This window comes from Polyangium sp. y55x31 (assembly GCF_029946505.1).
Taxonomy (GTDB): Bacteria; Myxococcota_A; Polyangia; order Polyangiales; family Polyangiaceae; genus Polyangium.
The window spans coordinates 230409-288079 of the sequence record NZ_JARZHG010000011.1; the positions used below are offsets into that span (position 1 = coordinate 230409).

48 protein-coding genes (2 of these 48 cut by a window edge) are annotated in these 57671 nt (G+C 68.5%); 33 read left to right on the forward strand and 15 right to left on the reverse strand.

Annotated features, from left to right (window positions below; all coding sequences use genetic code 11):
- From QHF84_RS21300 to QHF84_RS21320, 5 genes are all read left to right on the forward strand, one after another.
- A protein-coding gene (locus tag QHF84_RS21300) for a hypothetical protein (protein ID WP_281315185.1) crosses the window boundary here: on the forward strand, positions 1–1783 show its 3' portion. The gene continues 293 nt to the left of window position 1, outside the view; the window shows 1783 of its 2076 coding nt (coding positions 294–2076); its start codon lies off the left edge, out of view; the stop codon is at positions 1781–1783.
- A complete protein-coding gene (locus QHF84_RS21305) occupies positions 1780–3825 on the forward strand; it encodes a hypothetical protein (RefSeq protein WP_281315186.1) in 2046 nt (681 codons plus the stop codon). The genes QHF84_RS21300 and QHF84_RS21305 overlap by 4 nt, the downstream gene beginning before the upstream one ends.
- Positions 3801–6767, forward strand: coding sequence for a CHAT domain-containing protein (locus QHF84_RS21310; RefSeq protein ID WP_281315187.1), 2967 nt, complete (start codon positions 3801–3803; stop codon positions 6765–6767). The genes QHF84_RS21305 and QHF84_RS21310 overlap by 25 nt, the downstream gene beginning before the upstream one ends.
- Before the next feature lie 41 nt (positions 6768–6808).
- On the forward strand, positions 6809–9388 hold the full coding sequence (locus QHF84_RS21315) for a caspase family protein (protein ID WP_281315188.1): 2580 nt from the start codon (positions 6809–6811) through the stop codon (positions 9386–9388).
- A 157-nt stretch (positions 9389–9545) separates the two neighbouring features.
- Entirely contained in the window at positions 9546–10934 is a 1389-nt protein-coding gene (locus QHF84_RS21320; protein WP_281315189.1) for a hypothetical protein, read from the forward strand.
- Between the two features lie 45 nt (positions 10935–10979).
- Here the strand turns inward: QHF84_RS21320 and QHF84_RS21325 are convergent, their stop codons facing one another.
- Complete coding sequence (locus QHF84_RS21325; protein ID WP_281315190.1) at positions 10980–11873, reverse strand: NAD-dependent epimerase/dehydratase family protein; 894 nt, start codon at positions 11871–11873, stop codon at positions 10980–10982.
- A 148-nt stretch (positions 11874–12021) separates the two neighbouring features.
- Here QHF84_RS21325 and QHF84_RS21330 point away from each other — a divergent pair, with 148 nt between their 5' ends.
- Both QHF84_RS21330 and QHF84_RS21335 read left to right on the forward strand, forming a co-directional pair.
- Positions 12022–12984, forward strand: coding sequence for a LysR family transcriptional regulator (locus QHF84_RS21330; protein ID WP_281315191.1), 963 nt, complete (start codon positions 12022–12024; stop codon positions 12982–12984).
- 53 nt (positions 12985–13037) lie between these two features.
- On the forward strand, positions 13038–14597 hold the full coding sequence (locus QHF84_RS21335; RefSeq protein WP_281315192.1) for a hypothetical protein: 1560 nt from the start codon (positions 13038–13040) through the stop codon (positions 14595–14597).
- Between the two features lie 63 nt (positions 14598–14660).
- On the opposite strand, the gene QHF84_RS21340 is transcribed toward QHF84_RS21335, so the two are convergent.
- Positions 14661–15440 (reverse strand): hypothetical protein, encoded by a 780-nt coding sequence (locus QHF84_RS21340; protein WP_281315193.1) that lies wholly within the window; start codon positions 15438–15440, stop codon positions 14661–14663.
- 579 nt (positions 15441–16019) lie between these two features.
- Positions 16020–16562: a glutathione peroxidase gene (locus QHF84_RS21345; protein WP_281315194.1), complete on the reverse strand. Its 543-nt coding sequence runs from the start codon at positions 16560–16562 to the stop codon at positions 16020–16022.
- 421 nt (positions 16563–16983) lie between these two features.
- Between QHF84_RS21345 and QHF84_RS21350 the strand changes: the two genes are divergently transcribed.
- The 4 genes from QHF84_RS21350 to QHF84_RS21365 all read left to right on the forward strand — a co-directional run bounded on the left by QHF84_RS21350 (position 16984) and on the right by QHF84_RS21365 (position 23155).
- A complete protein-coding gene (locus QHF84_RS21350) occupies positions 16984–19668 on the forward strand; it encodes a hypothetical protein (RefSeq protein ID WP_281315195.1) in 2685 nt (894 codons plus the stop codon).
- 102 nt (positions 19669–19770) lie between these two features.
- The gene (locus tag QHF84_RS21355) at positions 19771–20415 is read left to right on the forward strand and encodes an Isoquinoline 1-oxidoreductase subunit (protein WP_281315196.1); all 645 of its coding nucleotides are present in this window, start codon (positions 19771–19773) and stop codon (positions 20413–20415) included.
- Positions 20412–20879, forward strand: a complete 468-nt coding sequence (locus QHF84_RS21360; protein WP_281315197.1) for a (2Fe-2S)-binding protein — start codon at positions 20412–20414, stop codon at positions 20877–20879. The genes QHF84_RS21355 and QHF84_RS21360 overlap by 4 nt, the downstream gene beginning before the upstream one ends.
- Positions 20876–23155 carry a molybdopterin cofactor-binding domain-containing protein gene (locus QHF84_RS21365; protein WP_281315198.1) on the forward strand — a complete coding sequence of 760 codons (2280 nt, stop codon included), beginning with the start codon at positions 20876–20878 and terminating at the stop codon, positions 23153–23155. The genes QHF84_RS21360 and QHF84_RS21365 overlap by 4 nt, the downstream gene beginning before the upstream one ends.
- Positions 23156–23160: 5 nt before the next feature.
- Here QHF84_RS21365 and QHF84_RS21370 read toward each other — a convergent pair whose 3' ends face one another.
- Positions 23161–23742 (reverse strand): hypothetical protein, encoded by a 582-nt coding sequence (locus QHF84_RS21370; RefSeq protein ID WP_281315199.1) that lies wholly within the window; start codon positions 23740–23742, stop codon positions 23161–23163.
- Positions 23743–23821: 79 nt separating this feature from the next.
- On the opposite strand from QHF84_RS21370, the gene QHF84_RS21375 reads away from it, so the two are divergent.
- Positions 23822–25234, forward strand: coding sequence for an FGGY family carbohydrate kinase (locus tag QHF84_RS21375; RefSeq protein WP_281315200.1), 1413 nt, complete (start codon positions 23822–23824; stop codon positions 25232–25234).
- A 53-nt stretch (positions 25235–25287) separates the two neighbouring features.
- On the opposite strand, the gene QHF84_RS21380 is transcribed toward QHF84_RS21375, so the two are convergent.
- Positions 25288–26121 carry an inositol oxygenase family protein gene (locus QHF84_RS21380; RefSeq protein WP_281315201.1) on the reverse strand — a complete coding sequence of 278 codons (834 nt, stop codon included), beginning with the start codon at positions 26119–26121 and terminating at the stop codon, positions 25288–25290.
- Positions 26122–26253: 132 nt separating this feature from the next.
- On the opposite strand from QHF84_RS21380, the gene QHF84_RS21385 reads away from it, so the two are divergent.
- From QHF84_RS21385 to QHF84_RS21395, 3 genes are read left to right on the forward strand one after another with little or no spacing between them, the layout of a single operon-like run.
- Complete coding sequence (locus QHF84_RS21385; protein ID WP_348652866.1) at positions 26254–27210, forward strand: sugar ABC transporter substrate-binding protein; 957 nt, start codon at positions 26254–26256, stop codon at positions 27208–27210.
- Positions 27211–27212: 2 nt separating this feature from the next.
- Positions 27213–28202 (forward strand): ABC transporter permease, encoded by a 990-nt coding sequence (locus QHF84_RS21390; RefSeq protein ID WP_281315203.1) that lies wholly within the window; start codon positions 27213–27215, stop codon positions 28200–28202.
- Positions 28199–28993, forward strand: coding sequence for an ATP-binding cassette domain-containing protein (locus QHF84_RS21395; protein ID WP_281315204.1), 795 nt, complete (start codon positions 28199–28201; stop codon positions 28991–28993). Before QHF84_RS21390 ends, QHF84_RS21395 begins: the two co-directional genes overlap by 4 nt.
- Here QHF84_RS21395 and QHF84_RS21400 read toward each other — a convergent pair.
- From QHF84_RS21400 to QHF84_RS21415, 4 genes are all read right to left on the reverse strand, one after another.
- Positions 28988–30229, reverse strand: a complete 1242-nt coding sequence (locus tag QHF84_RS21400) for a lactate racemase domain-containing protein (RefSeq protein WP_281315205.1) — start codon at positions 30227–30229, stop codon at positions 28988–28990. The genes QHF84_RS21395 and QHF84_RS21400 overlap by 6 nt on opposite strands.
- A gap of 1 nt (position 30230) precedes the next feature.
- Positions 30231–31055, reverse strand: a complete 825-nt coding sequence (locus QHF84_RS21405; protein WP_281315206.1) for an SDR family oxidoreductase — start codon at positions 31053–31055, stop codon at positions 30231–30233.
- Complete coding sequence (gene uxaC, locus QHF84_RS21410; RefSeq protein ID WP_281315207.1) at positions 31052–32488, reverse strand: glucuronate isomerase; 1437 nt, start codon at positions 32486–32488, stop codon at positions 31052–31054. Before uxaC ends, QHF84_RS21405 begins: the two co-directional genes overlap by 4 nt.
- A 131-nt stretch (positions 32489–32619) precedes the next feature.
- Positions 32620–34383 (reverse strand): circularly permuted type 2 ATP-grasp protein, encoded by a 1764-nt coding sequence (locus QHF84_RS21415; RefSeq protein WP_281315208.1) that lies wholly within the window; start codon positions 34381–34383, stop codon positions 32620–32622.
- 366 nt (positions 34384–34749) lie between these two features.
- Between QHF84_RS21415 and QHF84_RS21420 the strand changes: the two genes are divergently transcribed.
- Positions 34750–36183 (forward strand): cytochrome B6, encoded by a 1434-nt coding sequence (locus tag QHF84_RS21420; RefSeq protein WP_348652867.1) that lies wholly within the window; start codon positions 34750–34752, stop codon positions 36181–36183.
- Here the strand turns inward: QHF84_RS21420 and ribA are convergent.
- Positions 36167–36958, reverse strand: a complete 792-nt coding sequence (ribA, locus tag QHF84_RS21425; RefSeq protein ID WP_281315210.1) for a GTP cyclohydrolase II — start codon at positions 36956–36958, stop codon at positions 36167–36169. The two genes, QHF84_RS21420 and ribA, sit on opposite strands and share 17 nt — an antisense overlap.
- A 103-nt stretch (positions 36959–37061) precedes the next feature.
- Here ribA and QHF84_RS21430 point away from each other — a divergent pair, with 103 nt between their 5' ends.
- Positions 37062–38180, forward strand: coding sequence for a penicillin-binding transpeptidase domain-containing protein (locus tag QHF84_RS21430; protein ID WP_281315211.1), 1119 nt, complete (start codon positions 37062–37064; stop codon positions 38178–38180).
- A gap of 3 nt (positions 38181–38183) precedes the next feature.
- Here QHF84_RS21430 and QHF84_RS21435 read toward each other — a convergent pair whose 3' ends face one another.
- Entirely contained in the window at positions 38184–38933 is a 750-nt protein-coding gene (locus tag QHF84_RS21435; RefSeq protein WP_281315212.1) for a hypothetical protein, read from the reverse strand.
- 246 nt (positions 38934–39179) lie between these two features.
- On the opposite strand from QHF84_RS21435, the gene QHF84_RS21440 reads away from it, so the two are divergent.
- The 6 genes from QHF84_RS21440 to QHF84_RS21465 all read left to right on the forward strand — a co-directional run bounded on the left by QHF84_RS21440 (position 39180) and on the right by QHF84_RS21465 (position 46573).
- A complete protein-coding gene (locus QHF84_RS21440; protein ID WP_281315213.1) occupies positions 39180–40751 on the forward strand; it encodes a hypothetical protein in 1572 nt (523 codons plus the stop codon).
- Between the two features lie 15 nt (positions 40752–40766).
- Positions 40767–41948 carry a rhomboid family intramembrane serine protease gene (locus tag QHF84_RS21445; protein WP_281315214.1) on the forward strand — a complete coding sequence of 394 codons (1182 nt, stop codon included), beginning with the start codon at positions 40767–40769 and terminating at the stop codon, positions 41946–41948.
- Between the two features lie 59 nt (positions 41949–42007).
- Entirely contained in the window at positions 42008–42592 is a 585-nt protein-coding gene (locus QHF84_RS21450; RefSeq protein WP_281315215.1) for a 2-hydroxychromene-2-carboxylate isomerase, read from the forward strand.
- Positions 42592–43551, forward strand: a complete 960-nt coding sequence (locus QHF84_RS21455; RefSeq protein WP_281315216.1) for an alpha/beta hydrolase — start codon at positions 42592–42594, stop codon at positions 43549–43551. Before QHF84_RS21450 ends, QHF84_RS21455 begins: the two co-directional genes overlap by 1 nt.
- Before the next feature lie 120 nt (positions 43552–43671).
- On the forward strand, positions 43672–44295 hold the full coding sequence (locus QHF84_RS21460; RefSeq protein ID WP_281315217.1) for a hypothetical protein: 624 nt from the start codon (positions 43672–43674) through the stop codon (positions 44293–44295).
- 130 nt (positions 44296–44425) lie between these two features.
- The gene (locus QHF84_RS21465; RefSeq protein WP_281315218.1) at positions 44426–46573 is read left to right on the forward strand and encodes a hypothetical protein; all 2148 of its coding nucleotides are present in this window, start codon (positions 44426–44428) and stop codon (positions 46571–46573) included.
- Between the two features lie 9 nt (positions 46574–46582).
- Here QHF84_RS21465 and QHF84_RS21470 read toward each other — a convergent pair whose 3' ends face one another.
- Positions 46583–47383 carry a hypothetical protein gene (locus tag QHF84_RS21470; RefSeq protein WP_281315219.1) on the reverse strand — a complete coding sequence of 267 codons (801 nt, stop codon included), beginning with the start codon at positions 47381–47383 and terminating at the stop codon, positions 46583–46585.
- 143 nt (positions 47384–47526) lie between these two features.
- Here QHF84_RS21470 and QHF84_RS21475 point away from each other — a divergent pair, with 143 nt between their 5' ends.
- The 3 genes from QHF84_RS21475 to QHF84_RS21485 all read left to right on the forward strand — a co-directional run bounded on the left by QHF84_RS21475 (position 47527) and on the right by QHF84_RS21485 (position 48855).
- Positions 47527–47832, forward strand: coding sequence for an EthD family reductase (locus QHF84_RS21475; protein WP_281315220.1), 306 nt, complete (start codon positions 47527–47529; stop codon positions 47830–47832).
- A 32-nt stretch (positions 47833–47864) separates the two neighbouring features.
- Positions 47865–48428 (forward strand): DJ-1 family glyoxalase III, encoded by a 564-nt coding sequence (locus QHF84_RS21480; protein WP_281315221.1) that lies wholly within the window; start codon positions 47865–47867, stop codon positions 48426–48428.
- A gap of 166 nt (positions 48429–48594) precedes the next feature.
- The gene (locus QHF84_RS21485; protein ID WP_281315222.1) at positions 48595–48855 is read left to right on the forward strand and encodes a hypothetical protein; all 261 of its coding nucleotides are present in this window, start codon (positions 48595–48597) and stop codon (positions 48853–48855) included.
- Between the two features lie 253 nt (positions 48856–49108).
- Here QHF84_RS21485 and QHF84_RS21490 read toward each other — a convergent pair whose 3' ends face one another.
- On the reverse strand, positions 49109–50191 hold the full coding sequence (locus QHF84_RS21490) for a M20/M25/M40 family metallo-hydrolase (RefSeq protein ID WP_281315223.1): 1083 nt from the start codon (positions 50189–50191) through the stop codon (positions 49109–49111).
- A gap of 58 nt (positions 50192–50249) precedes the next feature.
- Here QHF84_RS21490 and QHF84_RS21495 point away from each other — a divergent pair, with 58 nt between their 5' ends.
- The 4 genes from QHF84_RS21495 to QHF84_RS21510 all read left to right on the forward strand — a co-directional run bounded on the left by QHF84_RS21495 (position 50250) and on the right by QHF84_RS21510 (position 54896).
- A complete protein-coding gene (locus tag QHF84_RS21495) occupies positions 50250–51191 on the forward strand; it encodes a class I SAM-dependent methyltransferase (RefSeq protein ID WP_281315224.1) in 942 nt (313 codons plus the stop codon).
- A 29-nt stretch (positions 51192–51220) separates the two neighbouring features.
- A complete protein-coding gene (locus QHF84_RS21500; RefSeq protein WP_281315225.1) occupies positions 51221–52378 on the forward strand; it encodes a glycosyltransferase family 1 protein in 1158 nt (385 codons plus the stop codon).
- 99 nt (positions 52379–52477) lie between these two features.
- Positions 52478–54217, forward strand: a complete 1740-nt coding sequence (locus QHF84_RS21505) for a DUF3943 domain-containing protein (protein WP_281315226.1) — start codon at positions 52478–52480, stop codon at positions 54215–54217.
- Between the two features lie 223 nt (positions 54218–54440).
- A complete protein-coding gene (locus QHF84_RS21510; RefSeq protein ID WP_281315227.1) occupies positions 54441–54896 on the forward strand; it encodes a nuclear transport factor 2 family protein in 456 nt (151 codons plus the stop codon).
- 37 nt (positions 54897–54933) lie between these two features.
- Here QHF84_RS21510 and QHF84_RS21515 read toward each other — a convergent pair whose 3' ends face one another.
- Positions 54934–55302 carry a hypothetical protein gene (locus QHF84_RS21515; protein ID WP_281315228.1) on the reverse strand — a complete coding sequence of 123 codons (369 nt, stop codon included), beginning with the start codon at positions 55300–55302 and terminating at the stop codon, positions 54934–54936.
- Between the two features lie 296 nt (positions 55303–55598).
- Positions 55599–55898 carry a hypothetical protein gene (locus QHF84_RS21520; RefSeq protein WP_281315229.1) on the reverse strand — a complete coding sequence of 100 codons (300 nt, stop codon included), beginning with the start codon at positions 55896–55898 and terminating at the stop codon, positions 55599–55601.
- Positions 55899–56002: 104 nt separating this feature from the next.
- On the opposite strand from QHF84_RS21520, the gene QHF84_RS21525 reads away from it, so the two are divergent.
- The 3 genes in view from QHF84_RS21525 to QHF84_RS21535 are tightly spaced (at most 58 nt apart) and all read left to right on the forward strand, a layout consistent with a single transcriptional unit that may run on beyond the window.
- On the forward strand, positions 56003–56284 hold the full coding sequence (locus QHF84_RS21525) for a hypothetical protein (RefSeq protein ID WP_281315230.1): 282 nt from the start codon (positions 56003–56005) through the stop codon (positions 56282–56284).
- On the forward strand, positions 56205–56552 hold the full coding sequence (locus tag QHF84_RS21530) for a hypothetical protein (protein WP_281315231.1): 348 nt from the start codon (positions 56205–56207) through the stop codon (positions 56550–56552). The genes QHF84_RS21525 and QHF84_RS21530 overlap by 80 nt, the downstream gene beginning before the upstream one ends.
- A 58-nt stretch (positions 56553–56610) precedes the next feature.
- Positions 56611–57671, forward strand: the 5' portion of a protein-coding gene (locus QHF84_RS21535; RefSeq protein WP_281315232.1) for a hypothetical protein. 238 nt of this gene lie beyond the right edge of the window; the window shows 1061 of its 1299 coding nt (coding positions 1–1061); the start codon lies at positions 56611–56613; its stop codon lies off the right edge, out of view.

Here is a 57671-nt window from a genome sequence, read left to right on the forward strand (position 1 = left end):
CCCCGGTGCATGGACGTTCGCGCGGGCCCGGCTGAGCGGCCGCGCGCGGCGAGCCACGGCCATGTACCTGCTCGACGAGGCGGTGTGGCGCGAGCTCAATGGCTTCCACGACGAGCTCGACGCGCTCTGGTCCAAGGTGCACCGCGCGTTCGACGTCCTCGAGGTGAGGGCCGACGTGCGGGTCGAGCTCCGCGCCCTCGCGGCACGGCTCGGAATGGCCAAACCGGCGGCGCTTTCGCGGCGCGTCATTGATGCGCTGACCGATTTTCTCCCCAGCCTGCATGCGCTGCTCGTCACCGCATCGAAGAACGAGTTCCGACAAGCCTTTCATTGGTGGATGATTCCGGCAGACAAGAAGGGTTTGCCGGTCGTCTCGGAATTCCTCTGGCACCACGAGCATCCCCAGCGTGCTCCGCTCAGGGCCGCGCTCGACCACGCGCGCCACGCTGCCGCGCAGCAGCAGATCGTGACGGCACTCCATTGGTATTTGCAGGTCGCGCGTGGCCTCCATTCCGCCGAGCACGCAGCGCGGCGACGCCTCGCGTTCGAGGCCGGCGAGCGCTTGATGAAGCTCAGGCCCGTGATCACGTCGCTTCCGCCGCTTCGAGCGTTCGAGGCGCTCGAGCTCCTGCGCGCCTTCGGGAATACCACGGCCTTCGGCTCCAGCCTCTTGTCCTTCATGGGCACGCTCCAGGCTCACCTTGCGCAAAACGCGTCGCACGTCGGAGACTTCAACCGCGCGATCGAACACTTGCTACGCGCAGGCCTGTGCGCCCCGGACAACCCATTTTCTGCGGAGCTCGACGCCGATCAGGTCCTGCACTTGGCCGCGGCAGGGCTCACCTGGTCGATATCCGGCCCCCACGCGCCCCGCTTCATGGATATGCTCGACCACGCGAGCGCGGCCCTCGCGCGTGACGGAACGAACCACCCCGTCGCGATCGACCGCGACCGCCGCGACTGGGCCGATTGCATCGATCTCATCATCCGCCTCGATCTGGATCTACCCACCCGCGCGGCCCTCGCTTCGGCCCTGACGCTCGGGAGGGAGCTCCGGGAGGGGCGCAAGCGCGGTCAGGCATTCTCGATCACCCGCTGCTCCATCCAGGGCAATCATCCCGAGCTCATGGGCGTGCCCTGGTCACACATCGAGGCGGTCGTGGTCGGGGACGAGCCCCTCACGGTCGAATCGCTGGTCGCCGCGCTGCCGGCCCCGCCGCCGCCGTTCGAGACCCGAAAGCCCGACATGGCGATGGTCGACCTCGCCGGAGCGCGGCTCCGCGAGCGTGCGGCGAACCATCCCCATCGTTTTCGCATGGCCACTTCCCTTCGGCTCCTCGGGGGCGCGACGAGCCGTCGCCGCAGGGTTTACAAGGGCGTCTCCGCAGGTTTCAACCACCTGTCGCTCGAGTTCCGGGGGTACCTCGTGATCTGCGCGGTTTTGTGCCTGGTGGGCCTCGGGCGCGCCTCGTACGTGGCCGTTCGAGGGGTTCTGCGGGATGCGGCTTACGAGGACCTCTGCATGGCCGCCACGGCCGAGGACACGGCGGCCATGGGAGAAGCAGCGCGGGCGTTCCTCGATTACACGCCGCAGGAGGTATTCGACTACAGGACCCTCGACGTCATCGATCTGCACGCGGGCGTCCTGCTCCGCGAGATTTCGCGCGCCGCCCGCGAGCATCGGCAGGCCGACGTCCAGCGGCTCGAGGCCGAAGCCAAGGCGCTCGAGCGGCGGGCAGTCGTGGAGGCGAGCGCGTGGAGCTCCTTCGGAGGTGCACAATGAGTGACGACAGCGGCATCGTCGATAAATGCGAGGGGCTACTCATTCGCGTCGTCCTCTTCGTGGCCGTCGTCGGCGGCCTCTTCTCCTCGTGCTGGCGCGAGTCCTTCGCTCGCCACGAGCCGCCCGAGGTCAGAGCGATCCCGGCGGCAGACATCGACCAGCTCGTCGTGGACATCGGCGACGCCGTCCATCACCTCCGCGGGCAGCCGACCGAGATCGCCAAGGACACGCTCCGGGATTGGGCCGTTTACGGCACGTTGATCCAGATGCGGCTCGACCCGATTGCGGTCGCGCGGGCCAGCCGCCGCATCTTGCCGGCTCGGCCCCGTGCCGCCGCCCCATCCATGGACCTCGCGCACGGCTCGGGGCGCGTCGCCGTCGTGCGCGACGTGGAGGCGCTCCTCTTCGTCGACGAGGACGATCCCGATTCGGTCCGCACGATGCAGCGCCTGATGGGCGAAATCCCGCGCGAGCCGGGTGAAAAGCCGGTGACCGTACACGCATTCCGGATCTCCGCGGACGTGGCTGCCGCCGAGATTCGCGTCGAAAGGGTCTCCTCGGAGCCCCTGAGAGCCGACGCAGGCCCGGACGCGCATCACGCGTCCGTCCTCGAATACGGCGCGCGCGATTGGCTTCGCGTGATCGCCGAGGAGCCGACCGTGGCCCTCGCCAAGTTTGGCCGCGGTCGCTCCGCGAGGCCTTCCTCGGGGCATTCCACGCAAGACTCGAATCACTCGACCTACACGGGATCGACAGACACCTCGACGTCGAACGTGAGCTCGACGCCGAGCGGTCCCTGGACGAACTGGACGGCCCCCACGCGCCCGCGCCATCCGCCGCCGGTGTCCGTGCAGGTCGATACGAAGCGCGACGACGAAACCTCGCCATCGAGCGGAACAAGCGTATCCATCGACGTCCTCCCCGGAGAGCGACTCCGGGTGACCCAGACCCGCCGGCTCGAGGGCGCCGCCGTGGCCGAGGAGAACGTCGCGATCCTCTCGGGCGGCCGCGCGGAGGGAGATCGCGTCAGGCTCCGGCTCACGCGCGCCGCGAACGACACGAACCGCGCGAAGCCGGCCGGCGCGACGACCGCGGCCGCATACGTGTCGAGCCCTGAAGAGGCCGTCGAGTCCACCGAGCCGCAGCCCGTCGAGCCCGAGCTGCAGAAGGCGCTCGACAGCATCGAGAAGGATGACGGACGAGGGGCGTTGAAATCGACGCTCGAGGCCGCTGGAAAAGATCCCGCCGGTAAGGCCGCCGCCTTGGAGGCATTGCATGCCGAGGTGGTCGAGCGAGCCCATCAGCACCTCGCGCTCGGCGCAGGTCCCGAGGCGGGATCCCTTTACGATCTCGCGGCCGAGATTGAAGGCAATGCCTCGACCGAGCTCGAGCTCGGGCGCGCATTGGCCGACATCCAGTCCGGTCGAGCCCAGCGCGGCCTCTCGCGCCTCGGGGATCTCGAGCGCCTGTCACCGGAGGCGATCGCGCGGATCGAGGGCACGCCGATGCTCGGCGACGTCCACGGCTACCTCGCGGCGCGACGGGATCCCGCGCGCGAGATTCTCGGCGCCCCGGCGCGGGAGCTCACGCTCGTCGTCGACGGCACGGAGCTGCGGAGCGCCCTCAAGATCTCCCGCTTCCCCACGGGCCAGCAAATCCAGATGCAGGACCGCGTGGCGCTCGCGGCCTCCCCGGGAGACACGGTGTTTTACATCGACGATCGCATCTCCCTGAACCGGCACGACCTCGAAACGAGCGGGCACGGCAGCCTCGCCGAAATCGCGGCCTCGCCCGACGTTCAATGGGAGGAAGTCGTGATGGCCGGGGAGCTCCACCTGCCCGGAATCCTGATCGATACGAGCGACGGAAAGCGCTACCGCCAGGTGACGCTGGGAGCGGCGTCTCTGGGAGATGGCGCGACGTCGAGGCGGCACGTCAGGATCCATTACAATCACCCTCCTCGCAGGAACTGTGACGCGGATGGTAATGGTGTCATCACCGAGGCGGAGCGCGCGTCGTGTGGCCCGTCGAGGGCCCCGTGACGGAGCACGCGGGGCGAGCCCTGCCCGAGCAGGCGCTCGGAGAGCTGTTCCGACACGCGGGCGAACGCGAGCGCGCGCAGGATTTCGAGGCCGCGCTCGATGCCTATGCCACGATGTTGCAGAGCTTGCTCGATGCGGGGCGGCTCGTCCCGGAGCACCTCTGCGATCGTATCGCGCGATGCTGCTCCCGGCTCGGGCAGCCGAAGACCGCGATCCGCCTGCTCGTGACCACGCGCAAGCGAATGCAGGCCCTCGGGCACGCGTACGGCGTCTTCCACGCGAACCTGAGGCTCGCGGAGACGTGCATCGAGGCCGTCGATCTCGCGAGCGCCGAGAAGTTTCTGGCCGACGCCGTCCTCGGACGAGCCGAGCCGCTCGATACGCAAGGCCGGACCCGAGCCGGCTTGATCGAGCAGATCGGCGCGCTGAAGTGGCAAGGCAGGAGCGCGGAGGAGGACACGAAAGCGCGCGTCGAGGCCTGGCTCGTGATTGCAAGGTATTGGACGGCCATCGGTCACTTCGGACCGGCCATCGAAGCGACGAAGCGCGCCCGGATGGAGGTCCGACGAACCCGTTTGCCCGGCATGTTTTTCTCGGCGCCGGACATCGACGTCTCGCTCGTCGAGCTCTGTCTGGACTGTGGTGACGTCGCGGCGGCCGAGGAAATCGAAGCGGAGGCGCGGGCACACCATTTCAAGGGCGATGGTCCCCACCCCGACGAGACGCCGTGGCTCGCGCTCGCAGCCCGGCGAGCGGGCCTCGAGGGGCGGCTCAGTGACGCGCGCCGGAGCCTCGACCGGCTCGTGGACCGACGCCGAGGTCCGCCGACCCGGCGGGACGCATGGATCACGCTCTTCCACGCAGGCCTCCTCGCCCAGCTCAACCGCCTCGCCGAAGCCGAGCGTGTCCTCGACGATTTCGAGGCGCGCCTCGACGGCGGTCCGGCGCACGCCGCCCTCCGGCGCGAGGTCGCGTCGCGCCGCCAGGCAATCCAGGACAAACGCTCGGACGCCTCCCAGGAAGAGGGGTTACCGTTCGTGCCGGAGCAGGTGCTCGACGCCGAGGAGGATACGCCGCCCTCCGATCCGGGCCGAACGCGCGTCGCGGCAGCGCCGCTCGGGGGCACGACCGCTCGGCAGAAAGAGCGCTTCGCGGACGAATGGGCGCTCAGGGCGAATCGTGTCCTCGTCGCGCTCTCGGCCGGACGCCTCGAAGAGGCCGGAAAGCGCCTTTCCGTGCTGGAAGACCTCGCCGCGTCCACGGACGCGCTGCGAATCCGCACGCGCACGCGTTATCATCGGGCGCTCTTCGACCACGTGCGCGGTGAATACCCCGCCGCGCGCGACGCGCTCCTCCAATGCATCGCCGAAGCCGCGGAGCAGGGCTTGCCGCTCGACAGGCTCCAGTACCTCGAGCGCCTCGTGTGGACGTTCGCCCGCCTCGGCGCGGCCGAGGAATACGCGCACCGCGCCGCAGAGGCGAAGGCGCTCCTCGATACCCTCACGTCGGCGCTCGATCAGGACGACCGCGTGTTCTGGATGCTCAACCGGATGTCGCGGCAGGACGAGTTCGTCGCCGCGCGAATCGCCTCTCTGTCGACCCTCGCTCCGCCTTCGAGCCCGCTCCGCCCGATCGGCGCGCTGCTGCACCGCTTTCGGCTCCGACGCGAGGTGCTCGCGCGTTATCGTGAAGTGGCATGTCTCAGCGGCTGGCCCCTCGACCGCACGCTCTCGGCGTCGACGGAGGAAACTGCGCACGTGCTGCCGGCCGTACCTCCGGAGCTCGCCACGGAGAGTCATCAGATCGAGGCCTGGGTCCGTGCGCAGCTCGAGCTCTCCCGCCGAACCGCGGGCGCGAGGACGACCCGCACGGTGTTCCTCGATCGCTTCCTGCCTCTTCACCGGATTCCCCGGAAGGTCGCCATCGTGCATTATCATGCCGTGGCCGACCGGCTCTTCGTGTTCGTGCTCTCGCGGGGGCGCATCTCCGTCACGACGCTCCCCACGACGCGCGTGGAGCTCTACGAGGCCGTACGGGAAGCGCTCTCCGAGATCGTCCAGCAATGGCAGGCGCGGATCGGCGATCGTCGTGTCCTCCATGCTCTTCGCCGCCTCTCGAAGGGCATGGGCGTCGACGAGATCCTGGGCCCTCTCGCGGGCTCCGTCGAACACGTGATCCTGGTCCCACACGACGTCCTCATCCATGCCCCGTTCGCCGCGCTTCCGTGCGGGGAATCGCGTCTTTGCGAGCTGTTCACGTTGAGCACCGCGCCCGGCGTCGGGTTCGTCGATCTCGCGAACGTCCCGGGACGCCGTCCGGCGCTCTCCGGGCATTTCCTCGGCGTCGGCGTGAGCGATTACCCTGGCACTTCATGGAAGCCACTTCCCGGCGCGATCGCCGAGGTCGAACGCGTGGCCGCGCGGGTCCCTGGCAGCGGCTCCGCGACCCTCCTCACGGGGGCCGCCGCGCAGCCGAGGGCGATCCTGGCCGCCCTCGACGAGGCCGAGATCGTCCACTGGGCCTGTCATGGAATGTTCGATAGAGACCAACCCCACCGTTCACGCCTCCTCGTGTCCGGCCCGGAGGGGACGACGGGAGAGGTCACGCTCGCCGACATCCAGGTCCGCGCGCTCCAGAGGCTCAGGCTCGCCATTCTCGCCTGCTGCTGGACCGCGAGCGCCGCCGTTTTGCCGGGCCACGAGGTGGTTTGTCTGCCGGCCGCGTTCCTGCGCGCCGGCGCGGGCGCGGCGATCGCGCCGCTCTGGGAGGTCGACGACGCCGTGAGCGGCGCGTTCATGGAGGACCTCTATCGGGCTGCTGCGCGCTGGCCTTCGGCGCGCGCGCTCGCCGAGGTGCAGCGGAGCTGGCTGAAGGAGGATGCGCGTGGCCGCGGGATGGCGTTCCATTGGGCTGCGCATGTGCACTACGGTCAGGGAAGCTGACACGACTGCAGAGGAGCATGATGACCGCGAGCCGACGAGAGATGCTGGACGACGAGGACGACGCGCCGGAGGCGTTCGTTCGTTCGCTCGGATCGGGGCAAGATTATGCGCTCGTCATCGGGGTGAACCATTACCCCAAGCTTCGCTCTCTCCACGGAGCCGTCGCCGACGCGAAGGCATTTGCAGAATGGTTGGTCGAGCCCGACGGCGGCCGCCTTTCGCCGGAGAACGTGCGCACCGTCCTTTCGACGCTGGATCCGCTGTCGCCCATCGGGCACGAGATCAACGACGCGCTCGAAGATCTCCTCGAACGCGCGGCGGCGAGCGGCGGACGTCGCTTCTACTTCTACTTCGCCGGGCACGGGTGCGTGGGCGACAGGGCCGCCGATATCACCCTGTGCATGGCCAACTGGTCGGAGCTCCGGCGCCGCGCGGCGCTCAGCTCGGAAGCGTGGCTCGACGTCGTGGTCCGCTCGGGGGCGTTCGACGAAGTAGCGTTTTTCCTGGATTGTTGTCGAATCTGGGCGGTGCGGGCCGTGGGCCTGCCGCCGCACATCGATTTCGCACGACCGGTCGAGCGCGCGCGGGCGACGCGTGTCTTCGTGGCGTACGCGACGGAGCTCCAGCGACCAGCGCTGGAGGTCTCGACGGAAACGTCCGCCGAAGCGCGTGGCATTTTCACGCAGGTGCTCCTCGCCGGTCTACGTGGGGAGGCTGCGCGCGCGGGTGGGGTCGTGACGGCCGGATCGCTGAAGGACCATCTCGAAACCAGCGTCGCCGAGACCGCGAAGAGCAAACGGCTCGACCAGCGCGCGGAGGTCGTGAACGGCCTCGAAGCGGTGACGCGCTTCGGGTTCGCCATGCATCCGCCGAGGCTGAAGATCACCTTCATCGATGCATGGAAGTCGGACGTGTACGAGGTCGTGCTGCTCGGGCCCGGTGATGACGTCGTCATGCGCGGCGATCCGCGGCACGGTCCCTGGGAGCTCGATGTCCCGGCGGGCGATTACGAGCTACACGCCGGGAAGATCCGGACGTCCTTCCATTATGCGCGGGAAGGCGGGATCACGCCCGAGGTCCTTCATTTTGGAAAATGGAGCCGTAGATCCGCGCCGGGATCCTTCTCCCCTCGTGATCCATCGAGGTCCGTCCCGAGGTTGCGCTGGCCTCTCGAGGCTTGGTTGCCCGCGCACGCGACGCATCGGATCCGTTACGAGATCGCCGTCCGCGCAGCGTGGATCGAGCCCATTCCCATGATCACGGCGAGCGCAGTGGATACCAGCGACGCTCCGAGCATGCTGTTCGTCGTGTTGCTCGATGCGGACATGCCACCCTGGTCCGTGCGGCTCGGCATCGGATGGTCGATCCATGGGGAAAACGCGGCCGTCGAGTTTGATCGGGAAAACACGTGGGACGACGAGCGTGGCTGGTCCGTCTTCTCCGCGCGGCTCGTGCCGGGTACGTACATTCTGCGCTGGGCTGGAAAGCGCGACATCGTGATCCGCCTGTTCCCGGGGTTCACGACGCAGATCGTCGTCGACCACGCCACGTGGAAGCCGCGGTTCGAGTCCCCGCGCATGTTCCTGCTCCCCTTCGATCGGAGCGCGCATCATCCGCCTCCCTTCGATATCGCCAACGCGGTGGAGCAAGGGCTTGCTCTGCTCGCTTCTGCGCCCGGCGAGCCGCCGCCGCCTCTGGCCAAGGTGATGGCGGGAGAGTCGTTCGACGATCCCATGCTCGGCCTCCTGGGCGCCCACCTCTTGACCCGCGAAAAGACGCCCGATCCGGCGCGCATCGAGGCCATCGCGGACCACGTGGAGTTTTTGCTCGGGCCCTGCCCCGACGTCCATGCATTGCGATTACGCGCCGCGCTGCTCCGTGGGACGGACCTGCCTCGGGTGCCATGTTCCGAGCCGCCCCTCCTGCGCGAGGGTCTCCTCACCTTCGTCGAGGCGAGTCACCATCTCCCGGAGCTGATCCCGCCGGGCAGCCTTCTCGAACATGCGTGCGTGGAGCGTCTCGTCGATTCCTCCTTGTCGAGCTGGCCGACGCGACGTGATTCCGGAGCAAACGAAGACGATTGGCTCACCGCAGCCATTGCGGATGTGGTGGGCGAGCGCGAAGCGCTGCTCGACGAGCGGACCCTCGCAAAAGAGCTGGGCGTGCCCACGCTGGCCGTACGAGCGAGGCTTGCCGCGTCCAGGAGGGATGTCCCCGCCTCGAGACCGGAGGAGGATAGAGGACCGGTGGGAGGCGTCGCGGCGGCACGTCTTCGGGAGGCGGGCAAGCGCTGCTGGGCCGGCGATTACAAGGAGGCGCTCGTGCTCGCCGAAGCCATCCTCGCCACGGAGCCCGAAAACCTCACCGCGCGCCACTACGCCGAGATCTGCTGCGAGAAGCTGCAACGAACCACGTTCCTGGTTCCCCGACTCGTGGGATCGTCGGAGATCGCCGCCCGTCTGGGCATTGACGATCGTGCGGCTCGCGTCCTCGACGCCATCGATGGCGAGCTGCCCATCGAGGACGTCCTCGAAATCTCCGGACTCCTGCCACTCGACACACTCCGAATCATCCAGGAGCTCGTCATCGCGGGCGTGATCGAAATAATCCGCGTGGGATGAAATCGCTAAACACAAGCGATCCCCCCTTGCAATACGCTCCATAAATCGATACTTCCCACCTCCACTTCAGCCATCCACACCCTGGAGCGTGATGAGCTATCCCCGACATTCGCATCTCCACGCGGCACTTCGCCTCGGCGGCGCCGCCCTCGAATCGATGAGACGCTCGATTGGATTCGGGCTCTTGTTTGCCCCCGCGCTGCTCGCCGCGTGTGGCGAAGGAGGCTCGAACGACAACACGGGCGGGGGCGGCGCGGCCTCGTCCTCGACGATGGGGAGCGGCGGCGCCGGAGGCTCGTCCTCGTCCTCGTCCTCCACGTCGAGTGGCGGCGGCGGCCCCGCGCCCGATTGGGCCACGGAGCTGCCCGCGGGCGGCGGCTGGACCGAGCTCCCGGGCTCCGAGCCCTTCGCGGAGTGGGCCGCCGAAAACCTCATGCCCAAGTCCGGATACGTCGGCTCGGCGCCGATCGGCGCCGTGCGCGACGCGTACTGCAATCCGGTGTTCGATCACGCAGGCAAGGCCTTTTACCTCTTCGGCGGCGGCCACAGCGACGGCAGCATCAACGCCGTCTTCAAGCTCGACGCGGCGACCTTGAAGTACAGCATCGTCGTGCCGCCGACGCCGCCCTCCGCATATCCACCCGCCTACACCGCGCCGAACTCCCCCATCGTGTATCCCTCCGGCGCGACGAATGGATTTTTCCAGACCACGGCGACGCTCACGGATCCCGCCGACCTGCCCTACGCGGCGCCGTTCGCAGCGCCCCAAGCGAGCCATACCTACTCCGCCTTGAGTTTCGTCGACGGCAAGTTGATCCTGCACTACGGCCCCGTGCGCGAAGCCGACGTCGTGAGTGGCACGTGGACCTACCTCGACAAGGACACGTACGGGCCGCAGCTCGTCAAATTCAACCCCAATTACCACGAGCTCGTGCTCCAATCGGGCACGCGGACGGCCAACGATCCGGCGACCGGCAAGGCGTGGACGACGCTCGTCCCCGGCGATGCCGGCTTGAACTGGCGCAACTGCGTGCTCGAAATCGAGCCTACCACGCACAAGATCGAGAACGTGGTGAGCGCCAAGTGGGAGGTGCTCGGCGACTCCTCGATCGTGGTCGGTGGGCCGTACGTCTACATCTTCACGCCGACGAAATCGGGCGGCACCGCGACCACCACGCGCGGCTGGCGCATGGACAAGACGACACGCGCGGTCGAGCACGTGACGCTCACCGGTGATCTGCCGAGCTGGCCCGAATTCTCCCCGAAGCAGGAGGGCATTCCGGTCTTTTACGACGGGGCGAAGCTGAACTTCTGGAACTACAGCGTCGACGCGGATCGGGATGCGTTCTTCCGCGTTGATCTCGAGCCCAAGAGCGGCGCCGGCACCGAGGAGGACCCTTATGTGCTGTCGTCCACGCGAGAGGCGCGCGCGCCCTCGGGGATGCCTGCGCCCGCGCTGACGTACGACCTGACCTACATCTCGGAATGGGGCGTCGTGTTGTTCCTGCCGCAGGCCAGCTCCAAGCTCTGGGCCATCAAGCTCTGACGAGAGCTACGGCCACAAGGCACGCTCCCGGATCCGGCAACCCCTTCACCGGACCATTTCGTTCGTCACCCAATCGATGACGGAGCCATGCCGCGGGCTCCAGCCGAGCTCGCGGCGGGCCTTTTCGGAGCGGACGCGGCTGTTCGAGCCGAGCGCGAACACGGCGAGCTCGCGGCCCCACCGGGCGATCGCCTGCTCGGCGGGCCACGCCTCTGCCTCGCCCAGCCCGAGGGCCTTGCCGATCGCGCGGACGATGTCGCCGAAGGACGCCTCGCCGTTTTCGACGTAGTAAAAGCTCCCTGCCGGCGCCTTCTCCAGCGCGAGCAGATAAAGCTCGGTCATGTCGGCGATGTGGACGTTCGACCAGATGTTGAGCCCGCGGCCGATGTAGCGCGGGATTCCGCTCTCCTTCGCCTGGGCGACGAGCCGCGGGATCTGCACGCTCTCGGCGGGCGGGCCCAGCGTGTGGCCGTAGATCAGGCTGTTGCAGAGCACGACGGTCCGCACGCCGGGAGCGCCCTCGACGATGCGCTTGTTCAATGCGACGCGGTGCTCCTTGTCCGGCTCCGGCTCGAAGGGCGTATCCTCGGTGAAGATCGCGCTCGACGGTTCGCCCATGGCCTCGTCTCCGACGAGGCTCGTGCCGCTCGTGTGGAGGAACGGCTTGCCCGATCCGGCGAGCCCGGCGAGCAGGGCGACGGCGGCGCCCTCATGGTCGCTGTCGGCGGCATTGATGACGGCGTCGGCAGCCTTCGCCTCGGCGGTGAGCAACGTGGCGTCGTCGAGCGCGCCGAGGACGGGGTCGATGCCCTTCGCGCGGACGCCCTCGACCTTCGCATTCGAGCGGACGAGGCCGCGCACCACATGCCCCATGGAGGCGAGCCGCGCGGCGACCGAACCACCGATGTAGCCGCTCGCGCCGGTCACGAAGATCTTCATGCAACACTCCTTTCCTCGCAGGATGCTTTGTCGTCGGTCGGCGACCGTGCGTCGCGAGACGCCTGGACGATGCAAGCACGCCGGCCGTTTGACAATCCGCCCCGCGCGCGCATCACATGTGAATCCGTTTCACGAGGCAGAGGTCGAGATGGACAATCGCGTGGGCGAGATGCGGGTCTTCGTGCGGGTGGTGGAAGCCGGCAGTTTTTCGCAGGCGGCTCGTCACCTCGGGATGACGCCGTCGACGGTGAGCAAGCTGGTCGGCCGGATCGAGGAGCGGATGGGCGTGCGCCTCGTCGAGCGCTCGACACGGCGCTTGTCTTTGACCAACGAGGGCCAGCTCTACTTCGAGCGCAGCGGCGCGCTCCTCGGCGAGCTCGACGATCTGGAACGGGAGATCGCGCAGGGCGGCGCGCACGCGCGGGGGACGGTGCGCGTCAACGCGTCGGTCGCCTTCGGCGTACGTGGGCTTTTGCCGCTCTTGCCGGGGTTCTGGGAGGTGTATCCGGAGATCGTCGTCGATGTCTCGTTGTCGGACGAAATCGTCGACCTCTACCTCGATCGCACCGACGTTGCATTTCGTGTCGGCGCGCTCGGCGACTCGAACCTCGTCGCTCGAAAGGTCGGCACGGCGCGCCGCCGGATCGTCGCTTCGCCGGCTTATTTGAAGCGCCACGGCACGCCGCGGACCGTCGAGGATCTCGACCATCACAACTGCCTCGGCTTCAATTTTCGGCGATCTGTGCCCGTGTGGCCGCTCCGGCAGGGGGCTCGTGTCGTCGACCGGACGGTGCGCGGCAGCTTGCTCGCCAACAATGGCGAGACGGTGCGCACGATGGCCCTCGCGGGCGTCGGGCTGGCGCGCTTGGCGGACTTTCACGTCGATCCCGACATCGAGAGCGGCCGGCTCGTCGAAGTGCTGGCGGACGAAGAGCACAGCGCCGTCGAGGATGTACACGCGCTTCATCTCGGGGGCCCGCGCGTGCCCCAGCGCGTCCGCGTGTTTCTCGACCACATGGTCCCGCGCTTGCAATCGTTCATGGCTCGTGGCGCGGGTGATCACCTCCCGGCACCACACCGCGCCGTCCGCGGGCCGACGAAAGTTCCCTGAGGCTTTTCGGCTGATGATAGAGTGGCACACCTTCTTACGATGGAGGTTGTGCCATGAAATCGATGAGCCGTATTATCTTCACGTCGCTTCTCGTTCTCGCCGCCGCGTGCTCGGGGGGCGGCGGTGACGGCGGCTCCGCCGCGGGGGAGGCCGGCGGCGGAGGCGGAAGTGCCGGGAATGGCGGCGGCGGCCCGGGGAGCGGCGGATCCGGCGGCGGCGGCAGCGGGCTCGGCGGGCCATTTCGGCATGGGGTCAACGCCGGCCACCGCCACCCCACCTGGAGCGATCCGGAACTCGCGAAGCTCGCGCGTGAGGCCGGCGCCGACAGCCAGCGGATCTCCTTGCCCGAGCAGCATTTGACGACGTGGGGGTACGACATCGAGGTCGGCGACATCAAGCAATACGCCGAGCTCGGCATGTCGAACCACGTCGCCTTCTTGACGACCCCCACGGCCGAACATTCGACGGCGCCCGCGGGCACGCCGGACTGGCAGGTCGCCGAGTACATGCCGAAGAACCTGTATCAGCCCGTGTTCCTGCCGGACGGCAAGATCAACCCCGAGAACTACTGGGGCGAATATGTATACAAGACGGTGAGCACGTACAAGGATTGGGTGAAGGTGTGGGAGGTGTGGAACGAGCCCGATTGGGTCGCCGACTGGCAGGTGACGGTGGACTGGGACAAGAACCCGCCCACGAAGGAAGAGCTCCCGCGCTTTCATGGCTCGATCTTCGATTACGTGCGCATGCTGCGCGTGACGCGTGAGGCGGCGCTGAAAGCCGATCCTGACGCGAAGATCGCGCTCGGCGGGATCGGATACCCGAATTTCCTCTCGGCCGTGCTCCGCTACACGGACAACCCCGAGGGCGGCGCCGTGACCGCCGATTACCCCGAGAAGGGCGCGAAGTACTTCGACGTCCTCAGCTTCCATTATTATCCGGTCTTCTCGCCGGGCAGCTCGGACGTCGGCGTGAAGGGCTTCGTCGATTCGAAGAACGCTTTGGCGAAGGTCCTCGACGCCGCGGGCGTCGGCGGCAAGACGTGGATGGTGACCGAGACCGGGGCGCCGCACGAGCTCGTCGGCGCAGGCCCGGGCGGGGCGCAATACGCGGTCAACTACATCCTCAAGGTGATGACCACCGCGCAGGCCGAGGGGATCGACGGCGTCGATTGGTTCCTCCTGACCGACAGCGCGGATCCGGGCGCGAGCCAGAGCGCCTTCGATTACATGGGCCTGTATTATGATGTCCTGAAGCTCGGCACGCCGGCCGAGGCGAAGCGCACGGATACGGGCGTCGCGTACCAAACGCACGGGCAGCTCCTCGCGGGCGCCTCGTTCGATCCGGGCGCCACGGAGGCGCTCGCGCTGCCGGAATCGGTCGGCGGCGCGGCGTTCGAGCTCTCGAATGGGAAAGCGGCCTATGTCCTCTGGGCGAAGACGGGGGGCACCAGCGAGGACGCGAGCGCGATGTATTCGCTCGCCGTGGGCGGGCCGATCAAGGCGTACGCGTGGGACCATGGCAAGACCAGCACGGCCACGGATCTCGCGCCGGCGGGCGGGAGCGTTTCCCTCTCGCTCACGGGCACGCCGCAGATCTTCATCGAGCAGTAAATCTCCCGACGGCGCCGGGGCAGCAGCAAGCGGATTGGCTTGCTCGCCCCCTCCGCTCCTGCTTCAGCCCGTCGCCCCCTCGGTCGGCGTCTCTTGCTTCCCATTCCCCTTCCGCGCCGCCCGCGCCGCCGCCTCGGCGCGTAGCCTCGCCATGGCATCCAGCAGCGGGGCGAGCAGCGCCTTCCCTTCCAGGATCCGCGCCAGATCGGACCGCTTTGCTCGACTCGCGACATAACGCCGCAGCCGCACCATCACCTCCACCCATTCCGTCTCGGCGTCGCGCCCGGCGCCGACGTGCGCGCGCTTCTCCGTCCGCGCCTTCGCGACCTCGGCGAGCAAGGCATCACTCTTGAAAATCGCCGCCTCCCACCGATCGAGCCATGTAGCAGGCAGCTCGATCGCCACGAGCGTCGCCGCGTGCTCGGGCGACCGGAGCGTGATCAAGGCTTCCCGACAGATACGATTCTCGTCGGCGATCGGGTCGTCCACGTGGGCGAGCCCCTCCGGAAAGGCCGCCTGGTGCAGCGCTGCCGCGCTCTGGGCATGGATGCTCGCGCGGCGCCGCGACTCCACGTGGATGTACCCCTCGATATGGCGGTACCACGTATCGACCGCGTCGTCCGCGGCTTCGAGCTGCGCGAGCCGCGCCGCGCGCTCGGCTTGGGCGAGCACGTTCCCCGTGACGTGCGCTTCGAGCGCTTCGGTGATGTCCGCGCATTCGGAGATGTAGGCGTCGAGCGCGGGCTCCGGGGGCCCCTTGGCGGCGCGGGCCTCGAGGTTCGTGGTGATCTTCTTGGCGATGTCGCGCTTCTCGGCGCGCGGAATCTGCTCCAGCTTGGCCATGGCCCCTCGTGTCCCCCCCGGAGTGTCGTGAAGCGACGCTACCAGCAGGCTCCGCAAGGAGCAATACATACCGTTGGGATGTGAACGGTCGGAAACGTGCCGGCGGGGTGCTCCCTTGGGGAGGAGGACGGGGGAAACGTTCCTGACGGCTTCCTAGCCTGGGGAGGAGGATGCGGGGAACGTTCCTGGCTCGTTGCTCCCTTGGGGAGGAGGATGGAGGGAACGTTCCTGATGGCTTCCTAGCCTGGGGAGGAGGTCGGGGGGAACGTTCCTGACGGCTTCCCAGCTTTGGGAGGAGGACGGGGGGAACGTTCCTGACGGCTTCCCAGCGTGGGGAGGAGGTCGGGGGGAACGTTTCTGACGGCTTCCCAGCCTGGGGAGGAGGTCGGGGGGAACGTTCCTGACGGCTTCCCAGCCTGGGGAGGAGAACGAGGGGAACGTCCCGCGGTCCCTCCTCCCCGCGCGAGGAGCTCCGAGGGACCGTTCCCCATTGCTTTCGGACGTGCCGACGAGCGCCCAGGGAACGATCCGAGCTCCGTCCCCCATGCGCGACGGCATTCCCGTCGGAAAGAGTCGCGGTCAGAGCGCGGCTTCGATCGCCTGCACGACCTCGGGCGACTCGGGCGTCACCCGCGGAGAGAAGCGCGCGAGCACCGCGCCATCCCGACCGACGAGGAACTTCTCGAAGTTCCACGTGACATCCGAGCCGCCGCCCGCCTTGCTGCCGATGAGCCACTGGTAAAGCGGGCTACGCTCGGCGCCGTTCACATCCTGCTTGGCGAGCAGCGGAAAGTCGACGCCGTACGTCGTGGAGCAGAACTGCGCGATCTCCGTGGCCGTCCCCGGCTCCTGCCCGAGGAACTGGTTGCAAGGCGCGCCCACCACGAGGAAGCCACGATCGCGGTAACGCTCCTGCAGCTTCACCAGCCCCTCGTACTGCGGCGTGAGGCCGCAACGGCTGGCGACATTGACGAAAAGCACGACCTTGCCCGACAGCTCTTCGAGCGGCAGCGCCGCCCCGTCGAGCCGCTGGAGCGAGAGCTCCTGCAGGGAGGTGGGCCCACCCTCGGGGGCCTTGCCGTACACCGCGCGATTCACGACGCCGACCAGTTTGTTGAGCATGGCGATCGCAATACCCGAGGACGGGTCGCGACGCCAGGGGCTGAGCATTGGTGTCGTCTGAAGCCGATGCGCTGGGGCGTTGCCCCAGGCCCCAGCAGGGGCTGTCCGCCCCTGCACCCGGACCAGCGCAAGCGCTGGACCCGGGGTCGATGAACTGCGCGATGCGCAGTTCATCGAACAGGCCGAGTCAAGACCAGCGACGGCCCTGCCAACCGAGACCGGCCCGTTGGAAGAACTGCGCATCGCGCAGTTCTTCCACAAAAGGTCCAGCGCTTGCGCTGGTTCGGGTCGAGGGGCGAACAGCCCCCGCGGGGTCCGGGGCGGCGCCCCGGCGCGGCGGCTTGCTGCTTGGCAGGAAATCGCCTCGTGAGCCCGTGGATCCCTGAGCGAATCCCGGGATACGTTGATCCCGAGAGCCACCATGCGCCTTCCTCTGCCCTACCTCCTCGCGCCGTCCCTCGCCTCCCTCCTGCTCCTCGGCTGCGGCGAGCCCACGCCGGCGTCCCCTGCGCTGGGCTCGGCCCGCGCGGCCCTCGAGACTGTCATCGGCCCCGAGATCGGGTTTGGCGAGCCCCTGCCCGGCTTCGCGGCCGAGATGCAAATGCGCGCGGCGGTGGCCTTCGGCGACGGCGCGTACTTCGCGGTCTGGCAGGACCATCGCAATGGCCGGGAACGCATCTTCGGCTCGCGCGTGATGCCCGATGGCACCCTCGTCGATCCGTATGGCCTCCACCTCGCCGATGGCCGCTCGCCCTCGATCACCTACGATGGGACGAATTTTCTGCTCGCGTATGAGGGCAGCACCGTGGAAATTTCCGGCATTGCTCCTTCGAGCGTGCGCCTGATGCGTATAGGCCCGACAGGCACGGTGCTCGATCCCGGCGGGATCCTCGTGGCCGAGGATGACCATGTCCGGGCGAGGGTCGCCTCCAATGGCAATGGCTCCCTCGTCGTCTGGGACAAGACCTGCCCGTTCTCGAACTGCGAGGTCCGCGCTGCGCGTGTCGCCGTCGACGGCACGGTGCTCGATCCTGGAGGGTTTCTCGTGGCGCCTGCCGAGGACGCCCCCGACTATGCGCGCCCCGCCGTGGCCACGGACGGCACGGATTGGCTCGTGGTCTGGAAGGATGGTGAGATTCGCGGCCGCCGTTATTCCGCGTCCGGCGCCCCGCTCGATCCCTCGCACCTCGTCCTCGTCGCCGAACCGCAGGCCGACAATGCCGTGCTCGTCCACGACGGCGCCGCGTACGTGCTCGGCTGGGGCCGTTCCAGCGGCGTGTATGCCACGCGGATCTCGTCCTCGGGCGTGAAGCTCGACCCGAACCCGATCCAGGTGTCGAGCCTCGTGACGTATCCCTCGGGCCTCGTCGGCTCCCACGACGGCGTGAACACGGTCTTCGCGTGGGCCGATTACAGCCCGGGTGACTCCGCCACGCTACAGACTGCGCGCCTCTCTCCGGCCGGGACCCCGCTCGCTCCTGCGCCGGGCGCCTCGATCGGCCCGGACGTCGACGGGTTCGCCCTGGCCAGCGCGAGTGTGGGATCCCTCGTCCTCTGGACGCAGCAGAGCCACAGCTTCAACGACGTCAACAGCGGAGACATCATCGGCACCCGCCTCGACACGTCCGGCAAAGCGCTCGACGAGCCGCGCCTCGTGGTCTCGCAGAGCGCCGATCAGCAATTCCAGCCCTCGGTGGCGTTCGACGGCACGAACCACGTCGTCGTGTGGACCGACGATCGCGATTTCGAGCAAGGCACCCAGTGGTACGACATCCGCGCCGCGCGGCTGTCGCCGGAAGGAGCCGTGCTCGATCCCGAGAGCATTGCGGTGTTCGCGGGCAGCGGGGTCCAGATAGAGCCGCGCGCGTTTTTCGACGGGAAGAACACGCTCGTCGTGTGGGGGGCCGACCTGGCGTATCCTCCGTACAACTATCCGATCGCGGCGCGCGCGGCGCGCTTGAGCCCGGGCGGCCAGGTCCTCGATTCCACGCCGATCGATCTGCCGGAATACAGTGACGCGGCCTCGGACGGCGCGGGCCTGATGTTCGTGGGCGCGAGCGGGGGAATGCTCCACGCGTTCCGCGTAGGCCAGGACGGCATAGTCTCCCCGTGGATCGATCTGTCCGCGGCTCCGGCCGAATGGCTCGGCGGTACCCCTGCCCTGTCGTTCGACGGGACGAACTTCCTCGTGACCTGGTCTTCCAGCACCGGCATTCGCGCCGGCCGCCTGACCCCCGCGGGAGAGCCGCTCGATCCGGGCGGTTTTCCGGTGGCGCCCGCCGCGCCGGCGGCGCAGATGGTCCAGCCTGACGTCGTCTTCACGGGAACACACCACGTCGTCGTGTGGCAGGAGGTCGTGGCGGAGCGGCGGGTGCATCTGCGCGCCGCGCGCGTGACGTCCGACGGAGTGGCCCTCGACCCGCAGGGGCTCTCGATCGCCGAGGATCTCCCGCGCGGCGATTGCGACGACGCGGTGCTGTACCACGGCTACGTCGAGGGCACGTGCCCCTCGCTCGTCGCCGTGGGGCCCCGCGCGCTCCTTGCGTACCGGGTCCTCACGGCGCCCACGGATCCGGCCGCGCTCGATCTCGTGGCGAGGACGATCGAGGCCGACGGCACGGTGACGCCGATCGTCCCGCTCTCGGCCGAACCCACGTGGGTCGAGGGCGCGCCCGTGATGGCGGGGGAGAGCGCGAACAAGGCCCTCGTGGTGTATACGCGGTTCGTCCCGGGAGAGCCGTTCGGCGTGCAGCGCGTGTTCGGGCGATTCGTGGAGCCGGACGGCGCGGGCGGGAGCGGAGGCGCAGGCGGAAGCGGGAGCGGAAGCGGCGGCGCAGGCGGGAGCGGAGGCGCAGGCGGAAGCGGAGGCGCAGGCGGCGGCGGAAGCGGGAGCGGAAGCGGCGGCGCAGGCGGAGGCGGCGGCGGAAGCGGGAGCGAAAGCGGATGCACCTGCCACCTCGGCGCCTCGTCCTCGTCTCCCGGGGCCCTCGTCCTGCTCGGCCTCGTCTCGCTCGTCGCATCCGGACGTCGACGCCGGGGGCCTCGGAATCGAGTCCCATGTGCCGGTCGCGTACCCAGGACGACGCCAACGTCCCGGTCGGTGTGATCAGCTTGCCCTGACCGTTCGGGTTTTTCCCCACCCAAAAGCACGAGCGCCGCCACGGGAAAGGCCGATGGCCCGTGGCCCGCTTTTGCGCTATGCACGGCTATGCACCAGCGGCTCCTGCCTTTTGCGGTGGCCTTCGTGTTCGCCGGCTGCGGAGGGCCGACCGCGGACGGGCCAAAAGGCCCCACGGCCCTCCGCAAGGTCGCGCCGAACGAGCTTCGCGCGCCGTCCGACTTCACGAGCATCGCGGACACCCGCGAGCGATCCCGCGCCCTCTTCCTCGAAGCGAGCCGCGTGATCACGCATCCGCGCTGCGTGAACTGCCATCCGAACGGCGACATCCCGCACCAGGGCATGAACATGCAGCTCCACGACCCGCCCGCCGTGCGCGGGCCCGAGAACCACGGCGTCGTCGGGATGGAATGCACGAGCTGCCACCAGGACAAGAACCAGGAGCTCGCCCGCGTCCCCGGCGCGCCCCATTGGGCGCTCGCGCCGATCTCGATGGCGTGGGTCGGCAAGTCGCCGCGCGACATCTGCGAGCAGATCAAGGATCCCAAGCGGAACGGCGGCAAGACCCTCGCCCAGATCGTCGAGCACAATGCCCACGACGAGCTCGTCGGCTGGGGATGGCATCCGGGGGCGGATCGCGAGCCGGTCCCGGGGACGCAGGAGCAGTTCGGCGCGATCGTCGCGGCCTGGGCGGAGTCCGGGGCCGAGTGCCCCGCGGAGGGGGCGAGACCATGAGCGTGCGTATCCGCGTGAACGGCGTCGAAAAGACGCTCGACGTCGACCCCGAAATGCCCCTGCTCTGGGCGCTCCGCGACGTGCTCGGTTTGACCGGCACGAAGTACGGCTGTGGCCAGGCGCTTTGCGGCGCGTGCGCCGTGCACCTCGACGGGCAGGTCGTGCGCGCGTGCGTGACCCCGGTTCGCCGCGCCGATGGTCATTCCGTGACCACGATCGAAGGCCTCGCGCCGGACGGGAGCCATCCGCTCCAGCGCGCGTGGGTCGAGCTCGGCGTGCCGCAATGCGGGTTTTGCCAGGCCGGGCAGATCATGACGGCGGCCGCGCTCCTCAAGGCCAAGCCCAAACCGTCGGATGACGAGATCGATCAATCGATGGCCGGGAACCTGTGCCGATGCGGCGCCTACCCGCGCATCCGCGCGGCGATCCGCAAGGCCGCCGGGATGCCGGAGGGCGAGCGATGAGCCAAGACGTCGTGCGCGTGACCCGGCGCTCGTTCCTCGTCGGGCTGAACCTCTCCTTGGCCGGGCTCGCGCTCGGCCTCCCTGCCCTCGCCGACGAGCCGAGCGGCCGAGCCGGGCCCGGCCCGAGGGCCGCGGCGCCCGAGGACGGCCCGGGGCTCCATCCGAACCCGTTCGTGCACGTCGCGCCGGACGGGATGGTGACGATCGTCTGTCATCGCTCCGAAATGGGCCAGGGCGTGCGCAGCTCGATTCCCGTGCTCATCGCCGACGAGCTCGGGGCGGACATGGCGCGTGTCGTGGTTCGCCAGGCCGACGGCGACAAGAAGTACGGCGATCAGAACACCGACGGATCGAGCAGCATCCGGAAGTTTTACGATGACCTCCGGTACGTCGGCGCGACCGCGCGTACGATGCTCGTCGCGGCCGCGGCGGCGAAATGGAAGGTGAAGCCGGAGACGTGCGAGGCGCGGGGGAATGCGGTCGTCCACCCGCCGACGAAGCGTTCGCTCGGCTTCGGGGAGCTCGCGGAGGCGGCGGCGAAATTGCCGGTGCCCAATCGCGAGAACGTAAAGCTCCGGCCGAGGAGCGAGCTTTTGCGGGTGAACAGCCCGTCGCTGCCGCTCCTCGACGGGCCGGCGTACGTGACGGGTCAGGCGGTGTACGGCGCCGACGTGAAGCTGCCGGACATGCTGATTGCGGTGATCGCGCGGCCGCCCGTGGTCGGGGGGAAGGTCGCCCGGTACGACGCTTCACGGGCATTGAAGATCCCGGGCGTGAAGCGGGTCGTCGAAATGCCCGCGGCGCAGCGTCCGTATGGGTTCCAGCCGTGGGGCGGCATCGCGGTGCTGGCGGAGAACACCTGGGCGGCGATGCGCGGGCGGGCGGCGCTCGACATCACGTGGGATCCGGGCGACAACGTGGTGTACGATTCGTCGACCTACCGGGAAAAACTGCTCGCCTCGGTGCGCGAGCCGGGGACGCCGTATCGGAACGTCGGTGATGTGGATGCCGCGTTCGCGAAGGCGGCGCGGGTCGTGGAGGCGGAGTACACGGTCCCGCACCTCGCGCAGATGCCGATGGAGCCGCCGGTCGCCATTGCGCGGTTCGCGGGCGGGCGCTGCGAGGTCTGGGCGCCGACGCAACATCCGCAGGCGGCGCGGGCGCAGGTGGCGAAGACGCTCGGCATCGGCGAGGACGCGGTCGCGGTGCACGTGACGCTGCTCGGCGGCGGGTTCGGGCGGAAATCGAAGGCGGACTTCTCCGCGGAAGCGGCGTTCCTCGCGCGCGAGGCGGGCGTGCCGGTGCGCGTGCAATGGACGCGCGAGGACGACATTCACCACTGCTATTACAATGCGGTGAACGCGCAGCGGATTCGCGCGGGCCTCGACGCGAACGGCAAGGTGATCGCGTGGCACCATCGGACCGCGTTCCCGCCGATCGGTTCCATCTTCACGGAGACCGACAAACCGGGCCTCAACGACCTCCAGCAGGGCGTGCTCGATCTCGCGCTCGACGTGCCGAACGTCCGCGCCGAGGGCTGCAAGGCGGACGCGCACGTGCGCATCGGCTGGTATCGGTCCGTGTACAACATCTTCCACGCCTTCGGGATCGGCTCGCTGATCGACGAAATCGCGCACGCGCGCGGCGCCGACCCGCGCGATGTGTGGCTGGAGATCATCGGGCCGCCGCGGACCATGAGCCTGCAGGACCTCGGCATCGAGAAGCTCGCGAACTACGGCGAGAAACTCGAAAAACATCCCGTCGACGCGGGGCGGCTGCGGCGCGTGATCGAGCGGGTCACGGCGTCCGCGAACTGGAGCGGGCGGAAGAAGGACGGGCGCGGGTACGGGCTCGCCGCGCATCGCAGCTTCGTCACGTACACGGCCGTGGTGCTGGCCGTCGTGCCGGACGAGCGGAACAAGGTCCGCGTCGACGAGGCCTGGATCTGCATGGATGCCGGCTCGGTGGTCAACCAGGACCGCGCCCGCGCGCAGATGGAGGGCTCGGTGGTCATGGGGATCAGCAATGCGTTTCTCGGCGGGATCACCATGAAGGGCGGCGCGACGGAGCAATCGAACTTCCGGGACGCGCGGATCGCGCGGATCGGCGAGGTGCCGCGGAAGATCCACGTGGATCTCGTGCCGAGCGACGGGCCTCCGTGCGGCGTGGGCGAGCCGGGCGTGCCGCCGGTGGGCCCGGCGCTGGCGAATGCGGTGTTCGCCTTGACGGGCAAACGAATCCGCGAGGTGCCGATCTTGCGGGGGCTCTTCGCGTAGCCGCGTCACTCGATCGCCACGAGGAGGTTCCCCGAGGGATCGACCTCCTCGATGAGCTTTCGCACGTCGCTCTCCGAGGGCGTGACGGCGAGGACGTACCCTCCCCCCTTCACGTTCAAGGCCATCCAGTTGAAATGGGAGAGCGAGACCCCGGTCGCCCGTTTGCTTCGAATGAGGGACTCGGCCTCCGCCCAGGAGATCTCCTCGACGCCGTCCCTGTAAAGGAACCTGAGCTCTTCCCGGGGGATCTCTGCCATCAGCTTCGCCAGGTCCCCGACCCTCGGCGCGGTGGCGTAGCGTTTCTCGCCGTTCCTCTCGACCACGTAGACGCGGCGGGTCTTGGTCCCGAACACCCGATCGACCGCCTGGCGCTGGATGAGCGTGACGGCGTCGGACCAAGGAATTTCGGTGTAATTCGGCGGGAGCCACGGCGGCGGGGGACGAAGCGCCTCGACCTCCGCCCGCATGCCCACGGACGCGCGTTTGGGCTGCACCGGGCCCGCGTCTTTGCACCCGAGCAGCAGGACGAGCCCGCTCGTCGCCATGAGCATGCGCCGAGGAACGAGCCCGAGGTCCACGAACGCCATGCCTCAGCTTGCCAGGCGTCGCGCCCACGTGGCAAGGGTCCGGGATGCCGAGGGGCGCGATCCGGGCTAGGAAAGCCCCATGGCGCACGTCCTCGTGATCGATGTCGGCAGCTCGTCGGTGCGCGCTGCCATTTGTGACGAGACTGCGCATATCCTCGGGGAAACGGTCGAACCGTATACCTTCACGGTGGGTGTGGACGGGACGTCGGAGGTGGACGCGCGCAAGCTGCGCGGGGTCGTCGAAGGGTGCGTCGACCGGATCGTGACGAACGCTCCGCCGATCGAGGCCGTCGCGGTGGCGACCTTCGTGGGGAATTTGCTCGGCGTGGATGCCGAGAATCAGCCCGTGACGCCCGTGTTCACTTATGCCGACACGCGCCCGGCCGAGGATGTCGAGGCATTGCGGAGCGAGGTTGACGTCGCGCGTCTGTATCAGGCGACGGGCTGTCCGCTGCATACCGCCTATCACCCCGCGCGCCTGCGCTGGTATGGTCGGAGCGGGCGGATCGTGCCGGCGACGTGGCTCGATTTCGGCACGTACCTCTATCGCGCCTGGTTCGGCAGGGAGGTCCCGTGCAGCCCTTCGGTGGCCTCGTGGGGTGGCCTTTTCGACCGTACGTCGAGGAGCTGGTCGACGGAGTGGCTACACATTCTCGGGGTGCCGCTGGAACGGCTCCCACCCTTGGCCGGATCACGGTATGTCGAAACGGGCCTCGCGCCCGCCTTTGCCGAGCGATGGCCCGCGCTCCGCGGCGCGCCCTTTTTGCTGGCGATCGGGGACGGCGCGGCGGCGCACGTCGGCAGCGGCGCGATCTCGCCTCGAAGCACGTCGCTGACCGTCGGGACGACGGCGGCCCTGCGGCAGATGCGCGCCGCGAAGAGCCCGCCGTGCCCCGTGCCGAAGGGGCTCTGGGCGTATGGCATCGACGAGACCCGCGAGCTCCTCGGAGGCGCCACGAGCGAAGGCGGCAATGCCCACGCCTGGGCGCGCGCGCATCTGAAGCTCGACGGCGAGCCGCTCGTGTTCGGCGAGCCCTTCGCGCACGGGCTCACCGTTTTGCCCATGTTCGCGGGCGAGCGCAGCCCCGGCTATCGGCCGGACGCCACGGCCACCTTGCATGGTTTGCGGCTGTCCACGACCCCGCGCGACATCGTGCAAGCCTTGTACGAATCGATCGCCCTGCGGCTCGCGCAGATCCACGACGCGCTCGGCGGCGGCGAAGCCTTGCACGCCGGAGGCGGCGCGCTCTCCGCCTCGCCCGCGTGGGCCCAGATGTTCGCGGACGCGATGCAGACGCCCGTGCATCTCATGGGCGACGAGGCGACGGTACGCGGCACGGCCATGCTGGCCCTCGAGGCGCTGGGCCTGGGATCTCTCGAATCGCTGGCCCCGTCCGCGTCCCGGATCTTCGAGCCGCGGCCGGAGGTCGCCGAGGTGTACCGCGCCGCGAAGGAACGACAGATCGAGCTTTACGAGCGGCTTTATTCGTAGGCCGGGCGAACGGGGCCGCCGCTGGGGGGCGGCCCCTGCCCTCGTTCAGCGAATCACCAGCGAAGCTCCGCGGGAAGATACTTCGCGATGAGATCCTGGTAATAGGGCCGGAGCTTCGCCACGTCCGGCGGCGCGTCGGCCTTCGAGTAGAGATCGTACGGGTTGAACCGCCGCACCCACTCCATCATCCGCCGATCCTGCTCGTTCATCAGATGCGTATAGGCGCCCTCGCGGTGGGCCGCGTAGAACGAGTGATACCGGATCATGTATTGGGCCTCGATCGGCAGGTAATCCTTCACCACGTGGTAAAGGTATTCGTCGTGCCCCCACGACATGTGGACCTGCGAGAGCCCCGCGCCCTCCTCGTACATGCCGCACGGCGTCTGGTAAAGCGGGTTTTGTAGGTCCGGGTTCTTCGCGAAGAGCTCGGGGAAGACGATCCGATCCGAGAACGCGCAGCCCACGGGGAACGTATCGCCCACGACGGCCCATTGCGGCTCGCCCCAGAGGCAAAGCACCTTGCCGGCGTCGTGGATGAGCGCCGTCAGGACGAACCACGGCGGCTGATCGTCGCGCCGCGCCGCCTCCGCGGACTGGAGCGCGTGCGCGATCTGCGACTGCTCCGTGTCCGGATCGCTGTCGTCGACCAGCCGATCGAGCAGCTCGAGCACCTCCCACATGCCCGCACGGCGCCGATCCAGGCTCAGGTATTGCCGCTCCTTCGCCGTCACGAACGAGAGCGTCTGGTTCTCGTGGTTCAGCCGGTAAAGCTCCTTGACGCTGGGCCTCGCCTCGGCGCGGTAATCGCGAAACTCCGACGTTTCCTTTTTCCCGGTCGTGGCGGCTGCTCGTCTCCCGTCCTGGATCTGCCCAAGGTGCTCGGTCACGCTCATTGTCCAGGGCAATAGCGCGAAGGTCCGGGCGGCGCTAGGATTCTCGAAAGGTCGCGGCAGAGGGGTCTCCGCGAGGAAATTGGGAACATGAAAAGAGAGCTCTCCGCCCGCCATCCTGCGTTGTGGATGGTCCTCGGTTGCCTCATTGCCCTCTTCGCCGCCGCGTGTGGGAGAGGCGAGCGCGCGAGCGCGACCACGCGTGATTCCCGCGCGCGCCTTCGCATCGCGGTCGTCACCCACGGCCAGGCCTCCGATCCATTCTGGTCCGTGGTGAAAAACGGCATCGACCAGGCGGCGAAGGACATGGGCGTGACGGTCACGTACCAGGCGCCGCAGGCCTTCGACATGGTCGCGATGAGCCGTCTCATCGACGCCGAGGTCGCCCGCAAGCCAGACGGGCTCGTCATTTCAATGCCGGATCCCGCCGCCCTCGCGCGCTCCGTGGAGGCCGCGAAAGACGCCGGCATCCCCCTCATCACCATCAACGCCGGCGGCGAGGAGGCGCGGAAAATGGGCGCGCTCCTGCACATCGGCCAGAGCGAATACGACGCCGGGAAGGCCGGCGGCGAGCGGATGGCGAAGGCCGGCGTGCGCCACGCGATCTGCGTGAATCACGAGGTCGGCAACGTCTCCGAGGACGAGCGTTGCCGGGGCTTTCTCGACGCGCTCGTGAAGGCCGGCGGCGCGGGCCGCGTGCTCGCGGTGAACCAGGCGAGCCCGACGGACATGCAGCAAAAGATCATGGCCGCCATGGCGCCCGACGTCGACGGCGTCTTCACGCTGGGCCCGGCCGGCGCGCGCGCGGCCCTCGCGGCCGCCCAGCAATCGAACCGGCTCGGCACGATGAAGCTCGCCACCTTCGATCTCTCGCCCGAGGTCCTTTCGGCGATCCGCGACGGGCAGATTTCGTTCGCCATCGATCAGCAGCAGTATCTGCAGGGATATCTCGCCATCGTTTTGCTCGCGCAATACGCCCAGCACGGCATGCTCCCCGCGGCGGAGGCCATCCCCACGGGGCCCTCGTTCGTCACGAAGGAGAACGCGGCGGACGTGATCGACGCGAGCAAGAAAGGCATTCGTTAGCCGTGTCCGTGCGCAAATGGCTCGTCCGCCCCGAGCTCGGCGTCGTCGCCGCCGTGGTGGCTGCCTGGCTCTTTTTCGCCGTCACCGCCGGTGATTCCGGCTTCTTGACCCTCTCGGGCACGGCGAGTTACCTCGCGATCGCGGCCGAGCTCGGCATCCTGGCCGCGCCCGTCGCGCTGCTCATGATCGCGGGCGAGTTCGACCTCTCCATTGGATCGACCATGGCCGCGAGCGGGATGACCGTCGCGCTTTGCACGACCGAGCTCGGCTGGCCGTTGTGGGCCGGCATCGCGGCGGCCGCGGCGCTCGCGGCCTGCGTGGGCCTCGTGAATGGCCTCATCGTGACCCGCACGCGGCTGCCTTCGTTCATCGTCACGCTCGGCACGTTGTTCATCCTGGCCGGCGGCACGATTGGCACGACGCGCCTCATCACCGGACGAACCCAAGTGGGCGGCCTCGAGGACGCGGGCGGGTTCGGCACGGCGCAAAAGCTCTTCGCCGGGCAGATCGGGCCCTTTTCGATCACCCTGCTCTGGTGGGTGGGCCTCACGGCGCTCGCGACGTGGGTCCTCGTGCGCACGCGCCCGGGAAACTGGATCTTTGCGGTCGGCGGCGCGCCGGATGCCGCGCGCCGGCTCGGCATTCCGGTCGACCGCGTAAAAATCCTTCTTTTCATGACCACTGCGCTCGCTGCGTGCCTGGTCGCCACGTTCCAGACCGTGCAATTCCGCGGCACCGATGTTTTACGTGGCACCGGAAAAGAACTCGAAGCCATTCTCGCCGCGGTCCTCGGCGGCACGTTGCTCACGGGCGGCCGCGGATCCGTCATCGGCGCGGCGTGCGGCGCGTTGCTCTTCGGCATGGTGCAGCAGGGCATCGTGTTTTCGGGCGTGGATTCGGACTGGTACAAGGTCTTTCTCGGCGCGGTGCTGATCCTGGCGGTGCTCCTCAACAGCTCCGTCCAGACGCGGGCGGCGGAGGCGCGGCGATGAACCAGGAGACGAACGGGAAAGCACCGATCCTCGAAGCGGATCACGTCACCAAGAGATTCGGCCGCATCACGGCGCTCGAAGACGTCTCGATGCGCGTCCATGCGAGCGAGATCCTGTGCGTCCTCGGGGACAACGGCGCCGGCAAATCGACGCTCATCAAGACGCTCTCGGGCGTTCATCCGCCGGACGAGGGGCGCCTGCTCGTGGACGGCGAGCCCGTGCGATTCTCCTCGCCGCGGGACGCCCTCGCCCGCGGCATTGCCACGGTCTACCAGGATCTCGCGATGGTCCCGATGCTCTCGGTCGTGCGCAATTTTTTCCTCGGCGCCGAGCCCACGCGGGGCGTGGGGCCGCTCCGGCGCCTCGATTTGCGCGAAGCCGAGGAGGTGGTGCGCGTCGAGCTCGGGCGAATGGGGGTCGAGCTGCGCGACATGTCGGTGCCGGTCTCGGCGCTCTCGGGCGGGCAACGGCAGGCGCTCGCGATCGCGCGGGCGATCCATTTTGGTGCTCGTGTCCTCGTGCTCGACGAGCCCACGTCCGCGCTCGGCGTGAAGCAGGCGGGCATCGTCCTCCGGTACGTGATGGAGGCGCGGGCCCGCGGGTGCGGCGTCATTCTGATCACGCACAATCCGCACCACGCGCACATGGTCGGCGATCGATTCACCATCCTGAGCCGGGGCCGCTGCGAGGGGACCTTCACCAAGGCCGAGATCACGCGTGACGAGCTGGTCCGACGCATGGCGGGCGGCGAGGAGCTCGAGCAGCTTCAGCACGAGCTCCGGGCCTCATGACCGATAAAGCACCTCGCCCGCATTTCGCACGAGCAGGATCCCCTCGTCTTCGCGTCCTTCCCATGCTGCCGGATCGATCGTTCGGGGATCGGCGAACCCCAGGTTGATCCGCCGGCAGCGTTCTTCCAGGATGCCCGTCGCCAGCGTCACCTGGATGCGCGGCCGTTCTCCCAGCGCCGCGTCGTAGCTGCCCGCGCCTTTCACGTGGGTGCTGTGCGCGAGGATGGACAGGGGGACCTCGCGGAAATGGTCCCATTGCGCGAGGAAATAATCCCGCACGTGGTAGCCCACCCGATCGATGAGCGCGCCGTGGGTGAACGAGACCTCCGCGAGGTGCGGCGCGTAAATGATCACCTCGCCGCCGTCCTCGATCACGGGCTCGGTCTTGTACATCGCCTTGGCCGCGGTCCAGAGGTCGGCGTATTTCGTCGAAGGGAGCGAGAGCACGCGTTCGTACCGCCGTTTCGCGTGGACGATGTTGAGCGCATTCGAAAGATCGGCCGCGGCGCTCCACGCCTCCAGGTGTGGACCGACGTAAAGCCCGTGGAGATCCGCGCCGCGGAGCACGAGGGCCGCGCAGAGCACGGGCACCGGCACGAATTCGGCCGCGCGGTGGATCACCCGCCGGACGATCGTGTCCTTGACGCCGATCGTCGACATGCTCGTCGAGAGCGCACCGAGCCAGTGGGTCGTATCGATGATCTCGCGCCCCGCGATGCCCGGGAACAGGTACTTGGCGCCCCCGGAAAAACCCACCACCTCGTGCGGGAACACCGGGCCGCAGATCAGGATCCGATCGTACGCGAAGATCCTGCGATTGATCCGCACCTCGGTCGCGGCCGCGAGCAGCCCGCCGGTCAGGCGCGCCATTTCGCCTTCGTCGATGACACCGATGGTGGAAAGCGCGGCCGGATCGTCCCACGCGTGATTGAAGATCGTGGTCCGCCCGTCGGCGCGCCCCGGCGCATCTTTCCCGACGAGTTTTTCGATGGCGGCTTCATCCATGGGCGGATGCGTGCCGAGGGCAATCAAATAATCGAGGCGCGCGACGCGTCCGGAAAGGAGCGTATGGAGGAGCCGAAAGACGAGCGGGATCGGCGCCGTGCGGGTCGCGTCCGGGATGATGACGAGGAGCCGCTCGCCCGTGAGCGGAAGCGCGGCGAGCGCCTCGTCGAGGATCCGGTGGACGGCCTCGTCCGTGAGGGTTTGCCCGGGAGAACCCTGGCCGATCAGCATTTCATACCCCGCTCTGGGCGGAGAACCCGCCGTCCACCGGCAACACCACCCCCGTGACGAAGGTGGACGCCGGGCTCACCAGGAAAAGCAACGCGCCGGAAAGATCCTCCGGCGCGCCCATCCGCGCCATGGGCGTGTGCGTGACGATCGCCCTCCCCCGCTCGGTCAGCGTGTTCGTCGCGGGAGCGGTGAGCAAAAATCGATTTTGTTCCGTGAGGAAAAACCCAGGCGCGAGCGCGTTGACACGGATGTGGGGGCCGTAGGTCTGGGCCATGTGCACCGCGAGCCAGCGGGTCAGGTTGACGACGGCGGCCTTCGCCGCGCCATACGCGGCCACGCGCGTGAGCGGGCGATCGGCGCTCATCGACGTGATGTTCACGATGCTCCCCCGGCCCCGCGTGGCCATGCCGCGTCCGAAGACCTGGCAGGGCCGGAGCGTGCCTTGCACGTTCAGATCGAAGACGGCGCCGAATCCCTCCGGATCCAGCTCGAACAAGCTGCGATCCGGCCCGATCGTGGCCTTCGGGTGATTGCCCCCCGCCCCATTGACGAGGATGGTCACCGGACCGAGCGTGGCTTCGATGTGCCGCGCCGCCGCTTCGAGCGCCTCGTGATCGAGCACGTCACAAGGCACCGCGAGGGCCTCGCCGCCGTCCGCGCGGATCGACTCCACCAACGCCTCGCACGGCTCGCGCCGCCGCCCCATCACGGCCACGAACGCGCCCGCCGCGGCGAGCGTGCGGCAAAACGTGGACCCGAGCACGCCGCTTCCGCCCGTGACGACCGCCACTTCACCGCGAATGTCGAAGAGCGTCGCCGGATTCATGTGGAGCGCTCCCCCGCGCCGAGCCGATAAGCGCGCTCCGCCAGGCCCACCGCGCATTCCGAGGCGAGCTCCGCCGCATCCTCGACGTCGAGCCTGCCCGTCACCACGAGCCCCGCGAGCCAGTTGCAGCTCACCCGTCGCCAGACGTCGTGCCGCGCCGGGATCGAACAAAAAGCGCGCGTGTCGTCGGTGAAACCCGCGGTGTTGTAGAGCCCGGCCGTCTCCGTGACCTGATCGAGAAACCGGACCATGCCATTCGGGCTGTCGAAAAACCACCAGGGGGGCCCCAGGAGGACGGCCGGATAATACCCGGCGAGCGGAGCGAGCTCGCGCCCATAGGTGCTCTCGTCGAGCGTGAAGAGCAGGAGCCGGAAGCGGGGATCGTCGCCGTACGCTTCGAGCAGCGGACGCAGGTTTCTCGTCCATTCGGTGGCGACGGGAATGTCGGCGCCGCGATCCGGCCCGAAACGCGCGAGCAGCGCTCCGTGGTGGCTCCGCAGGCTGCCGGCGTGGAGCTGCATGACGAGGCCATCCTCGACGCTCATGCGCGCCATTTCCATGAGCATGTGGGCGGAGAACCGCGCCGCGTCGTTTGTGTTCGCCTCGCCGCGCAAAGCCCGCGAGAAGATGCGCTCGGCTTCTGCGGCGCCGAGCCGTTCGGCGTGCGGGGTGACGGCGCCGTGGTCGGTGGCGGTGGCACCGAGCGCCTTGAACACGGCGCGGCGTTCTTCGAGGGCTCGAATGTAATCGGCGTAGGTCGTGATGTCCGTGCCGGCGGCCGCTCCGAGCCGCTCGATGTGATCGCGGAAGCCGGGCGTGTCGATGTGGACGACCGCATCGGGCCGGAAGGTCGGGCGAACGTCGAGCCGGCCCTCGGATCGGAGGCGGCGGTGGTGTTCGAGCGAATCCGCGGCGCCGTCCGTGGTGCAGAGAATGCGGATCTTGAATCGCTCGTAAAGCGCGCGTGGGGAAAACTCCGGCCGTTCGAGGCGCTCGGCGAGGTGATCGTAGACGCGCTGTGCATTCTTCCCGTCGAGCCGCTCCGTCACGCCGAACACGGTCTGGAGGACGTCCGAGAGCCAGAGCCCGCTCGGCGTGGTCCTGAAAATGTAAAAATGGTCGGCGAAGCGTTGCCAGACGCGGCGGTGGTCGCGCTCGTGGGGGCTCCCGTCGCGGGTGGGGATGCCGAGGTCTTCCATGGGCACGCCGCGGCTGTGGAGCAGGCGGCAAACGTAATGGTCGGGAAGGACGAACAGATCGGCGGGCGAGCCGAAGCGGGCCGCAGGATCCGCGAGCAGCGCGGGATCCACGTGGCCGTGCGGGCTCACGATGGGCAGATCACGCACGAGGGCATAAAGCTCCCGGGCGGCCGCTCGCTGCGAGGGCTCCGCGGAAAAGAGGCGGTCGGGGTCGAGCGTCCAGCGGTGCTGCATCTTCTCGCAGTATAGGGAATGAAAGGGCGAAGCCCAGCGAGGTTTTCCCCTCGATCACCCAGGCGAACGCGGCCTTTCCCTCCCGCACCATGACGCCCTTTCTCACGTGGAGATGAGGGGGAAATGGTCGGCTATCCCTGGGAAGGGATCGGGTCTGGCACGACATACCCCACCGTCTCCATGCCCGACAGGCTGAGGTTCATCTTCCCGTCTCCCCCCACCAGCACGTTCGATCGCCCCCAGAACGTCCCCGTGACCACGATTTGCCCATCGATGAGCATGGCGATGAGCCTGTTGTCCACGATCCGCCGATCCTCCCCCCGCGCCCCGGAGAGCACCGACGGGTGCACGAAATCCTGCACCACGTATCGCGTCGGCTCTTCCAGGAGACGCTTCTCCAGCTTCCTCCACTTCTTCTTCGTCATCTTGGGCCCGAGGTACACCCCGTCCCCGCCCCGTCCATCCGCCACCTTGATCACATACCGCGCCCGGTTTTTCATCACCTCCGTGATGAAATCCCTCCGCGCTACCACCGACCCATCCTCGCCGATGTCGAAGAGCCGATGCGTCGGCACATTCTGGAGGATGGGCTCTTCCTTCAAATAATAACGAATCAGGTCCGGCACGTAGCTATAGAACATCTTGTCCGCGAGGAACTCGATCCCCGGCGTGGCATTCGTCTGGACGCTTCCCTCGAGCACGAGGTCGAGGAGCCCCGGGATCTTCGGCCTCTTCTTCAGCACCGATCCCTCGACCACCAGGTTGGACCGCTCGAGCGCCCTCCGGAGCCTCTCCAGATCGATCCGACGCGTCGCCGGATCCCGCCGCATCGCCTTGTAGAGCCGCCTCCGCGACCGCTCGCTGAGCCCCTCGTCGTGCAGGTGCTCGCGCGCCTCGTCGAGCAGCGCCTTCTCGCGGATCGCCGGATGCTCCCAGTCCACCCAGGTATGCTCGGCGTTCAGCCACAAAAACCCGATCTTCTTCCGGTACTTGATCGTGGTATTCCCGACCTTGATCCGCTGCACCAGATAGGCCCCGTCGCTCTCGATCTTGATTCGTTTGTCCTTCATCTCCGGCTCGACGATGATCGCGTGCCGGGCCTCGAGCATCCGGTAGAGCCGCAGATCTTCCTCGCAATCATACGGCGGAGCCCCGTAGACGACGAAGGCGCCCTGATCCGGCCCCGGCCCGATGGGCGGCTCGGCCACCCGGTAAAAATGGCTCACCAGCTCGTCGAGGACGGCCCTGGGATCGTTGATGGCCCCGATGGCCTCGGCGAATCCGGGGAGCAGCTTCTCGTGCGCGGCGCGGGCCGGCTCCAGGTCTCCCGGCCCGCCGAGGTAATGGATGTTGTCCTCCAGCACGTAGAACCGACCGTCTCCGGCGCGCACGATGTCCGGCCCGAAAAAAGCGCGGAATTGCCGGCGCGCGCGTTCGCTCAGCGCTCGCCGGAACAGCCCCTCTCCCGATCGCTCGACGATGGTGTCGACGATGTGACCAGGGACGATACGATCACGAAATGTCTGCTCGCCGAGGTGATCCTCGTAGAACGCGTGGAGCGCCCGCGCCCGCTGCTCGGTGCCCCGCACGAGCAGGGTATACTCGGATTGACCGAGGATCCGCGGCATCGCGGTGAGCGGTGTATCCCCCGTCAGCCGCCGCGATTTCGCGGGAAACTTCGCGGAGAAGCGCCTCGGGAAGCGCCGGAGGAACCGCACCGCGGCCTCGTACGGAGGGCGCACGCGGCCATCCTCGGCGAACACCTCGTCGTAATATAGGACGCGGGCATTCGCTTCCCTTTCCTGGGCATGGGCCTCGTTTGCCGAGTTGATCGGCCTTTGCTCGTCCTCCGGCATCACGGGCGCCACCGGAGGTCGCGGCGAGGTGGTATCCACGCGTCCCGATCTGGGGCCGACGAGGACACGGCGAAAGGCTCAGCTCGCCGCCCTGCTGCATGCAAGATCCAATCGTCGTCGGGGCGGATATCGTGCGCCGGAGCCCGTTTCGGCCGATGTTCGCCTTCGACGAATGGGCGCCGCGCCGGACCGTCGCGGGCGTTCCGTTCCGCTCCCGGTCCTTTCGGGAAACGCCGTGCATATTTCCCCTTCCTTCGATCTTCCGCTTTTTCCGATCCCGCCACGCCCGGGCATCCGGCATCCAATGCGGTCATTCGGACTCAGCAGGAGGATTCGATGCGGATTTCACATCCTTCCCTTGTCTTGGGGCTCATCGTCGCGGCGGGCGCTGCTTGCTCGGCGGGGATGCCCGGCCAAGCCATCGCCGAGCCGCAGGCCGGCCCCCCGCCCGGGGCGGCGGCGCGCGCGGCATCTCCCAATGCCCCCCTCGAGCTCGATCCGCGCATCGGCTTGCTCGCCCCGGGCGATAAAAAGACGAGCTACGTCCCGATCGCCATCGAGGAGCCGTTCGCGCAGATCATGAAGCGGCTCGCGGCCGAGAAGCCGGCCGTCATGCGCCGCCAGGCGGATCTGCTCGCCGAGCGATACGATCTCGCCAATCGATCCACGAAAGGCCTTGCCATGTCCCGCGGAAAGCCGATCCAGACCGGCGTCCGCGTAAAACTCCCCGCCGGCGTCACCTGGGCCGCCCTCGCGGGCATGACGCCCGCCGAGATCAAGGACAAAAAGTTATGGCCCGCGGGCTTTTTCCCCCTGCCCCACGCGAAGCACGTCGAGGGCGGGATGGTCTTCCCGAAGACCCACATCGCGGAGATCAAGAAGCAGGAGGGCCGTGATCTCGAGCGGTTCGACGTGGAATTCGACCTGCCCGAGCATTTCATCCCCGAGTTCCCCCCGCCCATTTACCTCACCACCCGGCCGGAGCTCGGCGACGTCTCGCGCGGACAGCTCATCACCACGCAGAATTTCTTCGAGCTCTTCGACGGCATCCTGAACCCGAAGCAGCTCGACGGGCTCCGGCTGCTCGTCTCGCAGTTCCCGCAGCAGCAGTTCAACCAGACCGACGATCGCCGCTCGGCCAAACCCTCCCTCGGCGTCTCCTGCTTCGAATGCCACACGAACGGCCATACCAACGCCGGATTCCACCTCGTCGGCGACATCCGCCCGCAATCGCACCGGCGGCGCATCGACACGCCCTCGCTGCGCGGCGTGAACCAGCAGCGCCTCTTCGGCTCGCAACGCGCGCTCCGCACCGTGGAGGATTTCACCGAGTTCGAGCAGCGCGCCGCGTATTTCGACGCCGATATCGTCGCCGCCACGAAGAAAGGCGTGCATTTCCTCGATCGCGGCAGCGAGGTGCACGCCATGGCCGAGTTCCAGGAGCTGCTCGACTTCCCGCCCGCGCCGAAGCTCCGGATCCTCGACAAGAAGCTCGATCCGAAGCTCGCCACGCCCGAGGAGATGCGCGGCCAGGAGGTCTTCTTCGGCAAGGGGCAATGCGCCACCTGCCATCCGCCGCCCATCTACTCGGACAACTTCATGCACGATCTGCGGGTCGAGCGGTTCTTCAATCCCACGCTGATCAACGGGCGGCTCGCCATCGCCGACGGGCCCATCAAGACGTTCCCGCTGCGCGGCATCAAGGACTCGCCGCCGTATTTCCACGACGGACGGCTGCTCACGCTGGAGGACACGGTCGAGTTCTTCAACCTCGTCCTCGAATTGAAGCTCTCCGATCAGGAGAAGAGCGACCTCGTCGCGTTCATGCGGGCGCTGTAGTCTTCGCGCTCGCGTCCGTCTCGGCCGGGTCCTCCTCGGCCGGCCCTTCCATTCCGTCGACCATCACCGGATCGCTCTGCTCGGCGAGGTGCGGCTTGCCCTCCATGTCGATGTAGTGGCCGCTGCGCTTCGCCTTCGTCTCGAGGTAGAACTTGTTGTACTCGTTCGGCGGGATCACGTGCGGGATCCGGCCCGCCACCTTCACGCCGTATTGCTCGAGCTGGCTTATCTTGTTCGGGTTGTTCGTGATGAGCCGGACCGACTTCACCGTGAGGCTCTGCAGCATGTGCGCCGCCACCGCGTAGTCGCGCTCGTCGTCGCGGAAGCCGAGCGCGAGGTTCGCCTCCACCGTGTCGAGGCCCTGATCCTGCAGCCCATACGCCCGGATCTTGTTGATGAGCCCGATCCCGCGTCCCTCCTGGCGCAGGTAAAGCAAGATGCCGCGCTCCATCGACTGGATGCGCCGCAGGCCTTCGAGGAGCTGATCACGACAATCGCAACGGAGCGAGCCCAGGACGTCGCCCGTCAGGCACTCCGAGTGCAGGCGCGTGGGCACTTCCTCGCCGCCCATCACGTCGCCATGCACCATGGCCACGTGCTCCTTGGCGTCGCGGTTGTTCCAGAAGGCGACGATCTTGAAGCGGCCGACCCGCGTGGGCAGATCCGCGACGCCCACCACCCGCACGCAGACGCCGGAGGGGCCGTAGCCGTCGCACTCGTGGACCCTGTCCCGCTCGACGAGATCGAGCAAGCCCTCGCGTCCGCCGTTCCTCATCGACCTTCCTCTCCTCCCAGGACCCGCCTTGCGAGTAGCAGGCCCAGGGGCCGATGCCAAAAATCTTGGCCGAAGGGCCCCGCTCGATCGATAGCCCCCCGTGGTGTCTCCGATCCGCGCACTCCTCGCCCCGGCCGCGCTCGCGTCGGCCCTCCTCGTCGGCTCGCTCGACGCGGAGGCCGCGTCGCTCGGCCTTCACCGCATCCGTGTCACGCCCGAGGCCGCCTACGGCGCCGTGGGTGGTCAGTCCAAACCCGTGCGCCTGACGCTCGATCCGCGCCTGCAACGCGAGGCCGAGCGACTGCTCGCGCGCTCGGGTGCCCCCGAGGCCGCGATCGTCGCCTCGGACGTGCGCACCGGGCGTATCCTCGTGTGGGCGAGCCGCGGCGACCGCGACTTCGTGGCCGAACCGTACGCCCCGAGCGCGAGCCTCTTCAAGATCGTCACGGCCGCCGCGCTGCTCGACGGCGGCCACGCGAACGAAGGCACGGAGGCGTGCTGGTCGGGCGGCGAGCACGACATCACGCAGGCCGACCTCGATCGGCGCGGGGGCAGCGCCTGCACGCCGTTCGGCGAGGCCCTCGGCAAGAGCATCAACATGGTCTTCGCGCGCATGGCGAAGCGGCACCTCGATCCGGACGATCTGCGCCGCATGGCCTCGACGCTCGGGTTCGCGGGCGACGTGCCGATCGACGTGCCCGCGCAGGCGGGGCGTGTCGACATTCCCGCGGATCCTTTCGGCATGGCCCGTGCCGCGGCCGGGTTCTGGAACGGCAAGCTCTCGCCGCTCGGCGCCCTCTTCGCGATGCAGACCATCGCGAACGGCGGCGAGCGCGTGCGGCTCGTGCTCAAGGATCCCGGCGTGCCCGTCGCCCGCGTCGTCGAGCGCCGCGCCCTCGATCCACGCGTCGCGCGCACGCTGAACCGCATGCTCCAGGTCACCACGAAGCGCGGCACGTGCGTGAAGGCATTCCGCCACGCCGATGGGACGCGCGCATTGCCCGGCATGGCCGTGGCCGCGAAGACCGGCACGCTCGTCGGGAAGAAGCCTGCGCGCATGTTCTCGTGGTTCGCCTCCTTCGCGCCCGCCGACAAACCCGAGATCGCCGTGGCCGTCATGCTGGCGAACGACATCACCTGGCGCACGAAGGCGAACGTCGTCGGCCGTGATCTGCTCGAAGCCTACTTCGCGGGCAGCCGCGACGAACGACGCGCGCGCTAGGGGTCAGGCGACGGCGGTGCAGGAGATCGTGAGGGCGAGGAAGTTCGAGTTGCACTGCGCCTTCAGCGCGTTCGTCGTGGCTGTGGCGAGGCAGAGCGTGTAGCCGGTCAGGGTGTGCCGCAGGCACCAGCGGTATTCCCTCTGGGTCATGGTGAGCGCGAGCGCGCTCGAGCCGGTGCGGTCGACGTTGTTGTTCCTCCGGCCGAGCTCCGGCCCTTCCTCGTCGCTGCTCACGACTTCCTGGACGGCCTGCTGAAGCCCCGCTCCTGCCTGGTTCACGCGATCCGCGGCGGCGCTCAGCGTCTCGAAATCGGAAGAGGCGGCGTTTCTGAAGCTCACGAGCGCGTCGTAGAGCGCCTGGGCCGCGCTCTGGATCCCGGGATCCGGGATCTCGCTGATCGCGTCCTGCGCAGGCAGGGAGATCGACTTCGCGGCCTCCACCAACTCGCGGTACTCCTCCCTGTTCGGCTCGGGCTGCGCGACGAGGTACCCCGAGGCCGACGCCACGTCGCCCTCGGGCGTGCCGGCGCCGGCGAAGCCCTGGCCGGCGATCAGCATTCCTCCGACGAGGAGAGGCCCGAACGCGAGCGCGGCGCGCCTCGTCTTCGGGGAGAGATTCGATTGGCGTGAACGTGTTTTCGACATGACGCCCCCCATCCCGTCTTCTCTCGGCGCGAGCCCGAAGAAGACGGACCACGATTTCCCGTTCGAACCGACGACCGGCGGACCGTCCACCGGGTTCGTCTCGGTCATGAATTTTGGGCCGCGAGCGCCCTGGTCAATCAGGCCCGCGCCGAAGGCGAACTCCAGACCTGGCCGACCCGGACGAAGCACGGTAGGGAGCGCGTTGCGCCGAGGCCTGTGACATCGTTTACAGTTTTGGGCTACGGACCGCGGCGCGCGGGGCGAGGGCCTCGGGCAAACGATCGTCCAAAAAGGACCTCCGGGCCTCTGTCCGGGCATCGTCTCGCGGGCGCGGGGGCGCTAGACTCGTGCCGCGTGCAGGCAAGTCAACTCCCACTCTCGCACGAGGCCACGGCGCTCGCCGTCTCCGCCGACGGCAAGCGACTCGCGGCATCGGCGATCGGCAACGGGCGCACGGTCGTCTACGATCTGCGCGTCGGCCGAGCGCTCTTCCGGTTCGGTGTGGGGGCGACGGGGCTCGCGCTCTCGCCCGACGGCGGGCGCCTCGTCACGGCGTGGTCGGACGACGCGCGCATGCCGTCGAGCGCAAGCATTTCCGCCCTCGACGCGCGCGAGGAGGCCGACGAAGCGCTGCACACGGTGCAGGTCTTCGACCTCGTCTCCGGCCGACGCTTGACGCCCGAGCCGTGGCGCGGCGAGGCGCCGATCGCGCTCTCGCCCGACGGCAAGCTGCTCGCGGTCACGGCCGATCGCCTCACGAGCGCGGTGCTCGTCTACCGCCTCGCGGACGGCGCGCTCCTGCACGAGCTTTCGTATCCGCATCGGCGGCGGCTGCGCAGCCTTGCTTGGAGCCCCGACGGTCGCCTGCTCACGGCGGCCACGGGCGCGACGCCGGTCGTGCACTGGTCGGCGGACGATTTTCGAGAAGTGCGTCCGCAAGGCGTACGTGAGCACGACGCGGCGGTGGCGTTCTCGCCCGATGGAAAGCTCGTCGCGGTCGCGGGCCCGGACAGCCGGATCCGCCTCTTCGAGCCGGGCCACGAGGGCGAACCGCGCGCGGTGCTGTCGGTGAAGAACGGCCTCAACTTGCTGCGCGGCGTCGCGGCGCTCGAGTTCTCGCCGGACGGCGCGCTCGTCACCGCGCTCGGCCGGACGCGCGCCACGCAGGTCTTCAGCGTCGCCCTCGCGCGCCCGCTCTGGACGGCGAGCCCGGGCCCGATGGCGTTCTTGCCCAACGGAAAGACCCTGGCCGCGTGGTGGTGCGGCGCCGTGTGGCTGCGTGACGCCGAGAGCGGCGATCTGCGCGTGTCCCCGGCCGAGGACACAGGCGACGACACTCCATCCGCCGTCGGTCCGGTGAGCCGCACGGTGACGTTGCGTAGCCGCGAGTTCGAGGGCCGGATCCCGACGCCTCCGCAGACGCTGCGGGTCGTGCCGGCGGCGCAGAGCAGCATGGAGGCTGCGGCTTCGAGCGCGGCGGCGGCGCTGCTCGCGCGCCTGTCGACGGGCTGGGTCGAGTCGAGCTACCGCACGGCGGCGCACCTGCTCGCGCGTGATGCCGACGGCCTCGGCGTGCGCCTGCCGCTGCGTGGCGGTTTTGCGTACGTGCAGATCCGGACGAGCGGGGAGCGGTATCGCATCCTCGTGACCGTCACCGCGGACGAGCCCGATCAAGATCCGCCGCCCTCGTCGAGCCTCGCGCGCCTCTCGCGCTGGATCCGCGATCGCCTGAGCGCGGAGGCGCGCCGGGTCGCCGCGGCCGATCGCGAGTGGGTCACGGAGATCGCGCCCGACGTGCGCGAGGGAGACGTCCAGGTCGAGCGTGGCCCCGGCTCGCTCACGATCATGCTCGATCATGCGCCCCTGCCCTCGCTCGACGATCTCGAGGCCCTGATCCACGCGGCCGAGCTGAAGCTCGAGCCCTGAGCCCCAGGCCGTGCGTTGAAGAAGCCGCCGCCCGTCACCGAGTTCGTGCGCTTTCCCATCACCGCCGGCGTGGCGATGCTCGCCATGTTCGTCACGGTCCTCGACGCGGCGGGTCGATCGATCCAGCAGCTCGTGATGAGCGTGCGCGCGTTCGAGGGCGAGCCGTGGCGCCTCGTCACGAGCGCCTTGCCGCATGCCGACGCGCTGCACCTCATCTTCAACGTCGCCTGGCTCTGGACGCTCGGGACGATGCTGGAAGAGCGCTTCGGATCGTTCCGCCTGCTCGGCCTCGTGCTGCTCTTCGCCGCGGGATCCGCGGCGGCCGAGTACGCGACGTTCATCGGCGGCATCGGCCTGTCCGGCGTGGTGTACGGCCTCTTCGGCCTCGCGTGGGTGCTCGATCGCGCGGACGCGCGCATGCGCGGCACCGTGGATACGCGCACGACGCAGTTCTTCGTCGTCTGGTTTTTCCTTTGTATAGCAACGACCGTCCTCGACATCTGGCGCATCGCGAACGTGGCGCACGGCGTCGGCGCGCTGCTCGGCGTGCTCACGGGGCTCGTGATCACGGGTGGCTTGCGCGTGGCGCAGCGCAGCGCTCTGGTGCGCGCGTCGGCTGGGTTGACGATGTTGCTCGTCCTCGCGGCGTCCGGCGCGGGCGCGACCGTGCTCCGGCCGCGCGTCAACTTCGCGAAGGACGGCGGCGCGGACAGCGCGCGCCTCGGCAACGAGGCGTTCGACGCGGCGAACTACGACGAGGCCATCGCCCGGTACCAAAAGGCGCTCTCCGTGAGCCCGAAGAGCGCGATCGTCTGGTACAACCTCGGCCTCGCGCAAGCGCGGAGGGGGGATCTCGATGAAGCGACGCGCGCGTACGCGCAGGCCGCCACGCTCGCGCCCGAGGACGCGGGCATCAAGCGCATGCTCGTCGACACGAAGCGCTACCTCGCCTACACGGCGCAGACGGGCGGCAAGCACGACGAGGCCGTACGCCTCTACGAAGAGGTGCTCGCGCTCGCCGGCGATGACTCGCTCACCCTCTTCAACCTGAGCCTCACCTACGATCAACTCGGCCGTCGCGAGGAGGCCGAGCGCCTTCGTGCGCGTGCGGTGGCCCTCGAAGCGTCGCCCGGGAGCGGCCCGGCACAGCCGCCGCTCGACGCCGATGCCGGGATCGAGCGCGACGCGGGGCCCTGAACGGCCCTTCTCCGCGCGATCCATCGCCTCTACACTCCTCGCCTCCGGAGGTCCGTCCCTTGAAGACCGTCGAGTTCTTTTTCGACTTCTCGTCCCCCTACAGCTACCTCGCCGCCACGCAGCTCCCCGCGATCGCGGCGCGCACGGGCGCGACGATCGCGTACCGCCCCTTCGTGCTGTTCGCCGTCTTCAAGGCCGCGGGCAACGACATGCCCGCCAAGATCCCCACGAAGGGCGCCTACCTCTTCAAGGACCTCGAGCGCTGGGCGAGGCACTACGGCGTGCCCTTCCGCTTCTCCAGCCACTTCCCCTCGAACACGATCAAGGCCATGCGTTTGGTCCACGTCGCCGCGGATCAGGGCAAGGCCGAGGCCTTCACGCAGGCCGCCTTCCGCGCGATATGGGCCGAGGATCGGGACCTCGCGAGCACGGAGACGCTCGCCGATCTCGCGCGCGGCGTGGGCCTCGATCCCGAGGCCGCGCTCGCCGCGATCGAGACGCCCGCGATCAAGGATCGCCTCCGCGCCGACACCGACGCGGCCATCGCGCGCGGCGCGTTCGGCGCGCCCGCGATGTTCGTCGGGGACGAGCTCTTCTGGGGCAACGATCGGCTCCACTTCGTCGAGGAAGCGCTGAAAGGCTGATGGCGCTCCGTCCTTTCGAACGGCTCCCGTACGACGAGCTCCCCGCGCTGCCGCGCATCCCGCACGGCTACCACCGCGCCGAGGCGCGGCGCGTGCAGGTCTCGTCGCGTATCTTCGGCGACGTCGGCGTGCACGTCCGCGTCGTGGGACAGGGCCCGCCGCTCCTGCTCGTGCACGGGCTCATGACGTCGAGTTACTCGTTCCGGTACGTGCTCGAGCCCCTCGGCCGGCATTTTCGTGTCTTCGCGCCCGATCTGCCCGGCTCCGGCCGCTCGGACAAGCCGACCCGCGCGGACTTTTCGGCGCGGAGCTTCGGCACGTTCCTCGCGGAACTCCAGCAAGCGCTCGGCATCCGCGGCTCGGCCGTCATGGGCAACTCGCTCGGCGGATACATCGCGATGCACCTCGCGCTCCAGGATCCGGCCGCGGTCTCGCGCCTCGTCGTGAACCACGCGCCGGGCACGCCGGATCGACGCTTCGTGGCGCTCCGGGCCCTGCTTTCCACGGGCGCGGGGCGCGCGCTCCTGCGTTACCTCGTGCAACGGGATCCGCGCCGCTGGGTGTACCGGAACGTCCATTACCACGACGAACGGCTCAAATCGCGCGAGGAGCTCGACGAGTACGGCGCGCCGCTCGCGACCGACGCGGGGCTCGCTTGCTTCACGAAATCGCTGCACGAGACGCTCGCGCCCGCGGGTTTTCAGGCCTTCGTGGACGAGCTCGGCCGCGACCCCTTCCCCGTGCCGCTGCTCTTCGTCTACGCCCGCAAGGATCCGATGGTGCCGCCGCGCGTGGGGGAAACCCTCCATCGCCTCGCGCGGGGCTCCGAGCTTCGTTACCTCGACGGCACCTCGCACTTCTCCCACGTCGACTCGCCCGATCGGATGGTCGAGACCATCCTGCCCTTCCTGCGCGCCGGTGAGGGCCGCGAGCCCGCGGAGGCTTCTCTCGGCGGCTGACGGCCTTTCCACGGCGTTCCCTTCCGGGGGGCGACCATTACCTCTCGGCGGGAAACCGTGTACGCTCCTCCCCGCGCTTCGTTTGTGCACGAACGATGCGGCGGTGAAGGAGGCATTCGAATGAAATCGTCGTGGTCCTCGTGGGGGTTCGTCGTTTTGAGCGTGTCGATCGGCGTCGCCGGCTGCGGCAGTGACGTGGACGGCGGCGCGGGCGGCACCGGCGGCACCGGCGGCTCCGGCGCCGGCAGCACCGCGTCGAGCGGCGGCTCCGGGGGCACGGGCGGCGCGGGTGGAGGAATGGGCGGCACCGGCGGCGCGGGTGGCTCCGCGAGCACGAGCGGCTCGATGGCGGGCTCGGGCGGCGCCGGCGGGGGAATGGGCGGCGCGGGCGGCGCGGGCGGAAGCAATTATGCGAGCTGCGAAGAATGCACGGCCGACACGGGCGCGTCCGCGAGCGAGTGCAAGGCCGAGTTCGACGCTTGCATGGCCTGGAAGACGTGTTTCAGCATCTACAACTGCCAGCATACCGCCACCCCGAACGGCCCTGGCCCTTGCGATACCACCCAGGCCGGGGGCTGTTGCACGTGGTTTTGCCAGGAGATGGGCCTCGACATGGAGGGGATCACGCGTTTCCGGGCGCTCGATGATTGCATTCGTTGCAAGACCTGCGCGGGCCTCTGCGAAACGACGGATACCTACTGTCCCGTCCTCGAGCCGGGCGGCGGCTCGGCCTGCATTCCCTGATCGGATCCGACCGACGACGGACGCGGGTTGACGCCGCCGTCGACCTCTGGTCTGGAGCGTACGCATGCGCTCCGCTCTCGCTCACCTCGTCCCGCTCGCCCTCCTTGCTGGTTGCGCCGGAGAACCCCCGATGCCCGCCGAACCGCCGCCGCAGTGCGCCCCCGTGCCGCCGTCCGCCGTCGCGCGTCCGTCCGCCGAGCCCTCGGCTCCGGTCGCCGCCCCGTCCGCGGCGCAACCCGCCCCCGTGGATCTCGCCGCCCTCGAAGCGGAGCTCGTCGGCAAACATGGCGAGGCGCAGCGGCCTCGGATCAAGCGTGGGCTCGCGCAGATCGCGTCGCTCTGGCGGGCGGAGGACGGGGATCTCGCCGCGTTCGCGCGTGAGCAATTCCTCGCGGATCCGGCGGCGATCGACGCCACGTTCGCCCGGCTCGAGGGCTTGATGGAGCAGCTCGAAGGGCACCTGCACGAGATGGGGCGTGCGCTGCGTTTCTCCACGGACACGGACACGGGGCCGCTCTTCCCGGTCGATCCGCTGCTCGCCGGCTACGAGCCCGCGGCGCACCTTTACGAGGATCTGTTCAAGGCGCGGATCGCGTTCGTCGCATTGCTCAATTTCCCGCTCTCGGACCTCGCCACGAAAAACGCCGAGGGCGAACGCTGGAGCCGGCGCCGCTGGGCCGAGGACCGGCTCACGGGGCGCTTCGCGCTCCGCATTCCCGGCGAGATTGCCCAGGCCATTGCGCGCGCGAACACGGAAGGGGATCTTTACATCTCCGATTACAACATCTGGATGCACCACCTCGTGAATGACAAGGGGTTTGGGGCGCAGGGCGCCGAACGGCGACCCGGAGCCCCAAGCGGCGAACCGAGCGAGCGGCCCTTCCCGGCGGGGCTCCGGCTCATCACCCACTGGAACCTGCGCGACGAGCTCAAGGCGAATTACGGCGATCCGCGCGGCCTCGAAAAACAGAGGATGATCGTGCAGGTGATGGAGCGGATCGTCACGCAGACGATCCCGGCCGCGGTGATCGACGATCCGCGGGTCGACTGGAATCCGTTCACGAACGAGGTCCGCCTCGCGCCCGCGGCGGAGGTCGAGCCCTCCGCGCCGAAACGCGCGCCGATCACGACCGTCTCGGCGAGCCCGGAGCCTTTCGTGCGTTACCAAAAGCTCCTCGCCTCGTTCCGGGCCGCGCGGCGGGCCGATCCGTATTCGCCGATCGCGAATACGGCCATCAAGCGTCGGTTCGAGCTCGGCCGCGAGATCGGCGAGGATCGCGTGCGCGCGCTGTTTCTGGAGATCCTCGGATCGAGCACGATCCCGAAGGTCGCCGCCGAGATCGAGCGTCGGCTCGGCCGCAAGCTCGGGCCGCAGGATCTCTGGTATGCGGGCTTCAAGCCGCGCGGAGGCAAGACGGAGGCCGAGCTCGACGCGATCACGCGCAAAAAATATCCCGACGCGAAGGCGTTCGCGGCGGACATCCCGCGGATCCTCGTGGGTCTCGGTTTTCCCAAGGATCGCGCGAAGACGATCGCCGAGCGCATCGAGGTGGATCCTTCGCGCGGCGCCGGGCACGCGATGGAGCCGCGGCGCCGCGGGGACAAGGCGCGCCTGCGGACGCGTATCGAGAAGGACGGGATGAACTACAAGGGATACAACATCGCCGTCCACGAGCTCGGGCACAACGTCGAGCAGGTCCTGTCGCTGTACGATGTCGACCACACGTTGCTCGCGGGCGTGCCGAACAATGCGTTCACCGAGGCGCTCGCGTTCACGTTCCAGGCGCGGGATCTCGAGCTCCTCGGCCTGCAGAAGACGACGGGCGAATCCGATCGGGATCGGGTGCTCGGCGAGCTCTGGTCGGCGTGGGAGATCGCGGGCGTCGCGCTCGTCGAGACGGACGTCTGGCACTGGCTGTACGAGCACCCCGAGGCGACGGCCGAGGAGCTCGGCAAGGCCACGGTCACGATCGCGAAGAAGTACTGGAACCAGTATTATGCGCCGCTGCTCGGGTCGCCGGATTCGGCGCTGCTCGCGATTTATTCGCATGCGATCTCGACGCCGCTCTACTTGCCGGATTATCCGCTCGGCCACCTCATCGCGTTCCAGATCGAGGAGCACGTGCGGAAGCAAGGCAAGCTCGGCCCCGAATTCGAGCGGATGGCGAAATACGGGTCGGTTCTGCCGGACCTGTGGATGAAACACGCGACGGGAGAGCCGATCAGCGCGGGGCCCTTGCTCCGCGCTGCGGACAAGGCCCTCGCGGGGAAGCCGTAGCGGCTTTGGTCAGGGCGGGGGAAGGATGCCGACGGCGTCGATTTCGTTGAAGCCCGGCACGGCCTTGGAATCGAGGTCGATGCGCACGGCGGAGATCTTTGCGCAGGTCAGGGTCGGCACCGAGAGGACGTGCGCGCAGCCTCCAATCGGCTTGGGCGCCGGATTGTCGTAAATCACCTTGTCACCCTCGGTGGTGGTGATCGTGACTTTCTTCACGGCGCCCGGGTTGTACGTCTCGTAGATCCAGACCGCTTCGCCCGTCACGGGCGTGTTGAACCCGACGGTCACGAACTCGTTATCAGCGTCTTCGGTCGCCGTGGCCCAAGACTTGCCCTCGTCGCCGGCCTTGGGATAGACATTCGGCGCGCCGAGGGTCTGCTCCGCCGAATAATTCCCCGCGGCAGAGTATTCGGACGAGACGTCGATCTCCTTGTCGGCCCACACCACGCTGGCCGGAGCGTCGATCGGGTTCACGACGTTGGTCACGTTGACGCAACGCTTGGTATCGTCGGGATCGTCGACGACCTCGCCGCCGTCGCAGAGCGCCATGCTGCCGCCGGCACCGCCCTGCCCGCCAGCGCCGCCCTGCCCGCCAGCGCCGCCCTGCCCGCCAGCGCCGCCCGTGCCGCCGGTCCCCATGCCGCCTGTGCCACCCGTGCCGCCCGTGCCGCCGGACGCGCCGCTGCCGCCGCTGCCAGCGTTCCCGCCGGAGCCGCTGGTGCTCTCCTTGTCGTCGCTGCACCCCCCAAAGCACGCGAGCATCACGAGCACCGGGGCCATCATCGAAATTCGTCGCAGATGAAGATTCATTCTATTCGCTCCTTCCACTGAGAGTGCCCTCACAGGGAAGTCCCGAACGTAGCCGGCCGGACGGACTCATGTCAACGCATCGCGACAGCCGCGCGCCGCCGTCGTCCATGGTATGAATGGCGACCACCCGAGGAGGCCGCCGCATGTACCGCGTCACGATCCTGTACCCGCACGAAGAGGGCAAGCGCTTCGACCTCGACTACTACGTGCAAAAGCACATGCCGCTCGTGAAGTCCTTGCTCGAGCCGTTCGGCTTGAAGAGCGCGGAGGTCGCCGAGGGCCTGCCCCGCAATGGCGCGCCCCCTCCGTTCGTCGTCATCGCGAGCCTGACCTTCGACGCGATCGAGGATTTTCAGCGCGGTATGGCCCAGCACGGCCGCGAGATCAACGCCGATCTTTCCAATTACACGGACCTCCGGCCCGCCCTGCAAATCAGCCGGATCCGCTGACGCGGGCGCACCCCGGGCACCATTCTCACCCCATGAACGGAAAAACTCCCCGCGCCCTCGTCCTCCTCGCCGAAGGGGCCGAGGAAATGGAAACCACCATCAGCGTCGACGTCCTTCGCCGCGCCTCGGTCGAGGTCGTCCTGGCCGGCGTCGACGGTGCGTCGCCGGTTCGTTGCAGCCGCGGCGTCCGGATCGTGCCCGACGTGGCCCTCGCCGAGGTGACGGGCTCGTTCGACGTCGTGGTTTTGCCCGGCGGCAAGGGCGGCGCCGATCGCCTCGCCGCTTCGCCCGCCGTGGGCGCGCTCCTCCGCGTGCAGGCCGAAGCCGGCCGCCTCGTCGCGGCGATCTGTGCGGCGCCGATCGCGCTCGTGGCGCACGGCGTCTTCGCGGGCCGACGCATGACGTGCCATCCCTCCGTGCGCGAGGTCGTCGCGCGGCACGGCAAACACGAGATCGAGCCCGTGGTGATCGACGGGTCTCTCGTGACGAGCCAGGGCCCGGGGACGACCTTTTTGTTTGCCCTCACCCTCGTCGAGATGCTCTCGGGCGTTACCACCCGCGACGAGGTCCGCGCGCCGATGATGCTCATTTCGTGACGCATCGAGCCAGACGAAAACGTCAAGAAATGTGTAGCAAAGAGCGGCGGAATCTCGTAGAGTGGACGTTCCCCGCACAATGCCCCCGATCACCCCTGATCGGGTTGGGCGGAGTCCTATTCTTGACGCGCGTGTGCTCTCCCCGCGCGACGGGAGGAGTGTTTCCATGGGCTTTCCGCACGGCGAACTCGTTGTCCTCAGCACCGTGGTCCTCGCGGGTATTGCGGGGATGTTATGGCTCTCGAGTCGCTTCGGTGGGGAGACGTCCGAGGAAGCGCCGAGCCTGCGGCGCTCGCACCGCGGGGTTTCTCCCGCAGCAGACGCGCGCGGCCGGGACGAGGACGGCGAGGAGCCTGTCCCCGAGAGCGGAATCCGCCTCAAGCAGGGCGCGCGCGTGCGTCGTGTCGATGTTCGCCGGGGCGGCTGAGAGGGTGAAAATCCATCTGCCTGCGCATCGACCGCATCGCGGTCGATGCACCTGAGGTTTAGGGCTTCCCCTGCAAAGGGGGGCGAACAACTACAAACGAAATTTCCCCGCGACGACTGCGCTCCGCGCAGTCGTCGCCCAGAGGTCCAGGGCTGGCCCTGGTCCGGGTCGAGGGGCGGACAGCCCCTCGTCGGGTCCGGGGTGAAACCCCGGCGCTACGCTATGGAACACCCTCTGAAACGATACTGCCACCTCACGCGGACGCGCGCGTGATCACCTGGCTGAATACCTCGACGGCCCAATCGAGATCGCTCCGCATCACGAATTCGTCCGGGGCATGCGCCTGCGCGATGTCACCGGGGCCGATGACCACCGCGTCGATGCCCGCGACCGAGAAGAGAGCAGCCTCGGTCCAGAACGGCAGCGTCGCCTCGGCGCGCGGGAGTGATCCGAGGAGCGCCCGGAACGGGCCGACGTCGCGTGTCTCGAACGGCGACATCGAGAGCTCCGTGCGCGTCACGATCCCCTCGCCTGCCGCGCGCGCGTTCGCTGCGACCTCCGCTTCGAACGCCGCAGCGTCGAACCCGGGCGGCGGGCGCACCGAGAACGAGAGCGAGGCTCGGTGCGGCACCACGTTGAACGCGACGCCGCCCTCGATCGCTGCGACGTTCATGCAAAGACCCTTCATGTCGGCGGGCCCGCGATCGAGCCAGCGCCGGCCGATCTCGTCGAGCCCCACCGCGAGCCGGGCCATCGTGACGATCGGCTTCGGCATGTGATCGGCGCCCGACGAGTGCCCGCCGCGGCCCATCACCTCGGCCGACAGTGCCACGCAGCCGCGATGCCGCACGCCCACGGTGCGCCCCGTCGGCTCGCAGACCACGGCGCGCTTGACGACCTTTGCCCACGGGCTCGCCAGGAAATGCCGGATGCACGTGCCCGTCCTCTCCTCGTCGCCGGAGAAGACCACGCCCACGTTGCGCGGCTTCTTGCCTTCGAGCGCGACGAGCGTCGCGGCGATCGCGCCCTTCGTGTCCGCCGCGCCGAGCCCGATCACTCGATCCGTGGTGACCACGCCTTCCCATGGATTCACGGTCCATCCGCTGTTCGCGGGCACTGTGTCGACGTGCGCGTTGATGATCGTGTGCGGCTCGCCCCAGCGCGCGGCCACGTAGGCGCCCGTGCCTTCGGCGCGTGGCACCTCCACGACGTTGACCTCGTCCGCGCCGAGCTCGGCGAGCGCGCGCGAGAGCATGCGGCAGATCGACGGCTCGTCGCCCCCGGGGTTGTCGGTGCGGTGTCGGATGAGCTCGGCGAGCAGGGCGGCGGGATCCATGCGCGCATCCTACCTCTCCTTTGACGCGCTTGCCCGTTGCTGATACGTCGCCGCCCGCATGGAGGCCGTTTCCTGCATCTTCTGTGGTGACCGAGGGACGCGCCCGTACCACGCCGAGAACGGCCACGAGGCCGTCGCCTGTCGCGAGTGCGGCCTGGTGTTCGTCACGCCGCGGCCCACCGAAGGCGAGATGAAGCGCCTCTACGAGGGCCAGGAGACGAAGGTCAACCTCGGCCTGCAGATCCGCAACGTCGAGCGCGCCGTCTACGAAGCCCGCCGCGCCCTCGACCTCATCGGACGCCACGTCTCCAAGGGGCGCCTCCTCGAGATCGGCTGCGCCGCCGGCTACTTCCTCCGCGAGGCTGCTCGCCGCGGTTTTTCGCCCACCGGCATCGACATCACCGGCCCGTTCGTCCAGTACGCGACCGAGGTCCTCGGCGTCGACGCCCGCGAGGGCACGCTCGCGTCGGTCGAGCTCCCGCCGCGGAGCTTCGACGTCGTCTACCACCGGAACGTCCTCTCGCACCTCGCCTACCCGCTCGACGCGTTCCGCCAGATCCACGGGCTCCTCCGGCCGGGCGGCTTCATGGTCTTCCAGACCGGCAACGTCGCCGAGCTCCCGGGCGAGCGCTGGGCCGGCACGAACGAGCTCGATCTGCCCGATCACCTCTATCACTTCGGCGAGAAGCAGCTCCGCTTGCTCGCCGAGCGCACCGGCTTCGACATCCTCGACGTGCGGCGGTACGCCCTGCTCCTGCACGAGCCCGCCCCGCGCGCGGCCCTGCTCCGCCTTCAGTCGTTCTTCCAGACGAACGGCAAACCCGCGCCTGCCAGGAAGGAAAAGGCCGAGCCGTTCGTCGTGCCGAACGAGGTCCCGTCCCGTCGGCTCCTCCAGACCCTCGAGGTCCTCGTCGACGGGTACATCACCTACGACCTCGGCGCCGTGGTTCCCAAGGAGGGACGCCGCGCCACGCTCGTCGTCGTCGCCCGAGCCCGCTGACGGGCGCCTCTCGGCCGGATGAATCGCCCATGACTCGAAAGGCGCCTCCTCGCATCGTCCTCGACGCCCGCGTCCTGCGTGGCGCGCCCGGCGGCGTCGCCACCGTCGTCGCTGCGCTCGTGGATCATCTCCCCGCGCTCGCGCCCGACGTCCCGTTCGTCCTGCTCCGCCACCCCGACGCGCGTGGCCCGCTCTCGCGCGCCCCCAACGTCACCGAGTGGCTCGTCTCCGGCGACCCGAACCACCCGGACTCGTTGCTCCGCCTTGGCGCGTGGCTCCGGAAGCGCCTCGGCCCGGACGATCTCTTCCACGCGCCGTACCGCGTCCTGCCGTTCGGAGCGCCCGCGAAGAGCGTGCTCACGATGCACGACATCATGCAGATCGCGTGTCCGGAGCTCGTCTTTCCGAACCCCGTTCTCCGCGCGATCCTCGCGCCGTACTGGTCCGTCGCGATCCGCTCCTCGATCCGCCGCGCCGGCCGCATCCTCGCCGTCAGCCAGCACAGCGCCGACGACACCATCCGTATCGAGCCCTCCTCTGCGCCGCGCGTCCGCGTCACGCCCCTCGGCGTCGATCCCGTCTTTGCGCCGCTGGCCCCCGCGGAAGCGCTCTCGCGCACGGAAGAGCTCGTTCCCGAGGGCCGACGGTTTTTCCTGGTCCTCGGCGGCGGTTATCCCAACAAGAACCACGCCGCCGCGGTCCTCGCGTTCGCCCGCGTCTTCACCAGCGCCGACGATCTGCATCTCGTCATCATCCAGCGCGAGCGCACCTTCCCGAAGGAGCTCGAAGCGGCCTTGCGCGAGACGGGCCTGCTCTCGCGCGTGCACGTGCAGAGCCGCGTCGGCCTCGCGGCCCTCGTCGCCCTCTACGCCCGCGCCGAGGCGCTGATCTTCCCTTCGCTCTACGAAGGCTTCGGGTTGCCCGTGCTCGAAGCCATGGCGTGTGGTTGCCCCGTCGTCTGTTCGAGCCTCACCTCCGTGCCCGAGGTCGCCGGCGACGCTGCGCTCGTCCGCGATCCGCGCGACCTCGAAGCGCTCGGCGGCGCCCTCCGCGCCGTGGCCAAGGACGAAGCCCTCCGGCAGGATCTCCGGACCCGCGGCCTCGCGCGCGCCGCTCGTTTCCGCTGGGAAGACACGGCCAGACGTACGCTCGACGCCTACCGCGAGATCGCCCCCTGGATCCCCTGACGAGCGGGCTCCGCTGAACGGCGCGCGTCTTGCTTGCCTCCCGTGCGAGGCGTTTTGGCAACCGACGCACGATCGAGGAACGAGAGCAGACAGGCGAGCGTGAGGCGCCATCGCCGCGCGTGGGCGCATCTGCTCGTTTCCTCGGTCGCGACGCTCCTCGCGCCGCGCGCGCAGGCGGCCGACCCCGAACCTCCGCCGCCCGTTCTGCTCGATCCGATCCCGGATCCCGTGCTCGATCCTTTCGCGAACGCCGTGCGGGTCGACGCAAAACCTGCGCTCGGCCCCCCGCCGCTCCGGCTCTGGCTCTCGGCGGACGCTCCGATCGGCGCGCGTGTCTTTCCGGGCCCGGGGAATACGCCGCCGCTCGTGCTCGCGGGCGCGGGTTTTTCCTGGGACCTCGACCCGCACCCGTGGCGCACGCTGCGCGAGCCCCGCTTCCGGTATCGCCTGGAGGCCGGCGCGACGATCGTCGGCCTGATGAGCTACGGCCTCGCGGACTACTGGGTCCACATGAGCGACAACAGCGTCGACTGGGAGCTCTCGTGGTCGACGCCGAGCTTCTACAAAAAAGTCTGGACCCTCGAAGCCGTGCGGTTCGACACGAACAAGTTCGAGACGAACACGTACTCGCACCCGGCCGCCGGCACGATGACGTACCTCGCCGCACGCGGGGCCGGGCTCAGCGCGGGCGAGTCGTTCTTGTTCTCGTTCACAGGCTCGCTCCTGTGGGAGTACCTCGGCGAGTACCGCGAAAAAGTCAGCCTGAACGACCTCGTCCTCACGCCGCAGGGCGGCTTCTCCGTCGGCGAGTCGCTGCACCAGCTCGGCCTTTTCTTCGAGCGCGGCGCGGACAACACGGCGAACAACGTCCTCTCGCTCGTCTTCTCCCCATTCCGCTACCTCCACCGGCGCCTCGATCACTGGCACGTCGCGCGCGCAAAATCCCTCGACGATCTCGGCTTGCCGGCCGACGCCTGGCATCGCTTCGACGTGCTCGTCGGCGTGAGCGCGGAAACCGGCCAGGACGGCCTGCGCCTCTCGCAGCGCCGCATCGGCGTGAGCACCGAGATCATCGACGTCCCGGAGTTCGATCACCCCGGCGAGGTCACGAAAAACCTCGATCCCGGCGACGTCACGAGCATCCGCCTCGTCGGATCCGTCGACGACCAGGGCGTCGAGCAGCTCGATTTCATCACGCGCGTGCTGCTCGGCGGCGTCTACGACCAGAACATCGTATCCGACGGTCGCGGCGGCCAGCGCGGCTACGCAATCTTCGCCGGCCCCTCCACAGCCTTCAACTACGCGAAGCACCGCCAGGAGGGCCTGGAGGAGGACAAACTCGGCGTCGCCAACGCGCTCGGGCTCACGGTGGACCTCACGCTCCACCACGGAAAAGCCCGCGCCCGCGCCAGCGTGGACGCATACGGCGACTTCGGGGCCGTGCATTCGCAGGCCGCATCCGCGTACATCGCCGCGCGAGGCGGCGACGGGTTGAAGACCGTGGTCGCGGACAAACGCTACTACTTCGCGCTCGGCGCGACCGTGCGCCCCACGCTCTCGCTCTCGTACCGGCGCTTCGAGCTCGGCGCCCAGCTCACGTACGATTTCTTCGAGTCGATCGAGGGGCTCGATCGATACCAGGAGCGGGTCTCGAACGACCTGCACCTCCGAGACCGGCGCTCGGGCGAGCGCGTCTGGCTTTCCTATACGCTGCCGAGCGACAAGCAGCGGCTCGCGTGGGTCGAGGTCGAGCACCTCGATCGGTGGGGCAAGATGGGCTCGTTCCGTGTATCACACGAGAGCACGAACCTCCGCGCGGGGATTGCGTTTCGGTTCTGAGCCGGTCGCATCATAATGCCGCGACGCGCCATCTCGGTGATACGGAAACGTCGGTCCAACAATGTCCGGACCGCGAAAACAATGTGCCGCGTTCGCCGTGGACGGTGCTATCCTAATAGATATCCCGCGTGCAGACCCGTTCTGGATGGCGCATGACCGCGCTGGTTGTCATGCGTGTCGGCGCCGCGGGATGGATGTCATATGTGATGTCATGAGGTGACCCATGCCCAAAAGCGATGATATCAGGCAAAAGTTCGAGATCCACGAGCTCGTCGCCAGGTTCGCCGATCTCGTGAACCGCAAGGCGATGAATGAAATGCACCACCTCCTCACGCCGAACGCGGTGCTCGACATCCCCGGCCATCATATCGCCGGCCGCGACAACATCGTCACGTTCCTGGCCGAGATCCTGAACAAGTGGAGCACCATCATTCAGGCGGTCCACTCCGGCACCGTCGAGCTCGTTCCGAACCCGCACCCCGAGCGGGCCAAGGGGCGCTGGTACCTGAGCGAGCTCGGCGTCCTGGAGGGCGTCGACACCTACGTGGGCGGCGTCTACAGCGATGAATACGTGCGGACGTCGAGCGGATACCGGTTCTCCCGGCGTCGGTTCGATCTCCTTTACATGCGCTCCGGGACGAGCGTCACGGCCCAGCCATTCCCCTCCGACCTGCCCTGAAGAGCCGCATGGGAGGGCGCGTGGGCGGGAGCGGGCGTCAGCGGTGCCGGAAGGTGACCGAGATCTGCTTCACCTCGGAGAGGTTCGTGCAGGTGATGCTGACCTTGTCGCTGCCGGACTTGAGGACCTGCTCGACCTTGCCGCCCTCGTCCGCGGGCTCGGGCACGACCGGGGTCCACCCCGCGGTGACGATGGGCTGATACGCCTCCTTGCACGTGCTGACGAGCTGGGCCGCGTCGCGCGGGTAAAACACGACGAAGAACTGGTCGCTGGCCATGTCCTTGCGGGTCTCGCCGCCTTTCGCCGTGACGCCGAGCTTGGCCCAGAAGGGAGGAACATCGCTGCCGCAACCGAGCAGCGCAACCGCGAGAAAGGAGGAGAAAACGAGAGCAGAGATGGTACGCATGGCGCGCAGCCCTACCATGAACGTCGCGGCGTCACCAGCGTGAAGCGCCTTGCTTCGACGAGCTGCATCCTTCGAGATAGAAATCGAGAACGGCCGAACCATCTCCCGTTGTTCATACGGCGGAGGCGGAATCCAGACATCGCAACGCGCGATGGCAGAAATCGGCGCGACAGGACGCCGATCGAGGAACCTCCGATAGGAGGTGACTCGACCTGCCACGCCGCGGAAGGTCCAATCGAGCGATGAGATCACGGATCGAGGCGTTTTTGTGCATCATTTGGCAAACCTCCCATCCGTCAATCGTTTCCGTACCTTATGACTATGCTGCAACGCCTTTCGAGCGTCATGTCCTTGATCTCGTCCCAGGGCAGCTCTCGTTGAATACTTCCGCGTCGATATTTCGCTACGAAATCACCGACCTTGTCGTCGAGGCTGTTCAACACCTGCCGGGTCGTCGGGCTGTCCACGTTCAACTTCAGCTTTCGGGCAAGCGCTTCGGCCCGCGCCATCGGGCCCACGCTGCTCGGGATCGGCTTCCAACCTGCTCCGTCTGTGAAGCCGACTGCAACAAGCAGTACCAAAGAGACATGGACCACTGTGCCTTGTTCCGTGACAATGCCGTGCGCAGATGGTGTCGCGAACAGGCGAGCGAGTCCTACGGCCGGTGCCTTGCATCATGCAAGCACGAGAAGAAGTGTCAATGAGCACCGCGGAGCAGGCAAATGACTGGATCGCGGAGCGGGTTCTGGACTTTCACCCGACAGGGGAAGAAATCGTCCGCAAAGCGATCGTGCGATTGGCACGCCCCATGTACCATCCCCCGGAAGGAGAAAAGCATGGGTATTGGACCGCATCATTCGAGATAGAAATCGAGAACGGCCGCACCATCGCCCGCCATTCACATGGCGAAGACGGCATCCAGGCGTTGCAACTCGCGATGGCAGAAATCGACCTCCACCGCGAACATCAAGCTGCTCACTGAGCTGCTCGGAGACGCCCGCAAGCTGGTCGAGGTCCTCGAAGAGAGCATCGCCTATCACGAGGATCAACGCGAAGCCGAGTTCTCGCAGCTCGCCGAGACCGTCAAGCGCACCGCGGCCCGAAAGGACCCCGCTGTCGAGGCGGCATTCGAAAAACTCCTGAAATACGTCGCGCAGGTCGGCGTCAAGGCCGCCGCGACCCGCCGCAAGAACGAGGAAGTCGCCGCCGCCGCCAAGAAGTCCCCGAACGCCGACGGGACCTCCGGCTGAGCTCACGCCCAGCAAGTCCGCGTCGCTTCTGCTATCCTCGCGCGCCTCGGTCCCCCCCGTGCGCACCTTCCTCCTCGTCGCCCCCTACTTCGCACCCCAGGCCGCCGTCGGCGCCTACCGCTGGGTCAAGCTCGCCCGCCACCTCGTCCCGCGCGGCTTCCGCCCCGCCGTCCTCTGCGCGACCTTCCCCGAAGACGCCCGCGATCCAGAGCTCCTCCGCGCCCTGCCGCCCGAAGTCGTGACCCACGACGCCTACCTCGATCGCCGCATCCTCGCAGCGCGTGACGGCCTCACCGCCCTCGAAAAGCGCCTCCGCGGACCCAAGCCGGCCATGAGTGGCCCCGCGCGCCCCATCGAGGGCCTGAACCCCTTCCGCGACCTCGGCGACCGCTGCGTGCTCCACGGCCCGCACGCCGCCCGCGAGGCCGTCGAGCTCGCCCGCCGCGAGGGCGCGCAAGCCGTCGTCGTCAGCGCCGGCCCGTTCTCCTGCCTGCCCGTCGGCGTCCACGCCGCCAAGAGCCTCGGCCTGCCGCTCGTCCTGGATTTCCGCGACCCCTGGGGCCTGCACGAGTCCGGAGCCGCGCCGCCGCAGGGAGCCGCCGAGCGAGCCCGCCATCACGTCGTCGCCGCCCTCGAACAACGCATCCTCGCGCGCGCCGACCACGTCGTCCTGAACACGCGCCGCGCCCTCGCCGCGTACCAGGAGCGTTACCCCTTCCTCGTCGGCAAATCGTCCTTCGTCCGCAACCATTTCGACGCTTCGCTCTACGACCCCACCCCCGCGTCGCCCGAGCCGCCGCCGCGATTCACGATCCTGCACACCGGCACCTTGCGCGCCGAGACGCGCGTCGACGACATCGGCCAGGCGCTGCGGCGCCTCATCGATCGGGAAAAGCTCACGCCAGCGGACCTCGTCCTCCGGCAGATCGGCCGCGCCACCGAATACGAGCGCGCCGAGGTCGAACGGCTGGGGCTCTCGGCTTTCGTCGAGTTCGCCCCCACCATCCCGCAACGCGCCCTGCTCGGCGAGCTGCGCCGCGCCCACGTGCTGCTTTCCATGGTGGATCCGCGTGTCGTCTTGCGGATCGCAGCAAAAACGTACGATTACATCGCCTCGGG

Bases quoted from the DNA above. Each gene is read 5' to 3' on its own strand.
- QHF84_RS21515 (WP_281315228.1), bottom strand. From the start codon at position 55,302: ATGCGTACCATCTCTGCTCTCGTTTTCTCCTCCTTTCTCGCGGTTGCG.
- QHF84_RS21525 (WP_281315230.1), top strand. From the start codon at position 56,003: ATGAGCACCGCGGAGCAGGCAAATGACTGGATCGCGGAGCGGGTTCTG.
- QHF84_RS21355 (WP_281315196.1), top strand. From the start codon at position 19,771: ATGCACCAGCGGCTCCTGCCTTTTGCGGTGGCCTTCGTGTTCGCCGGC.
- QHF84_RS21405 (WP_281315206.1), bottom strand. From the start codon at position 31,055: ATGAATCCGGCGACGCTCTTCGACATTCGCGGTGAAGTGGCGGTCGTC.
- QHF84_RS21465 (WP_281315218.1), top strand. From the start codon at position 44,426: ATGCCCGCCGAACCGCCGCCGCAGTGCGCCCCCGTGCCGCCGTCCGCC.
- QHF84_RS21370 (WP_281315199.1), bottom strand. From the start codon at position 23,742: ATGGCGTTCGTGGACCTCGGGCTCGTTCCTCGGCGCATGCTCATGGCG.
- QHF84_RS21510 (WP_281315227.1), top strand. From the start codon at position 54,441: ATGCCCAAAAGCGATGATATCAGGCAAAAGTTCGAGATCCACGAGCTC.
- QHF84_RS21490 (WP_281315223.1), bottom strand. From the start codon at position 50,191: ATGGATCCCGCCGCCCTGCTCGCCGAGCTCATCCGACACCGCACCGAC.
- QHF84_RS21530 (WP_281315231.1), top strand. From the start codon at position 56,205: ATGGCGAAGACGGCATCCAGGCGTTGCAACTCGCGATGGCAGAAATCG.
- QHF84_RS21470 (WP_281315219.1), bottom strand. From the start codon at position 47,383: ATGAATCTTCATCTGCGACGAATTTCGATGATGGCCCCGGTGCTCGTG.
- QHF84_RS21485 (WP_281315222.1), top strand. From the start codon at position 48,595: ATGGGCTTTCCGCACGGCGAACTCGTTGTCCTCAGCACCGTGGTCCTC.
- uxaC (WP_281315207.1), bottom strand. From the start codon at position 32,488: ATGCAGCACCGCTGGACGCTCGACCCCGACCGCCTCTTTTCCGCGGAG.
- QHF84_RS21335 (WP_281315192.1), top strand. From the start codon at position 13,038: ATGAAATCGATGAGCCGTATTATCTTCACGTCGCTTCTCGTTCTCGCC.
- QHF84_RS21320 (WP_281315189.1), top strand. From the start codon at position 9,546: ATGAGACGCTCGATTGGATTCGGGCTCTTGTTTGCCCCCGCGCTGCTC.
- QHF84_RS21455 (WP_281315216.1), top strand. From the start codon at position 42,592: ATGGCGCTCCGTCCTTTCGAACGGCTCCCGTACGACGAGCTCCCCGCG.
- QHF84_RS21305 (WP_281315186.1), top strand. From the start codon at position 1,780: ATGAGTGACGACAGCGGCATCGTCGATAAATGCGAGGGGCTACTCATT.
- QHF84_RS21360 (WP_281315197.1), top strand. From the start codon at position 20,412: ATGAGCGTGCGTATCCGCGTGAACGGCGTCGAAAAGACGCTCGACGTC.
- QHF84_RS21400 (WP_281315205.1), bottom strand. From the start codon at position 30,229: ATGCTGATCGGCCAGGGTTCTCCCGGGCAAACCCTCACGGACGAGGCC.
- QHF84_RS21350 (WP_281315195.1), top strand. From the start codon at position 16,984: ATGCGCCTTCCTCTGCCCTACCTCCTCGCGCCGTCCCTCGCCTCCCTC.
- QHF84_RS21340 (WP_281315193.1), bottom strand. From the start codon at position 15,440: ATGGCCAAGCTGGAGCAGATTCCGCGCGCCGAGAAGCGCGACATCGCC.
- QHF84_RS21315 (WP_281315188.1), top strand. From the start codon at position 6,809: ATGCTGGACGACGAGGACGACGCGCCGGAGGCGTTCGTTCGTTCGCTC.
- QHF84_RS21345 (WP_281315194.1), bottom strand. From the start codon at position 16,562: ATGCTCAACAAACTGGTCGGCGTCGTGAATCGCGCGGTGTACGGCAAG.
- QHF84_RS21330 (WP_281315191.1), top strand. From the start codon at position 12,022: ATGGACAATCGCGTGGGCGAGATGCGGGTCTTCGTGCGGGTGGTGGAA.
- QHF84_RS21385 (WP_348652866.1), top strand. From the start codon at position 26,254: ATGGTCCTCGGTTGCCTCATTGCCCTCTTCGCCGCCGCGTGTGGGAGA.
- ribA (WP_281315210.1), bottom strand. From the start codon at position 36,958: ATGAGGAACGGCGGACGCGAGGGCTTGCTCGATCTCGTCGAGCGGGAC.
- QHF84_RS21495 (WP_281315224.1), top strand. From the start codon at position 50,250: ATGGAGGCCGTTTCCTGCATCTTCTGTGGTGACCGAGGGACGCGCCCG.
- QHF84_RS21375 (WP_281315200.1), top strand. From the start codon at position 23,822: ATGGCGCACGTCCTCGTGATCGATGTCGGCAGCTCGTCGGTGCGCGCT.
- QHF84_RS21435 (WP_281315212.1), bottom strand. From the start codon at position 38,933: ATGACCGAGACGAACCCGGTGGACGGTCCGCCGGTCGTCGGTTCGAAC.
- QHF84_RS21325 (WP_281315190.1), bottom strand. From the start codon at position 11,873: ATGAAGATCTTCGTGACCGGCGCGAGCGGCTACATCGGTGGTTCGGTC.
- QHF84_RS21480 (WP_281315221.1), top strand. From the start codon at position 47,865: ATGAACGGAAAAACTCCCCGCGCCCTCGTCCTCCTCGCCGAAGGGGCC.
- QHF84_RS21395 (WP_281315204.1), top strand. From the start codon at position 28,199: ATGAACCAGGAGACGAACGGGAAAGCACCGATCCTCGAAGCGGATCAC.
- QHF84_RS21460 (WP_281315217.1), top strand. From the start codon at position 43,672: ATGAAATCGTCGTGGTCCTCGTGGGGGTTCGTCGTTTTGAGCGTGTCG.
- QHF84_RS21500 (WP_281315225.1), top strand. From the start codon at position 51,221: ATGACTCGAAAGGCGCCTCCTCGCATCGTCCTCGACGCCCGCGTCCTG.
- QHF84_RS21420 (WP_348652867.1), top strand. From the start codon at position 34,750: ATGCCCGGCCAAGCCATCGCCGAGCCGCAGGCCGGCCCCCCGCCCGGG.
- QHF84_RS21365 (WP_281315198.1), top strand. From the start codon at position 20,876: ATGAGCCAAGACGTCGTGCGCGTGACCCGGCGCTCGTTCCTCGTCGGG.
- QHF84_RS21475 (WP_281315220.1), top strand. From the start codon at position 47,527: ATGTACCGCGTCACGATCCTGTACCCGCACGAAGAGGGCAAGCGCTTC.